Source organism: Lampropedia hyalina DSM 16112, assembly GCF_900129055.1.
In the GTDB taxonomy this organism is placed as follows: Bacteria; Pseudomonadota; Gammaproteobacteria; order Burkholderiales; family Burkholderiaceae_C; genus Lampropedia; species Lampropedia hyalina.
Genome location: NZ_FQUZ01000018.1, coordinates 1 through 56,337 on the forward strand (window position 1 = coordinate 1; position 56,337 = coordinate 56,337).

The window sequence follows — 56,337 nt, forward strand, 5'->3', positions numbered from 1 at the left end:
CGTGGCAGTCAGTATGCCAGTCAGGCCCACCGTGACTTGCTGGCCAGGCACCAGTTGGTGGCCAGCATGAGCCGCAAAGGCAATTGCTGGGACAACGCAGTGATGGAGCGCTTCTTCCTGAACCTGAAGATGGAGCGTCTCTGGCAGCGCCGCTATGCCAATCACCAGGAAGCCATGGCCGACATCAACCATTACATCGTCGCTTTCTACAACACCCACCGGCTGCACTCCAGCCTGGGATACCGATCTCCTGCTCAATACGAGAAAGCCAACACCTGAAATGCCTTATCTCGGTGTCCACTAAAACTTGACCACAACAGGATGACGGTATGCAGGTTGCCTTCGGCATGGGATCCACAGTACTCAAGCCCCCGAGTAACAACAGTATTTCTGTCCATGGTGCTGATTACATGGGGCGCGATAAAACGGTCATGGTTCGCGCCGAGTACGACATTACGCCCGAAACCATGATCTATGGCGCATGGGGAAAACGCACCGATGACCACTTGGCCACCTTGGGGTATCCGACTGTCCAGCCTAATGGTGACTTCACGTTGAGAGCGACAACGGCCAGATATGCTTATGACACACAGGCTGGACACGCTGGATTGAACACTCGGCTCAAAACCGGTACGGTGGGCCATCAGCTTGCGTTCAGCGTCAATTATTTTGACGAAGACTATGCGTCAGCGGGTGCCGTTGGGGCACCGGGCACATCAAATATGTATCAGCCCGTTCCTTTGCCTATGCCTGTTGCTCCGGGGGCAGCGCAGAAAAGTACGGATACGCGCTTGACCAGCTTCGCGCTGGCAGACACGATTTCTTTTTATGATGATCGTCTGCAACTGACGCTAGGTCTTCGAAAACAGCAAGTCAAGACGTTCAACGTAGCCAGCAATGCCTTGTATAACAAGAGCGCAGTGACGCCCATGGCTGGTTTGGTCTTCAAACTGCGCGGCAATGTGTCTATCTACGGCAACTATATTGAGGGTCTTACCCAAGGGCCGACTGCGCCGGAAAATACAGGGCTGGACAATGCCGGCGAAGTCTTTGCTCCCTACAAGACCAAGCAACAAGAAGTGGGGGTGAAGGTGGATTGGGGTAACCTGACGACTACGCTCAGTGCTTACCAGATTGCCCGTCCTAATCCGATCACTGAGAACAACATTTACAGTCTTGATGGAGAGCAACGCAATCGCGGTATTGAATTGAATGTATTCGGCGAGCTAAACCGTTCCCTGCGTCTGCTGGCAGGTGCCACCATCATTGATACCAAAGTGACAAAAGCGGTCGGTGATACGCTTGGGAAAAAACCAAGTGGTGTTCCTGCAACTCAGTTGAAGTTTGGGACCGAATGGGATACACCATTCGTACCTGGTTTGACCCTGACGGCGCGTGCCAGCTACAGCTCATCACAATACCTTGATGGCACCAATACCAAGAAAGTGCCAAACTGGAACCGCCTGGATTTAGGGGCGCGTTATGCGACACAAATTGCTGGCAAGGATGTGGTGTTTCGTGCCAATGTCAATAATGCCTTGGACAAGGACTACTGGGCAGCAGTGAACTCAGGTTATTTGGTGTTGGGAGCACCACGCACCTGGACACTGTCCGCAACAGTGGATTTCTGACATGCGTGCTGCCACGCTGAAAGGCTGGTTGTGGGTACACAAGTGGAGCAGCCTTGTCTCGATGCTGTTCATGCTGATGCTGTGCCTCACTGGCTTACCGCTGATCTTCTCGGATGAAATCAGGGCTTGGCAGAGTCCGCCGCCCACCGTCGAAGCGGTGGCACCCGGTACTATCGCACCGGCACTGGAGACATTGGCTCATCAAGCACTGTCTGTCAGGCCAACGGGGCATATTCTGGTGAGCATGACGTTCCGTGAACATCAACCGCAAACCGTTCGAATCGTTACATCAAGCACAGGCGTGCTGCCTTCTCCTGGCATGTACATCCAGGCATTCGATCAACGCAACGGAAAGTTGTTGCCGCGCGCCGAAGCCCCCACGGGGTTCAAGTGGGTCATGCCTTTCATGCGGGTCATGCGGCAATTGCACGTTGACATGTATGCAGGGCTGCCGGGCATGTTGTTCCTAGGTTGCATGGGTTTGCTGGTATTTGTCGCAGTGGTTTCGGGTGTCGTGGTTTACGCGCCCTTCATGCACAAGCTCGACTTTGGGACGGTGCGTACCGATCGTGCGCCACGTTTGCGTTGGCTGGACTTGCACAACTTGCTGGGCATAGTGACTGTGGTATGGGTATCTGTGGTTGCGCTGACCGGCGTAATCAACACGTTGGCACCGCTTATTACCAGCCACTGGAAAGCGACGGACATGGAGCAGGTCATCAGGCCTTATCGCCAAATGCCACCCGTAGAAAACCGCATCGCGGTGGAAAAAGCCTTGACTGCTGCCCGTGCCGTGGCACCGGACATGCACTTGTTCAATTTCATTTTCCCCGGCACGGCACTCAGCAGCCCACACCACTACGCTGCGATGTACGAGGGCAATACGCCACTGACCAAGCGTGTCATGTCATTTTCTTTGGTCGATGCCAGCACAGGCGAAGTGGTTGTTTTTGTGCGCATGCCTTGGTACATGAAAACGCTTTTTGTGTCACAGCCGCTGCACTTCGGCGACTACGGTGGCCTGCCGCTAAAGATCATCTGGACGCTGCTGACGCTCATGACCATCGCAGTGCTGGGCAGTGGCATTTACCTGTGGCTGAAAAAGCCCTCGGGAGGAAAAGCCAAAATACGCCCACTCAAAAAAGCAAAGGAGTCCATCACATGAACCACTCGCTGTGGATAGTCTTCCGCTGGCCACTGCTGATTGCTGTGGTAAGCATGGTCGGTCTGATCTCGGCACTGGTGGGTGATGGCGTGTGGGATGCGCTGTCATGGGCCTCACTGGGCTTGCCTGCGGTGGGCTTCAGCCTGTGGTGTTTACTGCCTTGGGTTCACCAGTTGGTACGCAGCCGTCAAAGCGGAGTCAGCGAACCATATCAATGAGGACACAGCTTGGAACCGAAGGCGAAACCCATCTTCCAGTGGTTTTTTCTGCAAACAATTTATATCAGATCACAACGATGCGTAATGCGTCGGTGGCGCAGCATGCGATGCTATAAGTGAAAATCACCCGCAGCTTCTGGCTGGTAGAGCACTTTCTCGATGCGTATGCGGTGGGTTTGGTCTGAGATGCGCCAGTCGATGGCATCACCTTCCTGGTAACCCAGAATGGCGGTGCCGATGTCGGAGAAAACCGATAGTTTGCCAGCACTGTCGTCTGCGTCTTTGGGGTAGACCAAGGATACTTCCACTTTTTCATTGTTCAGGTGCAGCAAGGCCCTGGAATTCATCGTGATGACACTTCGCGCGACCTGTCGTGCATCGACCACGATGGCTCGCTCAATTTCGTGCTCCAACTCGAATACAGTTGGCCCCTGCTCCATCGCCACCAGATTCCTGAGCCTTGCCTTGTCGCTTTCGGTGACGTGAATTCCGGTGGGGTGGCCCACGGCATTGTCACGCAGTAGCCGAAAATAACGCGCCGAGGTCATGGAAAACGATTGCAGCGTGGGCGTTTCGCCTTGGAGCAGGAAGCCACAGCGCAGGAAGGCATTCACCGAGCGCGTGTTGTCGGGGTGAATCTTGGCGATGAGCTTTTCGGCCCGCATATCGAAGAAGGCAAGTTTCATGCCTTCGCGGATGGCACTGGCACCCAGCTTGCGACCCCAGTTGTCGCGGTTTCCGATGGCCAGAACGATTTCGCAGTCTGTGCCAGTCTTGACGAGACGCACGAACCCCACCGGCACGTCATGTCGGTCGTAGGCCATGAAGAACCGGCCACTCTGGTTGAACAAATGGGTCAGGATGGGCAACTGAACCCGGCCAATGACCTGTTCGATGAAGCGGGAGACGTGTCGCGAATCGCTCAGGTAGCGGATGACGCACTCGTCTTCCAGCCAGTCCATCAGATGGAGCGCGTTGGTCCGGGTGATTTCTGGACATAGCGCAATGAAAGGCTTACTCATATCTTCACCACATTTGGTTGCAAGAATGAAAGCCCTTCATGGCCGTGGCCATGACGGTTCTTTCAACGAAAGTCGCCATTATAGGCCGGTATGACAGGGTTCGTGAAAAATGATACGCGACAGCATAAGTTCATGCGCAGATTTTCTTTGCATGCAGAGAAATAAAATCCCTCGGAAACCACAGAGAAAGAATTTTCAACTTATTGATAAGTAAAGATAATTTTTATTATAAATTCCGCCGATGAATATGCAAATAAAAACAGATAATCACTTTTTGGCTATTCAACTTCCAGTGGTTTTCATATAAGCCGACTGCATGGTGACATCCCGAATAATGCCCTGACATTTTCGATCACCCCTTCAAATCAGGAGATTTTGGATGTCCGAGCAAGAAAAATCCCAATGGCAGTTCGACACCCTGGCGGTGCATGGCGGCTACCAGCCCGACCCCACCACCAAGGCCGTGGCCGTGCCGATTTACCAGACGACTTCGTTTGCCTTCGACAACGCCCAGCACGGGGCCGACCTGTTCGATCTGAAGGTGGAAGGCAACATCTACAGCCGCGTGACCAACCCGACCAACACGGTACTGGAAGAGCGCATTGCCGCGCTGGAAGGCGGCATCGGCGCACTTGCGCTGGCGTCCGGGCAGGCGGCCGTCACCTATTCGCTGCTGACGATTGCCGAGGCAGGCGACAACATCGTTTCTGCTTCCACGCTCTACGGTGGCACCTACAATCTGTTTGCCCATACGCTGCCGCAGATCGGCATCGAAGTGCGCTTTGCCGATACCCGCCAGCCAGAGAGTTTCGAGGGGTTGTTCGATGCCCGCACCAAGGCGGTATATGTGGAATCCATCGGCAATCCGCTGGGCAACGTCACCGACATTGCCGCGATTGCCGACATCGCCCACCGCCACGGTGTGCCGCTGATCGTCGATAACACCGTCGCCACCCCCTACCTGCTGCGCCCCTTCGAGCATGGCGCAGACATCGTGGTGCACTCGCTCACCAAGTACCTGGGTGGCCACGGCACCACGCTGGGCGGCGCGATTGTCGATTCCGGGAAATTCCCCTGGGCCGAGCACAAGGAACGTTTCAAACGCCTGAACGAACCTGAGGTGAGCTACCACGGCGTGGTCTTCACCGAAGCACTGGGAGCCGCCGCCTACATTGGCCGCGCCCGCACCGTGCCACTGCGCAACACCGGCGCGGCACTGTCGCCCTTCAATGCCTTTTTGATTCTGCAAGGCATCGAAACCCTGAGCCTGCGCATGGAGCGCATCAACGCCAACAGCCTGGCCGTGGCGCAGTTCCTGCAACAGCACGACAAGGTGGAGTGGGTCAGCTACGCGGCCCTGCCCGATCACCCCGACCATGCCCTGGCACAGAAGTACCTGGGCGGCCATGCGTCTGGCATTCTCACCTTCGGAGTCAAGGGGGGCCGTGCCGGAGGCGAACGCTTCCTCGACGCACTGCAACTGTTCACCCGACTGGTCAATATCGGTGATGCCAAGTCGCTGGCCACCCACCCCGCTTCCACCACCCACCGCCAGCTCTCGCCCGCAGAACTGGAAAAGGCCGGGGTCAAGGAAGAAACCGTGCGCCTGTCCATCGGCATCGAGCACATCGACGACCTCATCGCCGATCTGCAACAGGCACTGGCTGCCGCCTGACCCCCATCCACCATGAGTTTGCCCTCCAGGAGTCCACCCATGCCCCACCATCCCATTCGCACCCTCTCCCGTACTCTTGCCAGCCTGCTGCTGGGCACAGGCATGCTGCTGGCAGCCGTGCCTGCCAGTGCCTCGGAACCGCTGGTGATTGCCGCCGATGCCCTGCCCCATGCGCAAATTCTGCAACAGGCCAGCAAGATCGACCCCAGCCTGAAACTCAAGATCGTCGAGTTCCCGAATGGCGTCAATCCCAATGAACTGCTGGCCGGCGGTGATGTGCAGGCCAACTACTTCCAGCATGTGCCCTACCTGCGCCTTCAGGAACAGGCCCTGAAGCAAACCTTCGCCGTCGCAGCCACCGTTCACATTGAGCCGCTGGGCATCTATTCCCAAAAACACCAGAGCCTGAAGGATATTCCCAGCGGCGGCATCGTCAGCCTGCCCAACAACGCCAGCAACCTCAGCCGCGCCCTGTTCCTGCTTCAAGACAATGGCCTGATTCGCCTCAAGCCGGAGTTCAGCGACCCGGCCACGCATCTGGCCAAGCCTGCCGACATCATCGAGAACCCCAGGAACCTGACGATCAAGGAAGTCGATTCGGCCCTGCTGCCACGCACCCTGCCCGATGTGGCCCTGGCCATCATCAACGGCAACTACGCGCTGGAGGCAGGTCTCAAGCCCGCCAAGGATGCGCTGGCACTGGAGAAAGTGGCCAACAACCCGTATGCGAACGTGCTGGTGACCACCCCGCAACTGCTCAACGATGCCCGCATCCAGCAACTGACCAAGGTGCTGGAGTCGGCAGAGCTGGCCCGCTTCATTCAGAACCAGTACGAGGGTTCTGTCATTGCGGTGAATCCGCACTGACCTTCGCTGTCGTTTTCGCAAAGGCGATAGAAGGGCCAAAGGCGCAACAGCACCGCCATGGTGCCGGGCTTGTTTTCATGCTCTGCCCGGTGCCTTCTGCCGGGCAGATACAATGGGCAGGCTTCGGACATGCCAGATGCCCGCCTTCTTCGTTTTCCCCAAGCCCAACGACTATGCGCATTGCCTCTTCCCTCCGCCTTTTCCCTGCCTTCCGCCTCGGTGCCGTGGCGACTGTGGCCATTTTGCTGACCGCCTGCGCCACCCAGAACGAAGACCCGACGGCCACCTGGAACCCTGACAAAATCTACACCGAAGCCCAGGGGCAGATGAACAGCAGCGGCTACGACAAGGCCATTGAACTGCTGGAAAAACTCGAAGGCCGCGCCGCCGGAACCCCGCTGGCCCAGCAGGCACAGATCGACAAGGCCTATGCCCAGTACCGCAACGGTGACCGCGCCCAGGCCATTGCCACGCTCGACCGCTTCCTGATGCTGCACCCCACCAGCCCGGCCGCCGATTACGCGCTGTACTTGCAGGGCCTCATCAACTTCAACGATGACCTGGGCATGTTCAGCTGGCTGACCAAGCGCGACCTGTCCGAGCGCGACCAGCGCGCCGCCAAGGATTCCTTCGAGTCCTTCAAGGCTCTGGTGGAACGCTTCCCCAACTCCAAGTACGCGCCCGATGCCCACCAGCGCATGCTGTACATCGTCAATGCGCTGGCCGCCTACGAAGTCCATGTGGCCAGCTACTACTACTCGCGCGGAGCGTATGTGGCCGCCATCAACCGTGCCCAGCAGGCTTTGCAGGACTACAAGGATTCGCCCGCGCTGGTCGAGGCCCTGCACATTCTGGAACGCTCCTACGACGCGCTGGGCATGACCGATCTGCGCGACGATACCCGCCGCGTCATCCGCTCCACCCTGCCCCCAGCACCCAACGCCACCACGGATGCCGCCCCGAAACGCTCCTGGTGGAAGCTCTGGGGCGAATAAGGCAAGGGAAGGGCTTTCTCAACGCCCCTGCAATTCCGCCAGAAACCGCTGGTATAACTGGTAGCGGCTGCGGGCAATCGCACCGTGGGTCGCTTCATCTTGCACCACGGCCTGCACCGCACAGCCCGGTTCGTGAATGTGGGTGCAGTTGTGAAAGCGGCAGCCCTGGGCATGGGCGTGGATGTCTGGCATCCAGCGGGTGAGTTGCTGGGGTTGAATGTGGCGCAGTCCGAATTCCTGAAAACCCGGCGAATCCAGAATGGCGGCACGCCGGGGCGCGGCCACACCATCTTCGTTTGCATCCGGCAACCAGTACCAGGTGGTGGTGGTGGTGTGCCTGCCGCTGTTGAGTGCCTGCGAAATGGCCGCCGTCTGCGCCTGTGCCTCGGGAATCAGGCGGTTGATGAGGGTGCTCTTGCCCACTCCCGACGGCCCCAGCACCAGCGTGCGACGCTGCTGCAAACGCGCCTGCAAGGCCGCAAAGTCCGTGCCACCCGATGCCGATTCCAGCTGCAACCGCAGCACCGGGTACAGTGGCTGTGATTCGCCATCCTGCATGACGCGGTAGGCCGCCAGCCGCTGCCATGCCTGCGCGAATGCGTCGGGCACATCTTCCTTGTTCAGGCCAATGATGGCAGCAATGCCCTGCTCCTGCGCGGCAATCAGTGCCCGTGCCAGTTGCCCTTCGGAAAACACCGGCTCGGCCGCCAGCAGCACCAGAATCTGGTCGATGTTGGCCGCAAATGCCTTGGTGCGCACTTCGTCTTGCCGGTAGAACAGGTTGTCGCGCGGCAATACGGCTTCAATGGTTCCCTCCTCGCCCTGACCGGCGGGCGCGGCGCGCCACTGCACGCGGTCGCCCACCACCGCCTGGCTTTTCTTGCCGCGTGGATGGCAGATGCGGCGCGAACCATCGTCCGATTCCACCACGCAATGGCGACCGTGGCTGTTCACCACCAGACCGTGCAGCAGGGCATGGGTTTGCGTCATGTCGTGGCTCCTGTGGCTTGCGGCTGCATCCGTGCCAGCCGCTCGGTGGCCGGTGGATGCGAGTAATGGAAACGCGCATACCACGGGTCGGGCGTGAGCGTGGCAGCGTTGTCCTGGTAGAGCTTGAGCAGCGCGCTGGCCAGATGGCGGCCTTCGGTCTGGCGCATGGCGTAGGCATCGGCCTCGAACTCGTGTTTACGCGACCAGAATGCCCCCAGCGGCTGCATCAGCCCCCCCAGCACACCGGCCATCAGAGCGAACAGCAACAGCCCCAGAGCCTGCGGATGCGCCAGCACCTGGGCGTTGTCGCCCTGCACATGGATGCCCATGCCCGCAAAGAACCACGGCTGCTGCATCAGCCAGCCCAGCATTGCCAGCCCCAGCAGGCTCAGCAGCCCCATCGACAGCATGCGCTTGGCAATGTGCCGGTGCTTGAAGTGCCCGAGTTCGTGCGCCAGCACCGCTTCGACCTCGTCGGCATTGAGCTTTTGCAGCAGGGTGTCGAAAAACACCACCCGCTTGGCCGTGCCCCAGCCGGTGAAGTAAGCGTTGGCATGGGCACTGCGCCGACTGCCGTCCATCACGAACAGGCCCTTGGCGGCAAAGCCGCTGCGCTGCATCAGGGTCTCGACGCGCTGTTGCAGCACCGGGTCTTGCAGCGGCTGAAAGCGGTTGAACAGCGGTGCGATCACGGTGGGGAACAGCCACATCACCAGCGCATTGAAGCCCATCCACAACAGCCACGCCGCCAGCGGCCATGCACTGCCTGCCGAGTGTATCAGCCACAGCACGGCTGCCGCCAGTGGCGCGCCCAGCAGCAACCCCAGCAGCAGCGAACGCCCGGTATCCATCAGCCACAGCCCCAGCCGCATCCGGTTGAAGCCAAAGCCCTGCTCGATGCGGAAGGTCTTGTACCAGCCCCAGGGCAAGGCCAGCAGCATGGAGATGCCCGCAAAGACCAGCACCAGCGCGATCTGCTGCGCCAGCCCCGTGCCCATTGCCTGCCGCAAGGCCGCATTCAGGGCATCGAGGCCCCCGCCCAGCGTCCAGAACAGCAGCAGTGCGGCCGACCAGAGCAGTTCCCACAGTCCCAGCCGCACCGTGGCGACGGTGTAATCGGCCGCCTTCTGGTGGGCGGCCAGCGCGATATGCGAGCGAAAGGCGGCGGGCACGGCCCCCCGGTGCTGCCGGACATGGCGCATCTGGCGCAGTGCCAGCACCGCCTCGATCAGGCCATGCAGCAGCACCAGGGCCAGCCACGTCCATGCCAGCCCCGAGGCCAGCGGCATTGCATCCCACGACATTCCTACCATGCAGTCTCACTTACCCGGACATGCGCCCGAAAAAAACCAACCGGTGGCCGACGGACACAGCGGTTGGTACATCTTAGAACGAATGGCACTTACTTAAGCCTGTTTCCCGTCATTCCGGGCTTGACCCGGAATCCAGTGACAAAGCAAGCTACGAAAAACGAAGGTGTTTTCTCTTCACGTTGTCACTGGATTCCGGCCTGTGCCGGAATGACGGCGTTAAGTAAGCGGCATTCAGCTTAGAACCTGTTTCCGATCAGCCCTGCTGGCCGTCGCCGCCCAGCAGCGGCACGGCTCCATCCTGGCTGCTGGAGAGCAGGCCTGCCTGGGTGTAGATGCCCAGCTTGGCGCGGGTATCGACGATGTCGAGGTTGCGCATGGTGAGCTGGCCGATGCGGTCGGCGGGCGAGAATGGCGCGTCTTCCACTTTCTCCATGCTCAGGCGTTCGGGCGCGTAGGTCAGATTGGGCGATTCGGTGTTCAGAATCGAATAGTCATTGCCCCGGCGCAGCTCCAGCGTCACTTCACCGGTGACGGCGCGTGCCACCCAACGCTGGGCGGTTTCGCGCAGCATGATGGCCTGCGGGTCGAACCAGCGGCCTTGGTACAGCAAGCGGCCCAGCTTCAGGCCGTTGATACGGTACTGCTCGATGGTGTCCTCGTTGTGGATGCCCGTCACCAGTCGCTCGTAGGCTGCGTGCAGCAGGGCCATGCCAGGAGCTTCGTAGATGCCACGGCTCTTGGCCTCAATGATGCGGTTCTCGATCTGGTCGCTCATGCCCAGGCCGTGGCGGCCACCGATGCGGTTGGCCTCCAGCAGCAGTTCCACGGCATCGCCGAAGGTGCGGCCATTGAGGGCCACCGGCACGCCTTCCTCGAAGCGGATGCTCACTTCCTCGGCCTGGACTTGCACCTCCGGCTTCCAGAACGCCACGCCCATGATGGGCTGGACGATGCGGATGCCACTGTTCAAGAATTCCAGATCCTTGGCCTCGTGCGTCGCGCCCAGCAGGTTGGAATCGGTGCTGTAGGCCTTCTCGGTGGACATCTTGTAGTCGAAGCCGTTGGCGATCAGGAACTCGCTCATTTCCTTGCGCCCGCCCAGTTCGTCGATGAACTGCTGATCCAGCCAGGGCTTGTAGATTTTCAAGGCCGGGTTGGTGAGCAGGCCATAGCGGTAGAAACGCTCGATGTCGTTGCCCTTGAACGTGGAGCCATCGCCCCAGATGTTCACATCGTCTTCCTTCATGGCGGCCACCAGCATGGTGCCGGTGACGGCACGGCCCAGCGGCGTGGTGTTGAAGTAGGTGATGCCACCGGTGCTGATGTGGAAGGCTCCGGCCTGAATCGCGGCAATGCCTTCGTGCACCAGTTGCTTGCGGGCATCGATCAGGCGGGCTTTTTCCGCGCCATAGGCCATGGCCTTTTTCGGGATGGCATCGTAGTCGGATTCATCGGGCTGGCCCAGATTGGCGGTGTAGGCATAAGGGGTCGCGCCCTTTTGTTTCATCCACAGCAGTGCGGCACTGGTGTCGAGACCGCCGGAAAAGGCAATGCCGACTTTTTCGCCAGCGGGGATTGTTTGCAGAATGGTGTTGGACATGGTGTGGTGACAAATGGGGAGCGCGGCCCATGGCTTCGATGGGCCACCCAACCCCGGTTTTTAACAAGGGAATTCAGGATTTTAACGCCTGCTGGTAAACCGCCAGACAGCGTTGCCGCGCCAGCGCGTGTTCCACCATCGGCGGCGGGTAGGCGGGTGTGCCGAACTCGGGAACCCACTGGCGGATGTAACGCTGCTCGGGGTCGAACTTCTGCGCTTGCAAGTGCGGGTTGAAGATGCGGAAGTACGGTGCGGCATCGGCTCCGCTGCCTGCGGCCCATTGCCAGTTGCCCACGTTGGCGGCTTGGTCGTAGTCCAGCAGCTGCTCGGCAAAGTAACGCTCGCCCCAACGCCAGTCGATCAGCAGGTGCTTGCACAGAAAGCTGGCGGTGCTCATGCGCACCCGGTTGTGCATGAAGCCGGTGGCATGGAGTTCGCGCATGCCCGCATCCACCAGCGGGTAGCCGGTCGTGCCGCTTTTCCAGCGGTCGAACTCCTCGGGCACATTGCGCCAGGCCATCGCGTCGTAGTCGGGTTTGAAGGACTGATCGACCGAGTGCGGGTAGTGCCACAGCAGCATCTGGAAAAAATCGCGCCAGATCAGCTCGTTCAGGAACGCATCGCTGAGCGTCTGCGCCTGCCGGGCCAGGGCGCGGACGCTGCCCGTGCCAAAGCGCAGATGAATGCCCAGCCGGGAGGTGCCCTCGATGCCGGGAATGTCGCGCTGCTCGGCATAACGGCGCAACAGGCCGGGCGAGACGGCAGGTGGTGCGAAGCGAATGCCAGTGGCCTGAAAGCCCATATCGGCCAGCGTGGGAATGCCGCCCTCGCCTGCCTCAGCGCGTGCGGCCAGATGGGCGGTGTATTTTTCGCTCGGATAGGATTGCAGATAGAAGTCGCTGAGGCGACTGCGCCACTTCTTGCTGTAGGGCGTGAACACGGTGTAAGGCGTGCCATCGTCCTTGAGCACTTCGTTTTTCTCGAAGATGACCTGATCCTTGACGCTGTGCCAGGCCGCGCCCTGCCCGGCCAGCAGTCGCTGCACCGACAGATCGCGGGCCAGCGCGGCCGGTTCGTAGTCGTGGCTGGTGAAGACGGCGATGACCTGCGCGGGTTCTGCCAGCAGTTGCCCGAACACGGCCAGCGGCGCGCCAATGCACACGCGCAGTCCCGCACCCTGGGCGGCCAGTTGCCCGTCCAGATGGCACAGTGCCTGCTGGATGAAGTCCACGCGCCGGTCGCAGCGGCTGGGCAATGCTTGCAGGATGTCGGTATCGAAGATGAACAGGGGCTGCACCCGCGCCCCGTGCTGGCGGGCGTGGCGCAAGGCATGGTACAGGGCGGCGTGGTCGTGCAGGCGCAGATCGCGCCGCAACCAGCACAGCACAACCGGCCCGCTCATGCGGTTTCCCCGGTGGTCGCAAAGGCTTGCAGCGCGTGCGGCCACAGGCGGGCGGGCAGTTTCCAGCGGCGTTCGATTTCTTCGGCGCGACTGCGCAGCAAGGCGGACGACACTTCGCTGCTGTCGCGCCGTGCCAGCACGATGGCATTGCCCTCGCGCGTGGGCTTGAAGTGCCAGACGGCATCGGCCCCGAAGGCCTGGGCGATATGCTCCAGACTGCGCCGGAAGCTGGCGGTGCGCCCAAACAGGTTCACGGTCATGCAGCCCTGCGCGGTGAGCATCTGGCGGCAGTGGGCGTAGAAGTCGGGGCTGTCAAGCACCGGGGCGGCGGCTTCGTCATCGTACAAGTCCACCTGCAAGGCATCCACCGTGCCGTGCCAGTCGCTGTCCTGCACGGCCAGTTCGGCATCGGCCACCAGCACTTGCAGCCGTTCGTCGTTGGCGGGCAGGCGAAACCAGCGCATGCAGGCGGCCACCACCTGCGGGTTCAGTTCAATGGTTGTGGTGCGCATCCCCAGGCGTTTGTAGCAGAACTTGGTGAGCGCGGCCGCGCCCAGCCCGAGCTGCATGGCGTGCAGTTGCGGTACGTCGTCGGGCGGCACGAACAGCAGCCAGGCCATCATGCGCTGCACATATTCCAGCTCCAGATCGATGGGCTTGGCAATGCGCATGGAGCCTTGAATCCAGGGGGTTTCCAGATGCAGGTGGCGCACGCCGCCATCTTCGGAAATACAGACTTCGGGCAGTTCCAGAGGCGGACTCTTGGACGGGCGGGCGGGTTTCACAGGGATTCCTCCGGGGCAATATCAATCAGACAGGGGCAGCAGTCCAGCCATGCGCATGGCCTGCCGCCAGGCTTCGAGCTTGCGGGCGAACGACCACGAGGCATTGGCCGGGCTGGAAGACGGCAGGCGCAGAGTCTGCGCGGCCAGATCACGGGTGAGGCGGGCATGGCGGTGGCTTTCGCCGCCGTTGTGGGCAATCAGGCGCAACTGCGGGCACTGCGCCGCCAGCACGGGAAAATCGTTGAGGCGGGCATTTTCAATCGCGCTGTCCAGACTGCCCTGCCGCTGGCAACTGGCATAGACATCCCACAGCCCCACGCCCCGCTCCAGCAGCCAGGCACAGCGTCCGGCGTAGTCGGTGGGTTGCGGGTGCTCGGGCCAGATGGCCGCCAGCAAGGGCCAGAACTGGTTGCGCGGGTGCGCGTAGTATTGCCCGGCCTGCAAGGAGGCCACGCCGGGGAAGCTGCCCAGAATCAGCACGCGAATCTGCGTGTTCACCAGCGGCGGCAGGCCCTGCAACGCGGCCGGGTCTGGGGCGAATGGCAGTGGTGGATGCTTAGAATCCGCCTTGCGCTGCATCCCATTGGCAGGCGCGGGCTTACCGCAAGGGTTTTGCAAACCTTCCCTGGAAGTCATGCCTGCCTTTCTGTCGATACCGCCATCAGCCCGGCCAGGCGGGGCAAGGCTGCCAGCGCGTTGCGCCGGGTTTGCGCCATCCATTCCGGCACATCCACCTGGCGCAGGGCCGCCACTTCGGCCGCAATGCGCGGCAGTTCTGCCGGGCTGTTGCGCCCAGAAGCTGCGCCTTGTGTGCGTTGCCTGGCATCGACATACAACCAGTGTGGAGGAATGTCGGGGGCATCGGTTTCCATGACGATGGCATCGGCAGGCAGTTGCGCGGCCAGTCGGCGCAGTTGCAGCGCGCGCTCGAACGTCACGGCTCCGCCAAACCCCAGCCGAAACCCCATGTCCAGCAAGACCTTGGCTTGCTGGAAGCTGCCATTGAAGGCGTGGGCAATGCCGCCCTGGTCGAAATGCAGGGCGCGAAGCGGCTTCAGCACCCGATCCACCGAACGGCGCACATGCAGAATCACCGGCAGCCGTGCGGCCTTGGCGAGTCGAAGCTGTGCATGGAAAAACCGCTCCTGCCGCTGCTCATCCAGCGGCACAAAGTAATCCAGCCCGATCTCGCCCACCGCCACCAGATGCGGGTCATCGGCCTGTTGCCGCAATGCCGCCTCCAGCGTGGCCAGATCGTCCTCCTGAGCCTGGGGCGTGTACAGCGGGTGAATGCCCAGCGCGTAGGCATCGCCCCCCTGGTGGGCGCACTGCCGTGCATCGGCAAAGGTGCTGGCGGCCACCGCCGGAATCACACAACAGCCCACTCCGGCCTGCCGCGCGGCTTCGCGCACCGCCAGACGGTCGGGCGCGAATTCGGGTGCGTCCAGATGGCAATGGGTGTCGATCCAGCCGCTCATCACTGGCCAGTGCCATGCACCAATGTGCCCGCATCCAGTCGCACCTGACGGTCGCAACGGGCCGCCAGTGCGTTGTCGTGCGTCACCAGCACAAAGGCCGTGCCCTGGTGCTGTGCCAGCTCCAGCATCATCGCAAACACTGCGTTGGCGGTGTCGCGGTCGAGGTTGCCGGTGGGTTCGTCGGCCAGCACGCAGATCGGCTGTGTCACCAGGGCGCGGGCAATCGCCACGCGCTGGCGTTCGCCGCCCGAGAGTTCCGCCGGGCGGTGGTGCAGGCGTTGCCCCAGTCCCACTTTTTGCAGAATGGCCGTGGCATCGGCCACGCACTGGCTGTGCGGGGCGCGGCGGATGCGCAGTGGCAGGGCCACGTTCTCCAGTGCCGTCAGTTCCGGCAACAGATGGTGGAACTGATAGACAAAGCCCAGCTTGTGGTTGCGCACCACGCCACGCTGGCGCGCACTCATCTTTTCCAGCGGCTGGCCCTGCAATAGCACCGAGCCGGACGTGGGCTGCTCCAGCCCGCCCAGAATGTGCAGCAGCGTACTCTTGCCGGAACCGGACGCACCCACAATTGCCAGCGTCTGCCCGGCATGGACATCCAGGCTCAGGCCCTTGAGCACCGTCACGTCCAGCGTGCCCTGCTGGAACCGCTTGACCACCGCGCGGGCACTCAGCACCGCCTCGTTCGCATTGCCATCACTCATAGCGCAAAGCCTCCGCCGGGTTGATGCGGCTGGCACGCCAACTGGGGTACAGCGTCACCACAAAGGACAGCAACAGTGCCACCGCACAGATCATCACCATATCGCCCACCTGCGGATCGCTGGGAATCTGGCTGACCAGATACACGTCCTGCGGCAGAAACTGAAAGCCCAGCAGCCGCTCGAAAAACGGCACGATCACATCGATATTGCAGGCCACCAGCAGCCCCAGCAGCAGCCCGGCCACGGTGCCGATCACCCCCACCAGCGCACCCTGCACCACAAAAATCGCCATGATGCTGGCCGCACTCGCGCCCAGCGTGCGCATGATGGCAATGTCCGACCGCTTGTCGGCCACCGTCATCACCAGCGTGGCCACCAAATTGAAGGCCGCCACCGCCACGATGATGGAGAGAATGATGAACATCATGCGCTTCTCCATCTGCACGGCCACGAACCAGGTGCGGTTCTGCATCGTCCAGTCGCGCAGCAGCAGGCGGTCGCTGAGCGTGCCCGCCAGCTCCCGCACCACCTGCGGGGCGCGGTGCAGATCATGCAGTTTCAGGCGGATGCCGCTGGGGCTTTCCAGCCGGAAGATGCGCTGGGCATCCTCGTAGTGCATCATCAGCAGGCTGGAATCGTATTCGTAGTGGCCGGAATCAAAGGTGCCCGCCACCGTCACCTGCTTGAGCCGGGGCATCACGCCCGCCGGTGTCACCTGCCCGGATGGCGCGACCAGCGTCACCTTCATGCCCTCGCGCACGCCCAGCAGATCGGCCAGTTGCTTGCCCAGAATCACGTTGAAGCTGCCCGGCTCCAGGGCGGCGAGTTCCTGCTGGCGCATCTCGCCTGCCAGTTCCGTCACCTGCGGCTCCAGCACCGGGTCGATGCCGCGCACCAGCACGCCGCGCATGTCATCCCCCCGCGCCAGCAGGGCCTGCACGGCCACAAAGGGCGCAGCTCCCACCACCTCCGGGTGCTGCATGGCCTCCTGCGTGGTGCGCTGTACATCGTGCAGCGAGCCTCCGGCAGGCGCGAAAACCTCGATGTGCGAGACCACGCTGAGCATCCGGTCGCGCACATCGCGCTGAAAGCCGTTCATCACGCTGAGCACGATAATCAGCGCGGCCACGCCCAGCGCAATGCCGATGGACGACACGCCCGCGACAAACGACAGCAGCCCCTTGCTGCGGCTGGTGCGCCCCGCCCGGGTATAACGCCAGCCCATTGACCATTCATAAGGTGTTTGCATACACAACCATCAAAACCCATCACGCGCCCGGCATGCCGCCGCACCCGAAACGCAAAGGGGCGATTGTGGCATCAAATGCCTCGCTACCCTGGCTGTGGTCAGGAGCAACCGAATACCACCCACAAAAAACCAGGTATCCGATCTTGAAAAAAACGTTTTCCTGTACCATCTGACCCCTGTTTTCAACCCTTCAGCAAGAGAGTCCCCGCATGAAATCCCTTCTGTCCCGCACCCACCTTCTGGCCGCTGCCGTGATGGCCCTGTCCGTGACCGCTCTGGGCCTGCCTTCGGATGCCCACGCCAAGCGCATGGCCAGCAAGAAGCCAGCCCGTGCGGCAGCCAAGGCCCCTGCCGCTCCCGCCAAGCCCGCTGCTCCCGTAGCGGCATCCCGTTCTGCCACCAATACACCCGCCGCCTCGCAGAACACGGCACAAACGGCCACTCCCGCAACCCCTGCGGCCGCCGCACCTGCTACAGCCAATGCCGCACCGGCAGCCGCCGCTCCCGCTGCGGGCGGCCCTGGCATCGGCAGCACGATTGCCGGTGCAGCCGTTGGCGCGGTGGTCGGCTCGCTGGCCGGCAATGCGATTGCCGGTGCCATCGGTGGCGAAGAAGAAGCCGCTGCCACCGAAGCCACGGAGCAAGCTCCTGTGGCTGAAACAGCCGTGGAAGCGGCTCCGGCTGCACAGCCAGCCGCTGCCCAATAATTCCGTCTTGGGCACACCATGAAAAAACCGCCGGATTCATACACGAATCCGGCGGTTTTTTTCAATGGGAAACCAAATGGTCGGGGTGAGAAGATTCGAACTTCCGGCCTCTACGTCCCGAACGTAGCGCTCTACCTGGCTAAGCTACACCCCGATGGCCTGTTGTTTTGAACAGGCGAATATTGTAATACTTTTCTCCAGCCAAAACGTGCTGGGTAAATGCCTGCTTGATACTAGGCAATCGCGCGCTCAATAGCCAGGCTTGGCATTCTTGCGCTGCTGGGCAAACAACCCGGCTCCACGCGCACCCTGCTGGGCGAAGCGGGTGCGGCGCGCGAGTTTGGGATCAACGGTCAAGGAACGGTAGGCTTCCACCCGGCTGTCAGTGGTCAGCACGGTATCGAGCGGGCATTGCCGCCCCCATATTCCCCAATGCCAGTCATGCCCCATGTCCTGCTGGCCTGCCTCGGCTTGCAGTTGCGCCAGCACGGCATCCCGGGCTTGCTGCAATGTGGCCCCGCATGGCAGATGCAGCACGACTTCCCTGACCTGGCCCGCCGATGGCGACACCACTGCCGTGATGCGCATGGAACGTAGTGTCGGCATGAGAAAGGCAAATGGGCAGCAGACAGGCCATCAGGATGCCGGTTGCACCTGCTCCTTGAGCTTGTTGCTGGCGTGGAAGGTGACGACGCGGCGTGCATCGATAGGGATGACCTCGCCGGTGCGCGGGTTGCGACCGGGGCGCGATGCCTTGGTGCGAATCTGGAAGTTGCCAAAGCCGGAAATCTTCACGTCCTGCCCACCAATCAGGGTATGGGAAATGCGCTCGAAGAACGCATCGACGACATCCTTGGATTCGCGCTTGGACAGGCCCAGGCGTTCATACAGCAGTTCGGCCAGTTGCGCCTTGGTCAGGGAGTTGGATTCGGTGTTTTCGTTGTTCAATGGTGCGTCGCTCATGGTTGTCTTTCGTCGTCGGTCTGACTGCTGCAAAAGGAGATTGTGCCAAACAATCGCAGGCTGAGGGGCAATCGCGTGGCAGGCGAAAACAGCCCGCACGGCGGGCAGGCTGCATTCACAGGGGAAAGGCCTTGCGCATCAGGCGCGCAGGCGTGCCCCCAGTTGCGTTTGCAGGCTTTGCAGCGCGGCCTGCAAGGCAGCGTCGATGTCGGCCTCGGCCAGTGCGGCTTCCTTGCTGCCCAGGTGCAGGCGCAGGGCCATGCTTTTCTCGCCTTCCCCCACGCCACCGCTGCTTTGGCCCGGGGCCGGGCGGTAGATGTCGAACAGGGTCACGGTGTTGATGAGGGCCTGGTGCGCGCTGCTGGCAATGGCCTGCTGTATCTGCGCCAAGGTGACGGTTTCGGCCACCACCACGGCCAGATCGCGCTCCACCTGTTGGAAGCGGGATATTTCCTGCGCCAGCGGAATCGGGCGTTGCAGCACGGCATCGAGTTCCAGCTCGAACAGCACGGGAGCCTGTGGCAGTTCCCATTGCTGTCGCCAGCGCGGGTGCAGTTCGCCCACGAAGCCGATGGTTTTTCCATCCAGCACGATGCGGGCACTGCGGCCGGGGTGCAGCGCGGGGTGTTCGGCGGCCTCGAAGGTGGCTTGCAGCGGAGCCAGCAGGGCTTCCACGTCGCCCTTGGCATCGTAGAAATCGGCCTTGCGTTCGGTGTGTGTCCACTGGCGGCCTGCGCTGTCGCCATAGGCCAGGGCGGCCACGCGCATGGGCTGGTGCACGCCTTGCACGGTGGTATCGGTGGTGGCGACGCTGTCGTCGCGCAGGAACACGCGGCCCAGTTCAAACAGGCGCACGCGGCTGGCGCGGCGGTCGAGGTTGAACTTGAGGGCCTGGAGCAGCGACCCGAGCAGAGTGGAGCGCATCACGCTCATCTGGCTGGCAATCGGGTTGAGCAGGCGAATGGGGTTGGCGTTGCCTGCCAGTTCGGCTTCCCAGGCGGCTTCCACGAAGCTGAAATTGATGGTTTCCTGGTAGCCCAGATCGGCCAGCAGGTGGCGCACCGCGAACTTGCTGCGGCGATTTTCAGGCTGCGCACGGGCCGATATGGGAGCCTGTGGCGGTGTTTCCGGCAGTTGGGAAAAGCCGATGATGCGTGCCACTTCCTCGATCAGATCGGCCTCGATGGCCAGATCGAAGCGGTGCGGCGGCGGCGTGACGCGCAGCACTTCGTTGCCGTGCTCGTCCACCTCGCGCTGGAACGGCAGGCCCAGCCGCTGGAAGGCATTTTCGCAATCGCTGCTGCTGACGGGCATACCAATGATGCGGGCGGCGCGCGCCACCCGCAGCGTGACGGGCGGATTTTCGGGCAGTTGCAAGGTCTGGTCGTCGATGGCGGCCACCTGGGTCTGGGGCGTGCCGCAGATGTCCAGAATCAGTTGCGTGATGCGTTCGATGTGCTCCACCGTGAGGCTGGGATCGACCCCGCGCTCGAAGCGATGCCCGGCATCGGTGGAGAAGTTGTAGCGGCGCGACCGCCCCTGAATGGCCTGAGGCCGCCAGAACGCGGCTTCGACATAGACGTTCTGCGTGGCATCCGAGACGGCGGTGGCGTTGCCGCCCATGATGCCTGCCAGCGATTCGAGTTGCTGCTCGTCGGCAATCACACCCACCTGATCATCGACCTCGATGGTGTTGCCGTTGAGCAGTTCCAGCGATTCGCCCGCCTTGCCCCAGCGCACTTGCAGGCTGCCGTGAATCCTGTCCAGATCGAAAATATGACTGGGGCGGCCATACTCGAACATGACGTAGTTGGAAATGTCCACCAGCACCGACACGCCGCGCTGGCCACAGCGGGCGAGCCGATCCAGCATCCAGCGTGGGGTGCTGGCCTGGGCGTTGATGTGGCGGATGATGCGGCCCGAAAAGCGTCCGCACAGATCGGCGGCCTGAACCTGCACCGGCAGGGTTTCGTCCAGCGTGGTGGGTACGGTCGCAATCGCCGGGGTATGCAGTGGCGTGCCGGTCAGTGCCGCCAGTTCACGCGCCACGCCGTACACGCTCAGGCCGTGTGCCAGATTGGGCGTGAGCTTGAGGGTGAACAGGGTGTCGTCCAGGTTCAGGCTCGCGCGGATGTCCTGCCCCACCGGGGTGTCGGCGGGCAGTTCCAGCAGACCGCCGTGGTCGTCGGCCAGTTTCAGTTCGCTGGCCGAGCACAGCATGCCGTGGCTGGCCACGCCGCGCAGCTTGCCCAGCTTGATCTTGAAGGGTTTGCCATCGGCACCGGGTGGCAGCACTGCGCCGACCACGGCACAGGGAACCTTGATGCCCACGCGGGCATTGGGCGCGCCGCAGACGATTTGCAGCAGCTCGCCCTCGCCTGCCGCGCCCACGTCCACCTTGCAGACGCGCAGGCGGTCGGCATCGGGATGTGGCACGGCCTCGCGGATTTCGCCCACCACCACGCCGGTGAATGGGGGGGCCACGGTGTCAAGCTCCTCGACCTCGAAGCCACCCATCGTCAGGGTGTCGGCCAGTTCCTGGGTGCTCAGGGCCGGGTTGCAGAATTCGCGCAACCATGATTCTGGAAATTGCATGAGAAAAACTCCCTTGGGGCCGTCTTGTGGCGGCGTGGCGGTTACTGGAACTGGCGCAGGAAGCGAATGTCGCCATCGAAGAACTGGCGCAGGTCATTGACCCCATAGCGCAGCATCGTCAGGCGATCAGGCCCCATGCCGAATGCGAAACCGATGGTCTGCTCCGGGTCCAGCCCCATATTGCGCACCACATTCGGATGCACCTGGCCGGAACCGGCCACCTCCAGCCAGCGACCGGCCAGTGGCCCGCTGGCAAATTGGATGTCGATTTCCGCGCTCGGTTCGGTGAACGGGAAGAAGCTGGGGCGAAAGCGCAGCACCAGATCGTCGCGCTCGAAGAAGGTGCGGCAGAAATTGGTGAAGACGAACTTCAAGTCCTTGAAGCTGATGTTCTCGCCCAGCCACAGCCCTTCGCACTGGTGGAACATGGGCGAGTGCGTGGCATCGCTGTCCACGCGGTAGGTGCGGCCTGGGGCAATCACGCGCACTTCCGGCATGGGCTGGCCTGCCGCGACCTGCTGCTGGTATTTCTTGACGTGCTGGTGGGCATAGCGCACCTGCATCGGGCTGGTGTGGGGGCGCAGATTGTAGTGCAGGCCATTCTCGTCCTTCAGATCGACGTAGAAGGTGTCCTGCATGGAACGCGCCGGGTGGTTGGGCGGGTTGTTCAGCGACGTGAAACTGTGCCAGTCGGATTCGATTTCCGGGCCGTCGGCCACATCAAACCCCATGGAGGCAAAAATCTGCTCGATGCGCTCCAGCGTGCGCGAAACCGGGTGCAGTCCGCCGGGCTGGCGACGGCGGCCCGGCAGGGTGACATCCAGTGCCTCGGCCTTGAGCTGGGCCTGCAATTCGGCCTCGGCCAGTTGCTGGCGACGCTCCTGCAAGGCGCGTTCGATGGCCTGCTTGGCCTGGTTGATGGCCGCACCGCGTGTTTTCTTCTCGTCCACGCTGAGCTTGCCCAGCTCCTTCATCAAACCGGTGATTTCCCCGGCCTTGCCCAGAAACAGGGCCTTGGCATCTTCCAGCGTGGCAGGGGTGGGGCTTGCGGCAAACTGCTGCCGTGCGCGTTCGACAATGGAATCCAGCTCGGTGGTCATAGAACAACAGAAAGGGAGCGATCAAAAAAACAAAGGGCTGTGCCCTGGAATCTGTTGCCGCAGCGGCAGATTCTTCAAGCCCAGCCCTGGGAGGCAGTGCCACCATTGTCCCTGACAATGTGTGTCACTGCGGTGACGGCGATCAAGCTGCCAGCTTGGCTCTGGCCTGTTCCACCAGGCTGCCAAAAGCAGCTTTGTCGTGTATGGCCAGATCGGCCAGCACCTTGCGGTCGATTTCGATGGAAGCCTTCTTCAGGCCATTGGCGAACTGGCTGTAGGTCAGGCCCAGTTCACGCGAAGCGGCATTGATACGCGCAATCCACAACTGGCGGAATACGCGCTTCTTGGTGCGGCGGTCACGGTAGGCGTACTGACCGGCCTTCATGACGGCCTGTTTGGCCACACGGAAGACGTTACCACGGCGACCACGGAAACCCTTGGCCAGCTTCAGAATTTTCTTGTGACGGGCATGTGCCGTTACACCACGTTTGACGCGAGGCATGTGTACTCTCCTTTACAGACCGGCAAATGGCAGCATTTGCGCCATGTGGCCGAGGTTGGTGTCATGCACATTCACTGCGCCGCGCAATTGGCGTTTGTTCTTGGTGCTCTTCTTGGTCAGAATGTGGCGTTTGAACGCCTGACCGCGCTTGACTGTCCCACCGGGACGCACGCGAAAACGCTTTTTCGCGCTGCTTTTGCTCTTCATCTTAGGCATGGATGAATCCTGCTTTTTGGTTGTGCATTCCAGGCGTTTGCAAACCTCTTGCAACCTTTTGTCTGGCCTGAATCCACTTCTTGGTACTTCGCCCTGCGCTGCGTGCCGGCCCAAACCAGCCGCATCCGCAAAAAGCGAAGCCGCTGATTATAAACCCGAACACTCCCCCTCGCAAGCCGCTGTGGCACGAGCGCACTACAATCAGCCGCCAGACAGTCCCACGAGAGAAAAAAAGGAAACCCAAATGGACGACGCATTGCAACACATCGACGGATGCAGCGACCTGGCCGTGGCCACGCAGGTGGATGCGCGTGGGCTGAACTGCCCGCTGCCGATTCTGCGGGCCAAGAAAGCCCTGGCCACGCTGGAGTCCGGGCAACTGCTGCGCATCTATGCCACGGATGCCGGATCGCTGCGCGATTTTGCGGCATTCTCGGCGCAGACCGGCAACACCCTGGTGGCGCAGGGCAGTGCCGCTGGCCTGCACTGCTTCGTGCTGCGGCGCAGATGATTGCGCCGGGTGGATTTTGCAGGCATTTTCTTGTCGGAAGTGTGCAACTGGCGCAGAATCGCCGTTTGTCCGATTGGAAAAGCCCATGGCCACCCGCAAAACACCTGCCAAGACCGCCGCACCCGCTGCGCAGAAAGCCCCCCGCAGCGGCACCCCCATCCCTTCTGTACCTGCCAGTCCCCCGCCCCAGACCACCTTGCAACCCGATGCACCGTGGCCATTCCCCACGCGCCCCAAACCCTGAGGCAAAGGCTGTACGCTCCCAGCCCGCCCGGCGTGAACCATGACACCAGCAGACACATCCCCAGCGCGGGTACTCATTCCCTTTGCATTCACCAGCGATTTTGACGAAGTCCTGCGCCGCGACGGGCTGTCGCTGCCCCACCTGAATGCGCTGCTGCCACATCTGGCGCAACGCCACTGGCTGGAAGGCGACGAACTCACGCCCAGCCTGCCGCACGAACGCCTGTGGTTGCATGATCTGTACAACCCATCGTCGCCATTGCCTGCTTCCATGCCGTTGGCGGCACTGCATGCCAGCCAACAGGGGCTGGACGCTGCGGCCAGCGGCTGGGCGTTCATCCACCTGTGCCACTGGCAGGTCACGCCCGACCGCATCGTGATGGGCGACCCCGCCCACCTGCAACTGGATGAAGCATCGGCGCGCGCCATGTTCCGCGTCCTGCAACCGTGGTTTGCCCAGGATGGCATCGCCCTGCACTGGGATACGCCCACGCGCTGGCTGGCCTGCTCGCCACTGTTGGCCGATCTGGCCACCGCCTCGCTGGAGCGGGTCATCCAGCGCGACGTGCGCCCCTGGCTGCCTGCCGTGCAGGCCGCCCCCATCCTCCAGCGTTTGCAGACCGAATGCCAGATGCTGCTCTACAACCTGCCGGAAAACGATGCCCGCACGGCCCACGGCCTGCCACCCGTGAACGCCTTCTGGGTGTCTGGCAGCGGTGCATTGCCCGCCGACTGGAATGCCGCCCCGGCCCCGCGCCTGCCGCGCTGGAAAAACCTGGACGACCTGCGCCACACAGCCCTGCACGGCGACTGGTACGGCTGGAAAACCGCCTGGGAGCATCTGGATGCCACGGTGCTGGCCGACCTGCGGCAACGCCACGAATCGGGAGAACCCATCACGCTGGGCCTGGCCGGGGAACGCCATGCTGTGCTGCTGGAAACAGCTCCCGCAGCAGCCGATGGCCTCTGGAGCCGCTGGCAGGGACACTGGCAAACGCTGCGCCAGCGGCTGTCCGGCGCACGCACCCGCAACAATGCCCACGACACCCCGGCCACACGCCTGCTGCTGCGGCTGTGACCGTTCGGCAACCGTTCAAATGTTGGCCAGATACTCCTGGCAGGAAATGATGCGGCCATAGGCAAAGGCCAGTGCCGACATGAAGGCCACATGCACCTGGGCAGCCGCTACTACCTGGCCACCGAACTCCAGATCGCGCGTGGCACAGGCATCGTGAACCACCGTCACCCGATAGCCCAGATCGGATGCGGCGCGCACGGTAGCATCGATGCACATATGGCTCATGGCCCCAACGATGGTGACTTCCTCGATGCCGCGCTCGTCGAGTATCTTTTTCAGGTCGGTTTGAAGGAACGAATTGGGATGGTGCTTCAGGATTTGCGGCTCGCCTGCCTGCGGAGCCACGGCCGCCATGAATTGCGTGCCTTGCGTGCCTGGAGTGAAAATGGGCCGGGTCGGGTCGGCCGATTCGTGGCGGATATGAACGACCAGACTGCCCCTGGCGCGTGCATCGCCAATGACTTTGACCGCCTGGGCGACCGCCTGTTCAATGCCGCTCAGGGGCAGTTTGCCGGTGGGCAGGTATTCGTCTTGCAGATCGACGACGATGATGGCTTGTTGGCTCATGGCATTTCCTTTTCGGTGGGTGAAGTGGATACGTCTGCATTGTGCAAACACCACGACTGGCCCGAAAGTGGCCATATCGACATTCCATAGGCTAAAATCGACAAATGACAACCCAATCTGTCGAAATTGGCATCGTGCTTTATCCCGGTGCGCAGTTTTCCGCCGTGCTGGGCCTGACCGATCTCTTTTCCGTCGCCAACCGGATGGCCCTGAAACGCACCCACGGCCCACTGCCGCGCTTGCGCATCAGCCATTGGCAACCCACGCCGGACTGCGCCAGCGTCGTGCGCGTATTCGACAGCACACCGCAACCCCAGGAGCATCTGACCGTATTGCTGGTGCCTCCCAGCCTGGATGCGCCGATTGCGCCGCAGGCCGCTGCACCGCTTGTTCCCTGGCTACGCCAGCAACACCAGTCCGGGGTGGTGCTGTGTTCCGTGTGTGCGGGGGCCTTTCTGCTGGGGGAAACAGGCGTGCTCGACGGGCGCAAGGCCACGACTCACTGGCTCTATACCAGCCATTTCCATGCGCGATTTCCGAAAGTGCGGCTCGACACCAGTCGCCTGGTGATCGACGATGGCGACATCGTCACCGCCGGTGGTGCAATGGCCTGGACCGACCTGGGGCTGCGTCTGGTGGATCGCTACCTGGGAGCTTCGGTGATGCTGGAGACGGCGCGCCTGCTGCTAATCGATCCGCCGGGGCGTGAGCAGTGCTATTACAGCGCGTTCGCACCCGACCTCAAGCACGGCGACCGCGCCATTCTCACCGTGCAACACTGGCTGCACGCTGCCGATGGGCAGGAGATCGTGCTGTCCCGACTGGCGGAAATGGCTCTGCTGGAAGAAAGAACCTTTCTGCGCCGCTTCAAGAAGGCCACCGGCATGACCACCGGCGAATACGTGCAGCGACTGCGGGTGGGGCGTGCCAAGGAACTGCTCCAAACCACGAAACTGCCACTCGAGCGGATTGCCTGGGACATCGGCTATAACGATGCCAGTGCCTTGCGCAAGGTTTTCCTGAAAATCGTCGGATTGCCGCCCGGCGAATACCGGCAGCGGTTTTCCGTACACTCTCCCGTGCCAACCCCACGCTCCTCTTCCCTCCCTCCTGACTCCGACTGCCTGCCGTGAAATTCCTGCCCCGCTCCATCCCCCACGATACCGTCACCGCCCTGCAAGAACAGGGGCTTGCCGCATTCTGGGCGCAGCTTTATGCCGCGCGCGGCATCGGCAGTGCCGCCGAACTGGATTACGCGCTCTCGCGCCTGCTGCCGCCTGCATCCCTCAAGGGGGCAGATACCGCCGCCCAGTGGCTGGCAGAGGCCCTGGAGCAGGGCCAGCGCGTCTGCGTGGTGGCCGACTACGATTGCGACGGCGCGACCGCCTGCACGCTCGCGCTCAAGGGACTGGAGATGCTGGGAGCCGAAGCCGGGCAGATCGACTACCTCGTGCCCAACCGCATTCAGGACGGCTATGGCCTGACCCCGTCCATTGCCCAGCGCGTGCACGACAGCGGCGCACAGGTGCTGCTGACCGTGGACAATGGCATTGCCAGCGTGGACGGTGTGCGCCATGCCCGCGCACTGGGGCTGACCGTGCTCATCACCGACCACCACTTGCCTGCCGATGAATTGCCCGATGCCCATGCCATCGTCAATCCCAACCAGCCCGGCTGCCCGTTTGCCAGCAAGAACCTGGCCGGGGTGGGCGTGATGTTCTATGTGCTGCTGGCCCTGCGCAGCCTGCTGCGCGAGCGCGGAATCTTCACGGCCCAGACCCAGCCACGCCTGGACGCGCTGCTGCCGCTGGTGGCACTGGGCACGGTGGCCGATGTCGTGCCGCTGGATGCGAACAACCGCCTGCTGGTGGCCCAGGGGTTGGAGCGCATCCGCGCCGGTCGCCTGCCCGTGGGCATGCTGGCCCTGTTCGAGACCAGCCAGCGGACATGGGCCAAGGCCAGCACCCAGGATTTGGCCTTTGGGCTGGCCCCGCGCCTGAACGCGGCCGGTCGCCTGACGGATATGACGATTGGCATCGAATGCCTGCGCACCGACGATGCCAGCCGCGCCCAGGAACTGGCGGCCATGCTGGACGACATCAACCGCAAACGCCGCGAACTGGAAAGCGATATGCGCATTCAGGCCCAGGCGATTGCCGAGCGGCTGTGCGCCGACACCGGCGCGCATCACACGCAGCCCCCGGCGGCCATCAGCGTGTTCGACGAGGGCTTTCACGAAGGCGTGGTCGGCATCGTGGCCTCGCGCCTGAAAGACCAGTTCCACCGCCCCGCCTTCGTGTTCGCCCCGAGTGCCGCCGCCCCGGACATCGGCACACTCAAAGGCTCGGGCCGCTCGATTGCGGGTTTTCACCTGCGCGACGCACTCGATCTGCTGGCCAAACGCCACCCCCAGGTGCTGGAGAAATTCGGCGGCCACGCGATGGCGGCGGGTTGCAGCATCCGGCAGGAGCACTTCGCACTGTTCCAGCAGGCGATGGCCGAAATTGCCCGCGAATGGCTCCATGCCAGCGACCTGCAAGGCATGCTTCTCACCGACGGCGCACTGCCCGCCCAGGCACGCACCCTGGAACATGCCCAGGCGATTGGCCGCTGCGTGTGGGGACAGGGCTTTGCCGCCCCGCTGTTCAGCGAGGAACTGGAAGTGCTGGACCAGCGCATTCTGGCGGGCAAGCATTCCGCGCTGAAGCTGCTGCACCACGGCCAGATGGTCGATGCCATCTGGTTCGGCCACAACAGCCCCCTGCCCCGCACCGCCCACCTGGCCTACCGGCTGGAAGTGAACGAATGGCAGCAACGCAAGCAACTGCGCTTCGTCATCGAAGGCTGCGAGGCCCCGGCTGCATGCTGAATGGCAATGGCCCAAAAAGAAGGTGGTATATTTTTGCCCGGCAGGCGTTGCGCCCTGTCGTACACAATCCTCACGGTCTGACCCACCTTCCGGCCCTCCCACTTCCCGCCGTGCCCCCTGTCCCGGCATTGTTCAACGCCCTTCGCGCATTCCACGCAAGCCCTCACCTTCTGGCACACCACCTCCATGCAAAGCGACAAACAATCGGCCCGATGGCCCTACCCGTTCTGGATTGCCCACCGTGGCGCAGGCAAGCTCGCTCCCGAAAACACACTGGCGGCCTTCCGTCAGGGCGCGTCCTTTGGCTATCGCATGTTCGAGTGCGACGCACGCCTGAGTGCCGATGGCGTGCTCGTGCTGCTGCACGACGATGCGCTGGACCGCACCACCAACGGCAAGGGCCTGGCCGGAGAACAGACCTGGGCGGAACTCTCCCAGCTCGATGCCGGCTCCTGGTACTCGCGCCTGTGGGCGGGCGAACCCATTCCCACGCTGCGCAACGTGCTGCACTGGTGCACCACCAACCACTACGCGATCAACATCGAAATCAAGCCCACACCGGGCACGGAAGCGGCCACCGGCAAGGCCGTGGCCAAGCTGCTGAAGAAAGTCTGGCCCGCATACCTGAAGGCTCCGCTGCTCTCCTCGTTCCAGCCCGAGGCACTGGCTGCCGCTGCCGAAGCCGCCCCGCACCTGCCCCGCGCCCTGCTGCTCGATGAGTTGCCCGACGACTTCTTCAAGACCGCGCAAAAGCTGCATTGCCAGGCCATCGTGTGCCGTCACCCGCTCTGGAACAAGAAAACCATCAAGGCCGTCCACGAAAAAGGCATGGCCGCCCTCAGCCACACCGTCAATGACGAAGATTCTGCCGAACGGCTCATCAAGCTGGGCATCGATGGCATCATCACCGACCGGGTGGATTTTTTCACCCCGATTGTGTAACAACCATGTCAAGCCTCGCTCCTGGCCTGCCAAGACCCGTCATACAAGAAGAGCCAACGGGATGCGGAATCGCCTCTGTCGCGGCCATTCTGGGAAAAACCTATGCCGAAATGAGGACACAGGCCCACGCTTTGGGCATTAGTGCCGCCGATGAATCCCTTTGGTCAGACACACAGTACGTTCGACGCATGCTATCGAACGCGGGCGTAGCAACCGCAGCGGATGAATGCCCATTCCTCTCATGGAATGCCTTGCCTGATCTAGCCTTGTTGGCCATCAAGCACCATCAAACAGAAGGCCGAAACTTTTGGCACTGGGTGGTTTTCCAGCGTATAGCGGATCAAGCATTTGTTTTGGATTCAGCCAGCTATCTTCCTTGTAATGTCCGTCAGGACTTTGAAGCCATGCAGCCCGAATGGTTTATTGAAGTCCAACTTGCTCAGCAAGGTTTGTGATCGACCGTCTAGGCGACCTACCCACATATCTACGGAATAGTTCGCATACTGTTTTCGCTTTTTTTGTCCTTCCCTCAGGAGATGCACACCATGTCACAGTCCCAGGCCAACTGGAAGTTTGAAACCCTCGCCGTCCACGCTGGCTACCAGCCCGATCCCACCACCAAGGCAGCGGCCACCCCGATTTACCAGACGGCCTCCTACGCCTTCGACAGTGCCCAGCACGGAGCCGACCTGTTCAACCTGGCCGTTCCCGGCAATATCTACACCCGCATCACCAACCCCACCAATGCGGTGCTGGAAGAACGCATTGCCGCGCTGGAAGGCGGTATCGGCGCACTTGCGCTGGCTTCCGGGCAGGCGGCCGTGACCTATGCCATCCTCACCATTGCCGAAGCGGGCGATAACATCGTCTCGGCTTCGGCCCTGTATGGCGGCACCTACAACCTGTTTGCCCACACCCTGCCCCAGTTCGGCGTGACCACACGCTTTGCCGATGTGCGCGACCTCGCCAGCTTCGAGGGGCTGTTCGATGCCCGCACCAAGGCCGTGTATGTGGAATCCATCGGCAACCCGCTGGGCAACGTCACCGACATTGCCGCGATTGCCGACATCGCCCACCGCCACGGTGTGCCGCTGATCGTCGATAACACCGTCGCCACCCCTTACCTGCTGCGCCCCTTCGAGCATGGCGCAGACATCGTGGTGCATTCGCTCACCAAGTACCTGGGTGGTCACGGCACCACGCTGGGCGGCGCGATTGTCGATTCCGGGAAATTCCCCTGGGCCGAGCACAAGGAACGTTTCAAACGCCTGAACGAACCTGAGGTGAGCTACCACGGCGTGGTCTTCACCGAAGCACTGGGAGCCGCCGCCTACATTGGCCGCGCCCGCACCGTGCCACTGCGCAACACCGGCGCGGCACTGTCGCCCTTCAATGCCTTTTTGATTCTGCAAGGCATCGAAACCCTGAGCCTGCGCATGGAGCGCATCAACGCCAACAGCCTGGCCGTGGCACAGTTCCTGCAACAGCATCCGCTGGTGGAGTGGGTCAGCTACGCCGCCCTGCCCGATCACCCCGACCATGCCCACGCGCAGAAGTACCTGGGCGGCCACGCCTCTGGCGTGCTCACATTCGGGGTCAAGGGCGGCCGTGCCGGAGGCGAACGCTTCCTCGACGCGCTGCAACTGTTCACCCGACTGGTCAATATCGGTGACGCCAAATCGTTGGCCACCCACCCCGCTTCCACCACCCACCGCCAGCTCTCGCCCGCAGAACTGGAAAAGGCCGGGGTCAAGGAAGAAACCGTGCGCCTGTCCATCGGTATCGAGCACATCGACGACCTCATCGCCGATCTGCAACAGGCATTGCAGGCCGCTGCCCAGTAAACGCCCATGACCCCAAGCCACTGGCGGGAAGCCCTGGCCCTGCGGCTGTATTCGCTGGGCGTGTGGGCGGCCCAGCCCCTGTTGCGCCGCAAGTTGCGCCGCCGCGCCGTGCAGGAGCCGGGCTATGCCGAAGCCGTGCCGGAACGCTTCGGCTGCTATGCCGCACCCGCCACGCCCACGCCACCGCTGTGGATTCATGCCGTCTCGCTGGGAGAAAGCCGCGCGGCTGGCATTCTGCTGCGCGAGATTCGCCAGCAGCAGCCCAGCCTGCCCGTGCTGCTGACCCACGGCACGGCCACCGGACGCACCGAAGGCCAACGCCTGCTGGCCGACATCGGCATGGCAGGCGACCAGCAAGCCTGGCTGCCGTGGGATACGCCAGCCGCCGTGGCGCGGTTCCTGCAACACTTCCGGCCCCGCATGGGGGTGCTGATGGAAACCGAGGTCTGGCCGAATCTGGTGCACGCCTGCCAAGCCGCCAACGTGCCGCTGTGGCTGGTCAATGCGCGGCTGAACGAGAAATCCTTCACGGGAGCGCGCAGGCTGCCCAGCCTGTTGCCCCCCGCCTACCGCGATCTGACCGGCGTGCTGGCACAGACTGAGGCCGATGGCCAACGCCTGCAAACACTGGGGGCGAATGTGCTGGGTATCACCGGCAACCTGAAATTCGACGAACAGCCTGCACTGGCCCTGCTGCAACAGGGGCAACACTGGCGCAGCCTGAACGCAGGCGGGCATGGCAAACCCGTGGTAGCCATGGCCAGCTCCCGCGAAGGCGAGGAAGCACTGTGGCTGGATGCTATCCACCGCCTGCCAGACCCGCGCCGTGTGCAATGGATGCTGATTCCGCGCCACCCCCAGCGGTTTGACGAAGTGGCAGAGCTGGTGCAAGGCCGGGGCCTGACGCTCTCGCGCCGCAGCCAGTGGCAGGCCGACCAGCCATTGCCCACCGCCGATGTCTGGCTGGGCGACAGCATGGGCGAAATGCCGCTGTACTACCGGCTGGCCGATGTCGCGCTGATGGGCGCGAGCTTCGCCCCGCTGGGCGGCCAGAACCTCATCGAGGCCTGTGCCTGCGGCTGCCCGGTCATCGTCGGCCCGCACACCTTCAACTTCGCCCAGGCCGCCGAAGACGCCATTGCAGCCGGAGCCGCCGAACGTGCCCCGGACATGCAGCAGGCCATCCACCGCGCCCTGCGGCTGGTACAGGATGCGGCCATGCGCACCGCAAGCCGCGTGTCGGCCCAGCAATTCGCCACCGCCAAGGGCGGCGCGGCCCGCGCCACGGCACGGCGATTGCTCAGTGCCCTGCGGTAAAGCCGCGATGGGCTGCTACTTGTGGCGTTGGCCCGGCGTGGCCGCGCCAGCAGCGGTTTTCTTCTGGCCGACTTTCGGTTCCTTGCCCTGCATCAGGCGGTTGATGTTGCCGGCATGGCGCATGAGCAAGATGGCCGACATCGCGGCCACCGCCAGCAGCACCCAGCGGTCGTACGCCCACAGGGTTCCACCTGCGACGATATAGAACAAGGGGGCCAGCAGCGCGGCCAGCACCGACGACAGCGATGAATACCGCCAGACCGCCAGCACCAGCACCCAGCTCAGCAGCACCCACAGCCCCAGCCAGGGGCTGATGCCCAGCAGCACGCCCAGGGCCGTGGCCACGCCCTTGCCGCCCTTGAAGCGCAGAAACACCGACCAGACATGCCCGGCAAAGGCCGCCAGCCCCACGGCGGCCTGCGCCCCTTCCCACAGGCCCCAGCGTGCACCGAACCAGCCCACCAGAGCCACGGGCAGCCAGCCCTTGGCGGCATCGAGCAGCAAAGTGAGCACCGCCGCCAGCTTGCTGCCGGAGCGCAGCACATTGGTCGCACCCGGATTGCCACTGCCGAACGAACGGGGATCCGCCAGCCCCATGGACTTGCTCACCAGCACGGCAAACGGCACGGAGCCGAGCAGATAGGCCAGCACCATGGCCAGCAACAGATAAATGGTTTGCACAATCGGCCTCCTCAAGCCTTGCTGCACCTGCCCTGCCTTAGGGAAACGCTGAATCATTCCGCCCGGCCGCCGCATCCCCCTCTCGGGCGGTCTGCTGCGTTGGCTTTTGGGGTCAATAGCACCACTATTGACCCCAAAAACCGCCTTGCAGCCCATCCCGACAGGGGGCGCGGCGACTCGGGCGGAATGATTCAGCGTTTCCTTAGGGCGGGACAGGCGCGTTCCCTCCAGATTTTCCGAAAACGGATTATTTCATGGCTGCGGGGGCGGCACAGGCAAGAGCGTGGCGGCAGGCACACTGCCCGATGCGGCGGGCGTGCCCACCAGCGTGGCCGCTGGAGTGGGCGGCGGCGGGGGCATGGTGGCCTGGAGTGCCGCCTGGTTGCTGGCACTGGCAGCGGCAATGGCAGCCAGGGTTTCGGTGATGGCAGGCAGCTCAACGGCCTGGATGTGCTCCTGCAACTGTTGCAGGATTTGCAGCGCGTGCCGGGTATTGGCCGCCTCCAGATCGAAGTATTGCTGCAAGGCCGTCTGCACCAGTGCCAGATCGGAACGGGCCGATTCATTCTGGCGCGCCAGCAGGGCCATGCGGGCATTCATCAGTTGCAGGCGCAGGTTCTCGCGCAGAAAGAACGCCTGATCGGGGGTGAGCAGAATGGCATCCGGGTGCTGGATGTGCCGCACCCGGAACAACTGGCGCGCTTCGTCGCGCACACCGCGCCACAGCCGCCCCGGCCAGTCGCGCCAACGCTCCTGCACGGGGGCAGCGGTGTCCTGTTTCTCTGCAAGTTCGGTCACCACAGCAGTGCCCGACACACCCGAAACCCCGGCCACCGTGGCCTCCGTGGCGATTTCCACCGGCTCCAGCGGGGTCAGGCTGGCGGCGGTTTCATGGGCAGCAGCAGGGGGCTGTGATGCCGGGGCAGCCGCCTTGGACGAGGGCATGGCCGGCGTGGGCAGGTTGCCGGAAATCACCGAAGGCGCAGGGGTTGCTTCCAGCGTGGCATGGACATGCCGGGGCTGCGGCAGATCGTGCAACTCATTGCCCACGGCATTGCGCAATGGCAGGCTGTTGATCTGCTCCAGCAGCTTGTCGATGCGCACCAGCAGACCAGCGGTATCGGTCACGGCGGCACTGGAGAGGCGCACCAGATCGCTGTCGATCGCCATTTGCAGCGATAGCAGGCGCGGCTGGTCGGAGCGTTCCAGCCGCTGGCTGGCCGTGCGCAGGGCCGCCATCAGCGGCTCGGCCAGACCCGTCAATTGCGCCTGCTGCTGTGCCAGCCGCAGGCTCAGCTCCATCTCCACCAACTGGTTGTTGGCCCAGTTGCGCGAAATATCGAATGCCAGTTGCTCCAGATTGGAGCGTTGCAGCGTGTACTCATTCAGGCGGGCATCGCCCAGTTGCACGCGCGTCATGGCATCGCGCGCCAGATCGCGTGCCTGCGTGGCGGCAGCATGGGCTTCCACCACCTGGGCCTGGGTCTGGCTGGTTTGCAGGGCCAACTGCTCCTGAATGCGGCTGAGCTTGCGCGACTGGCTCCAGCCCAGCAACAACGCGCCACAGGTGGTGCCAACCAGCAACCAGAACGCCCACTGCGGCAGCGGCGAAGGATGCTCCAGGGATTGGGCCAGACGCATCAGGGACGAAGCCGATGGCTCCGATGAGGGGGGTGGGGAAGGCTTCACGACAGTCTGGCAATCAGGAAAATGGGGAGCACACAGAAGAATTAGCCGATGAGGGAGCGGCCCCCTGCCCAGGCAGCCCAGGCCAGAAAGCTGAAATAAACCAGCGTCAGGACAATCATCCCATACCCGGCCGCCACCAGCAGGCCATCGCGCTGCGACATGCCTACCGCCAGCAGCAAAATGGCAATGCCGGGGAGTGTGTTGGAGAACGGAATCAGTCCCAGCGGCAGCATCAGCAACAGCGCGGCAAAAATCAGTGCCAGGCCATTGACACGGTTCATCACCAGGCTGTTGCTCAGCACGGCCAGACGGTGCGGCTTGAGAAAACCATCTACCTTGCGCAACACCCCCACACCGCGCTGGAGTGTGGGTTTGAGCTTGAGCCAATCGAGCTGGCGGTCGGCCACGAAGGCAGGCAGCCACGGCAGGGTGTTGAGGGTGATGGCTACACCAATGAGCAAAATGGCCGCACCGAACACCGTGGATACCCCCGGAATGGATACGGGAAACAGAAACGGCAGCGTCATCAGGGCACACAGCATCAGCAGCCCCTGCTCACCCATCAGGGTCAGCAACTCGCGCACGCTGATGGTCGGGGACTGCACGCTGTAGAGCATCCGGCTGATGGTTTCACTGGCGGGCGGCAAGGATTGGGGAGATGGTTTCATGGGTGGGGTCTGCAAGCCTGCAAAGAGGCGATTCAATGGCGGAAGTGTCCGGCGGACACCGCGAAAGGCTTGACATCCTCTCCTGCCTAAAGGCAGGAGATTCCTCCTGCGAGACGGCAATGCCCTGCCGCGAGAATGTTGCGTGCTGCGTTCACGTCGCGGTCGTGTGCCGCTCCACATTCGCTGCACGTCCATTCTCTTATTCCAAGACCTGCGATACCTTTGGGCCTCTGCGGCGGCAGACTGCCGCACGCAGAACAGGTCTGGGTCGAATACGCTTCGTTCACTTCCTCAAAAACCACTCCGGCCTGATGGCACTTGTATTCCAAAGCGGTTTTCAACGATGACCAGCCCGCGTCCAGCGTGGACTTGGCCATCCTGGTTTTGACCAGCTTCGCGCTGGCCACGTCGCCCACGAAGATGGCGGCGTTGTTCTTCACAAGCTCCGTCGTGAACTTGTGGATTTCGTCTTTTCGGCGGTTGGCTATTTTTGCGTGAATCGCCCTGACGCGCTTTTTCTTGCGTGCCCGCTGCGCAATGGCAAGCTGCGGCTCCAGTTCCCGATACCAGCGGCCATGCAGCTTCTGGCCCGTGCTGGTGGTGGCGCAGTCTTTCAGGCCAAGGTCAATGCCGACCGAGGCCGTACCTTCACCCGCTTGGACTTCAACCTGTACTGCCACGTTGAAATACCAGCGGCCACGCGCATCTTCGTTGAAGCTGGCAGTCTTGAATTTGTACTGGCTCAAGCCGTAGGAATCCCACACACTGAAATAATGGCCGTTGTGATAGACCTGCCCGTTCTTCCAAGAAGCTGCGCCGGTGTTTATCGGTATCCAGCCCAGGCTACGTTTGCTGCCAGTGGATTTACGCCAGTTCAGCCGGGCGCGTTTGAATTGACGGCGGCGTGTGACGTACTCCTGCGCCACACATTGCAGCGTTTGGCTGTGCAAGCCCAGCTCCTTGGCGGCTCCTTTGGTGTACGGATGAATATCGTAGGCGGACAGCCATTTTCCGCGCTCCCGAATCGATCGGCTGGAGAGCGCATTGATGAAATTCCAGACGAAATTGACCTGCCGCGCCATCTGCAACAGCAGCGACGCGTGCTTGTCCTTCACGCGGAGTTTCAGGGTTTTGACAACGGTAGCCATGGTGCTGACTTTAACAGAGAGGGTATATTTCCAATGTGTTATCTATGAACCAAAATGGAACCCTTTGGGTTGCGCGCTCTGTATCCCCGTCGTGAACGACGGGGCTTTCCGCGCACCCTGATAATTCTGCCCCATGACTGTACACACTTCACGCCGTTTTGACTTGCTGGCCTTTGACTGGGACGGCACCCTGTTCGACTCCACCCAGATCATCGTGCGCTGCATCCAGGCGGCCGTGCAGGATGTCGGCGGGCAGGCCCCCAGCGACGCAGCAGCCCGCTGGGTCATCGGCATGGGCCTGACCGAGGCCCTGGCCCAGGCGGCCCCGGATGTGCCCCCTGCCCTCTACCCGCAACTGGTGCAGCGTTACCGCTACCACTATGTGCAGCGGCAGGATGACCTGAGCCTGTTCGATGGCGTGCTGGACATGCTGACCGCGCTGAAGGCACGCGGCTTCATCCTGACCGTGGCGACCGGCAAGAGCCGCCGGGGACTGGATCAGGTGCTCGACCACCTCGATCTGCGCGGCATTTTCGACGCTTCGCGCACGGCAGACCAGACCGCCAGCAAACCCCATCCCCTGATGCTGCACGAACTGATGGACGAATTCGCCACCCCTGCCCAACAGGTGCTGGTGATTGGCGACACCAGCCACGACCTGCAAATGGCACTCAATGCGGGCACTGCCAGCGTGGGCGTATCCTACGGCGCGCACGCTGGCAACGGATTGCACGCCTACCAGCCGCTGGCGGTACTCGATTCCGTGGCGCATCTGGATGCGTGGCTGGCACAGCACGCATAGCCGCAAAGGAAACGCTGATTCATTCCGCCCGAGAGGGGGATGCGGCGACCGGGAGGAATGATTCAGCGTTTCCCAAACCCCATCCACCCGCCTGCCCAAGGCAAAATGGCCCTTTTCCATCCTCCAGGCACCGTCTCATGAGTTCTCAAGACCCCCGCAATCCTCCTGCAACCCCTTCCGCCAGCGAACCGCCCGATCTCTGGAAAGAACGCCCTGGCCGTCCAGCCACCGACTCTGCACCGACGGCATCGGGCACCGCCGCCCCCGCATGGGAGCGCGCCGTGCTGGAAAACCTTGCCTTTGCCGCGCTCAAGGAGCAGCGCACCAGCCGCCGCTGGAAAATCTTCTTCCGCTTCCTGATTCTGGCCTATGTGCTGTTCCTGACCGGCATGATGCTGCTGGATCGCCCGTTCAGTTCCGGCACGGACACCCAGAAACACTTGGGCGTGGTCAAGATCGAAGGGGTGATTGCCGATGGCGAAGCGTCCAGCACCCAGTACCTGTTCCCCGCCCTGCGCGAAGCGTTCGAGAACGAACACGCCCAGGCCGTGGTGTTGCAGATCAACTCCCCCGGCGGCAGCCCGGTTCAGGCTGGCATGGTGCATGACGAAATCCTGCGCCTCAAGGCCAAGCACGAGAAGCCCGTCTATGCCGTCATTGGCGAGACAGGCGCATCGGCAGCCTACTACATTGCCGTGGCCGCCGACGACATCTATGTGGACAAGGCCAGCATCGTCGGCAGCATCGGCGTGCTGCTCAACGGCTTTGGCTTCACCGGCAGCATGGACAAGCTGGGCGTGGAACGGCGGCTGATTACTTCCGGCAGCAACAAGGGCTTTCTCGACCCCTTCAGCCCGCTCAATGCCGATGATGTCACCCATGCCCGCAACCTGACCCGCCAGATACACCAGCAGTTCATCGACGTGGTACGCAAGGGACGGGGCGAGCGCATCAAGGAAAACCAGGACACCTACAGCGGCCTGTTCTGGACGGGCGAGGAATCCATTCAACTCGGTCTGGCCGATGCGCTGGGCAATGTGCATTCGGTCGCCCGGGACGTGGTCAAGGTGGACAAACTGGTGGACTACAGCCGCAAGAAGAACCTGGCCGACCAGTTGGCCAACCGCCTGGGCGCAGCCATCGGCCAAGGACTGGGTCAGCAGGCTGGCTTGCAGAACGTTCAACAAGGGCTGGAGTGGCGTTGAAACTCGGTGGATGCCGTGCTGCTACACCACGGCATCACCGGGGCAACAGCCACTGCACCAGCGTTGCCAGGGTGTGAATCTGTGGCGGTGGTGCCGTCTCCAGTGGCCACGGCTTGCCTTCGCGGTTGAGCCACACTGCCTGCATACCGGCCTCGCGGGCGGCCTGTGCATCCAGTTGCGCATCATCGCCCACATGCAGAATCTGCTCGGGGGCCAGCCCGGCGGCATCGGCCGCTGCCTGAAAGATGCGCCGGTCGGGCTTGGCACAGCCCACCTGGCTGGCGGCAATCGAGGCCACGAAGCAGTCGCCCAGGCCAATCTGGCGCACATTCGCATTGCCGTTGCTCAAGGCCAGCAGTGGATAGCGGCCCGCCAACGCCCGAAGGGTTCCCAGGCTGTCTTCAAACAGTGTCACCTGCTGGCGGGCGGCAAAGAACACTTCAAACGCTGCATCGGCGTGCCCGGGTGCATCACCGGCCTGCACCATGACATCCCGGATCATCTCGCGGCGCAGAAACGACAGGTCGTGTCGGCGTTCGGGGTGGCGTTGCACCACGGCGCGACGCACCTCGCGCGGCAAATCCGGTGTCTGCCACAGTTGCGCCGTGCGGGGCAGGTGCTGCTGCAACCAGTCGCGCAGGGTATTTTCGGCATGCACGATGACTGGAGCCACGGGCCAGAGGGTATCGTCCAGATCGAGGGTGATGGCTTGGATGCGGGTTGTGTCAATCATGCGGGCAAGCATACCGGATTGGCCGCCAACACGCTCTAGAATCGGGTGTTTTGCCGCTTTTGCAAGGTTTTTCGTGAATGATCGTCTTTTCATCCTGTTGCAGCATCTGGCTCCCAAGGAGTGGCTGACCCATGCGGCCGGACGGCTCGCCAGCACCGACCGCCCCTGGGTGGCACAGCGGTTCATCCGCTGGTTCATCCAACGCTACCAGGTGGATATGTCCGAGGCCCTGCACTCCGACCCCGCGCATTACCGCGATTTCAACGCCTTCTTCACCCGCGAACTGCGTCCCGGTGTGCGCCCGCTGTCCGATGCCCACTGGCTCTGCCCGGTCGATGGCCGGGTGAGCCAGCTCGGCGGCATCCAGCAAGGCCAGCTGATTCAGGCCAAGGGGCGCAGCTACAGTCTTTCGGCCCTGCTCGCCAGCCCGGAACAGGCCGAAGGCTTTGCCCAGGGGCACTTTGCGACGCTCTACCTCAGCCCGCGCGACTATCACCGCATCCACATGCCCTGCGACGGGCGGCTGCTCTCCATGCACCACATACCGGGCGATCTGTTCTCGGTCAATCCGGTCACGGCAGAGGGCGTGGAAGGGCTGTTTGCCCGCAACGAGCGGCTGGTATGCTGGTTCGAGGGGCCATTCGGGCGTTTTGCCATGGTGCTGGTGGGGGCCACCATCGTCGGCAGCATTGCCACCGTGTGGAGCGGCGTGGTCACGCCCCCGCGCCACAGCCGCACCGTGCGCAACTGGGACTACACCTGCCCGAACACCGCACCGATCTGTCTGGCCAAGGGCGCGGAAATGGGGCGTTTTCAACTGGGCTCCACCGTCATCATGGTGATGCCAGGCCACGCGCCGCTGCAATTCAATCCGGCATGGCAAGCCGGGCAGGCTATTCGCATGGGTGAAGACATGGCGCAGATGCCAGCCGCTGCCGTGCAGCCGTGACCGATCTCACCAGTCCATTTCAGACTGCTTGCGCACCTGCACGCTGAATTCTCCCTGCGCCACGCGCACCTGCAAAGGCTGGCCGTGGTGCAGCAGGCGGGCATCGGTGATGGCGTGGCCGCTGGCATCCGAGACCACCGCATAGCCCCGCTCCAGCACCTTCTGCGGGTTCAGCATCTCCAGCCGCAAGGCAGCCCGCGCCAGACGCTCCTGCTCCCTGTCCATCGCCTGGTTCAGGCTGCGTGGCAACTGGCGATCTTGCTGCGCCCATTGGTTCTGCCACTGCGCCAGCCGCGCCAGACTGTGGTGCCGCATGGCCTGCTGCATCTGTTGCAGGCGTGCATGGTGCAAGGCCAGCCCCTGTGCCGGACGCGCCAGCCGGGACGTGGCCTTGTCCAGCCGTTGCTGCAAGCCATCCAGATGGCGATCGCTTGCCTGCGCCAGCCGCTCATGCAGGTGCTGGCAGACGGCCAGTGCCTGCTGGGCACTGGTGGCCACCAGTTCAGCGGCTGCGGTGGGCGTGGGGGCGCGTACATCGGCACAGAAATCCGCAATCGAAAAATCCGTTTCATGCCCCACCCCGCTGATGAGCGGCACAGGGCTTTGCACGATGGTGCGTGCCAGTTGCTCGTCATTGAACGCCCACAGGTCTTCCAGTGAGCCGCCGCCGCGCACCAGCAGGATGGTGTCGATCTGCAAGACCAAACCATCCGGGCGACGCAGGCTTTCTGCACCGATGCGGGCATACAACTGCTGCAAGGCCGCTACCAGCGAAGCCGGAGCCTGCACCCCCTGTACCAGTGCAGGCACCACCAACACCGGCACATGCGGCGAGCGACGCGCCAGCGTGGTCAGCACATCCTGCAAGGCCGCAGCCTGGGGCGAAGTCACCACTGCCACCCCGCGTGGCATGGCGCGGGGTGGGCGTTTGCGGTCGGCATCGAACAGGCCTTCCTGCTGCAAGGCCGTCTTGAGGCGCGCAAAACGGGCGAACAAGGCTCCTTCACCCACTGGCCGCATGGCCTCCACCACCATCTGCAAATCGCCACGCGATTCATACACCCCCAGACGACCCTGCACTACCACCCGATCCCCGTCACGCGGCACAAAATCCAGCAGCATGGCCGCCCGCTGGAACATGGCGCAACGCAACTGGCCACTCTCATCCTTGAGGGAAAAATAGCAGTGCCCGCTACCGGCGCGGCTGAAGCCGGAAATCTCCCCCTCCACCGCCAGCGGGTTGAAGCGAGCCTGCAAGGCATCGGATACCGCATGGCACAAGGCCCCCACCTGCCAGATGCACGGCGGCACCGCTTCCACAGAAAATGATGACAAACCCCAAACTCCTGAAAATACCGGACAGCCCCGATTGTGGCAGAGGCGCAATCCCTGTCCGCCCCGCTGTCGGGATTCGGCCACACCCTCCAGCCAAAGCCACCGGCTGCACCACGGGCATGTCTGCCTGGTTGATAATGTGCAGCATGACTTCCGAGCAAACCATCATCGAGATCATCGCGCAGCACGCTCACCTGTCCGAGCGTGACATTCGCCCCGACACGGCATTGAGCTGGAGTTTGATGAGCGACATCAACAACGATGTCTGCTTCGCCCTGCTGGCCAATATCAGCACGCCGGATGCCTTGGCCTGCAAGACCGTGGCCCAGTACCTGCACCTGGTATCGCGCCACACCTGACCGCAGCCTGATCGCCCCACTCCATGCGCAACGCCGTCTGGTTCCTGCTGCTGTTCGTTGCCGCCGCCGCTGCCGCGCTGTTCCTGGGCGACAACCGCGCCACCGTCACGCTGTTCTGGCACCCGTATCGGGTGGACATGTCGCTGAACTTCGTGCTGCTGATCCTGCTGCTCTTGTTCGCACTGGTGCTGCTGGCCCTGCGCACCTTCGCCAGCCTGCGCAAAATCCAGCTGCATGCGGGCATCTGGCGGCAACAACAGCGAGAACGCACCATGCACCAGAGCCTGCTCAACGCCATGCAGCACTTCACCCACGGCCACCCTGACAAGGCTGTGGCGCAGGCAGAACAGGCCATTGCCAAGGCCCGGCAGATTCAGGAAAGCACGGAAGCCACAGACAGCCGCGACAGCAGTGCCGAAACCCTGACAGAATCCGTCATCGAAATGGCAGAATGGATTCTGGCCCAGTGCAAGGCAGATGGAGCGAAGACGTAGAGCGTTATGGTTCGACCCGCAAGCCCGCTTCCAACCTAACCAACTCCTCGCGTTCATACACCTCGGGCGTATGCCCCTGGGAACGCAGCCACTTCTGCAACGCCTGCCCGGTTCCCGACGTCCAGCAACGCACCTTGGCTGGCTTGATGAGCCGGTACTCCACCAGCTCGGGGGACAGCTTTACCGTCCCCCTGGCGCGTGCATGGTAGGCAATGATGACCTGGTTTCTGCGCGCAAAGCCATAGGCACCTATCAACTCCAGATGCTCGGTTTCCAGGTTCGTCTCCTCGCGGATTTCGCGGGCAATGCCTTCCTCAGGGTTCTCCCGCGCTTCCATGAAGCCGGTAATCAGGCCAAAGAACCCGTCGGTCCACAAGGCATTGCGTGCCAGCAGGATGCGGCCCTCCAGTTCGACCACAGCCGCCAGCACCGGCGTTGGGTTGTTCCAGTGCGTCCAGTGGCAGGCCGGGCAGCGCAGCCGCTGCACCAGCCCGCTGTCTTCCTGGGATTCAATCCAGCGCAACTCGGTCGCGCACTGGGGGCAATATCGGATGGAATTTTCTTCTTGCATGGACAACGGCTCAGGCAGGGAATACGCCAGTGGACAGATAGCGATCACCCCGGTCGCACACCACGAACACCACCGTGGCATTCTGTACCTTCTGGGCAATCTGTTGCGCCACCCAGCAGGCACCTGCGGCAGAAATGCCACCAAAAATCCCCTCCTCGCGGGCCAGTCGGCGGCACATGTCCTCGGCATCCGACTGGCTCACCAGCACCAGTTCATCCACGGCAGCGGGGTCGTAAATGGCAGGCAGGTATTCCTGTGGCCACTTGCGGATGCCCGGAATGCGTGAACCCTCGGAAGGCTGGGCACCGATGATCTGGATTTTGGGGTTCTTTTCCTTGAGAAAGCGCGAAACCCCGGTGATCGTGCCAGTCGTGCCCATGGCACTGACGAAGTGGGTGATTTCCCCTCCGGTCTGCTCCCAGATTTCAGGCCCTGTGGTCTCGTAATGAATGCGTGGATTGTCCTGATTGGCAAACTGGTTCAGGATAATGCCCTTGCCCTGGGCCACCAGCGTATCGGCCAGATCGCGTGCCGCTTCCATGCCGCCGCTCTTGGGCGTCAGAATCAGTTCCGCACCGAAGGCCTTCATGGTCTGCGCCCGCTCGATCGACAGGTCTTCGGGCATGATGAGCACCATGTGGTAGCCCTTGATCGCCGCTGCCATGGCCAGGGCAATGCCGGTATTGCCGGATGTCGGCTCGATCAGCGTATCGCCGGGCTTGATGTCACCACGCTCCTGCGCGCGCGCAATCATCGACAGCGCAGGCCTGTCCTTGACCGAACCGGCAGGGTTGTTGCCCTCCAGCTTGGCCAGAATCGTATTGCCCCGCTGGCGGTTCTCCTCGGCCCGGATACGCTGCAACGCCACAAGCGGCGTATTCCCAATGGTGTCTTGAATGGTTTTGTATTTCATAGACGTAAATATGCCATATAATCGCTCCTCTTGACGCCTGCCGGAGTGGTGAAATTGGTAGACGCAGGGGACTCAAAATCCCCCGCCGCAAGGCGTGCCGGTTCGATTCCGGCCTCCGGCACCATCATATCGATGATAAAACAGGCGCAAATTCTGCACCATCCAAAGAAGCGGCAACAGCCGCTTTTTTTGCGCCCCGCGTTGGCCTGCATCACGCAGCCCATTCTTCCCGCGTTATCCCCAGTACATGACATTGCCATGACAGGCAGAATGGGCTGATATTGCCCGTTTCGGTGCAACCGTCGAATGCAAGGGAGATCGGCCCATGAATGAGCACCGCCCCTGGCTGGCCGCCTATCCGCCTGGCGTTCCCGCCGACATCAACGCCGACCAGTACGCCTCGCTGTTAGAGCTGATGCAGGAAGCCTTCCAGCTCCATGCCGCCAAAACCGCCTACAGCTATATGGGCAAGGATTTCAGCTTCCATGAAATAGATGCCCATAGCCGCCACTTTGCTGCCTATCTGCAAAGCCTGCACCTGCCCCAAGGTGCACGGGTGGCCGTGATGATGCCCAATGTCGTGCAGTACCCAATTGCCGTGGCAGGCATTCTGCGGGCAGGTCTGGTGCTGGTGAACGTCAATCCGCTCTACACCGCACGCGAACTGGCCCACCAGCTTCAGGATAGCGGGGCCTGCACCATCGTCATCATGGAAAACTTTGCCCACACGCTGCAAGCCTGCCTGGCATCGCATGAAACGGCGATAGCCCACACCATCGTCGCCAGCATGGGGGACCGGCTGGGCTGGTTGCGCGGTGCACTGGTCAATGGCGTGGTGCGGCACGTCAGGCAACTGGTTCCGGCCTTCCATCTGCCACAGGCCACGCCCTTCAATACCGCTTTGGAACAAGGTGAAGACCTGCCACTGGCGACAGTGCCCATACACCCCGAAGACCTGGCCGTGCTACAATACACAGGCGGCACGACGGGCGTGAGCAAGGGAGCCATGCTCAGCCACCGCAACATCATTGCCAATGTGCTGCAATCCGAAGCATGGAATGCACCGGCCATGCAGGGCATCCCACCCGATGAACAGCCGACCAGTGTCTGCGCCCTGCCGCTCTATCACATCTTTGCCTTCACCATCAACATGATGCTGGGAATGCGCACCGGCTCCAGGAACATCCTGCTGCCCAACCCGCGCGACCTGCCTGCCGTGCTCAAGGAGCTGTCCAGGCAGCGTTTTCACACCTTTCCGGCCGTCAATACCCTGTTCAACAGCCTGGCCCACCACCCCGATTTCCACACCGTGGACTGGAGCCATCTGCGGCTTTCCGTCGGCGGGGGAGCCGCCGTGCAGCGGCAGGTCGCGCAGCTATGGCTGGAGCGAACCGGCTGCCCGATCTGCGAAGGCTACGGCCTGTCGGAAACCAGCCCATCCGTGACCTGCAACCCCGTCACCAGCAAGGAATTCACCGGCACAATCGGCCTGCCCCTGCCCAGCACCTGGGTGCAATGCGTGGACAGCGAAGGCGTGGCCGTGCCGCAGGGCGACGTGGGAGAAATTGCCATCCGGGGGCCGCAGGTCATGCTGGGCTACTGGCAACGCCCCCATGACACCGCCCAGGTGACCACAGCACAGGGTTACCTGCTCACCGGCGACATGGGCGTGATGGATGTCCACGGCTATGTGCGCCTGGTCGATCGCAAGAAAGACATGATTCTGGTCAGCGGCTTCAACGTATTCCCCAACGAAATCGAAGAAGTCATGATGACCATGGATGGCATTCTGGAATGTGCTGCCGTCGGTATTGCCGATGAACAGTCCGGCGAGGCCGTCAAGTTGGTGGTGGTGCCCCGAGACCATGCAATCACTGAGGACGACATCCACGCATTCAGCCGCGCCAACCTGACGGGCTACAAACGCCCGAAAGTGATCGAATTCCGCTCGGAACTGCCCAAAACACCGGTCGGCAAGATTCTGCGCCGACGGCTGTGAAGCAGCGCAGCCATAGAAAGACTCACCGGGGTGCGTCCCCTGCTTCCTGCTGCACCCGGTTGCGCTGCTGCTGGAGATACAGCCAGTCCACAATATCACCGCTGGCACGGTAGCCCGATACCGTCGCCTGCAAAATCTGGCGCATGCGGGGATAGTCCTTCGCCTGTACCGCCAACAGCAGTTGTTCCAGCACCGCCTTGAACTCATCCCATGGCACGAACTCCTCGTTCGCCCGCATGATCTTGCTGTGTTCGGTGGCCGTCACATTCTCGCCAATCAGCAGTTCCTCGTATAGTTTTTCACCTGGGCGCAAACCGGTAAATTCAATTTCGATATCGCCCTTCGGATTCTCGGCAGAGCACACCGTCAAACCCGACAGCCGGATGATCTTCTGCGCCAGCTCGGCAATCTTCACCGGCTCGCCCATGTCCAGCACAAACACATCCCCACCCTGCCCCAGCGAACCCGCCTGAATCACCAGTTGCGCCGCCTCGGGAATCGTCATGAAAAACCGCGTGATGTTTGGATGCGTCACGGTCACCGGCCCACCCTGTGCAATCTGCTGGCGAAACAGTGGAATCACCGAGCCGGAAGACCCCAGCACATTGCCAAAGCGCACCATCGTGAAACGGGTGCGGTTGGGCACGGGCGTCTTGGGCAATGGAAACACAATCACCGATGAAGGCAGCACCGCCTCGGCATCAAACAGCACCGGCATGGTTTCCTGACTCAAAGCCTGCAACACCATCTCCGCCAAACGTTTAGTTCCACCCATCACATTGGTCGGGCGCACCGCCTTGTCCGTCGAAATCAGCACAAAATTGGACACGCCACCTTGAATCGCAGCCTGTGCCGTATACAGCGTACCCATCACATTGTTGAGCACGCCCTCCACCATATTGTGCTCCACCATCGGCACATGCTTGTAAGCGGCTGCGTGGTACACGGTATCCACGTTCCAGGCCCGCATCACTGCCAGCAAGCGTCTGGGGTTGCGGATAGAACTCAGAATCGGCACCAGCGTCACCGCCAGGCCCTGACGGTGAATGCGCTGCTCCAGCTCCATCTGAATGCTGTAGAGGTTGTACTCGCTGTGCTCGAACAGAATCAAGGTGGTGGCCCCACTGCCCACAATCTGGCGGCACAGCTCCGAGCCAATCGAACCGCCCGCTCCGGTCACCAGCACCACCTGATCCTTGATGCAGCGTGCAAACAAATCCTCACGGGGCGGCACCGCGTCGCGCCCCAGCAAATCGGCAATGTCCACCGCCTGAATATCACTCACCTTCAGATGGCCATTGGCCAGATCGAGAATGGCAGGAATACTGCGCACCTGCACCGGAAACTGCTGCAACTGCTCCAGCACCTCCTTGCGCCGTGTGCGCGATGCAGAAGGAATCGCCAGCAACACCTCCTGCGCGGCAGTTTCCTTCAACATGCACGCCACCTGATCGGCTGCGTAAATGGGCAAACCCGCCACCACCTGACCTTCGAGGGTTGGGTCGTCATCCACGAACGCCACCGGCTGCATGGCGCGGCCTGTGCGCAACGCCGCCACCAACTGGTTACCCGCCGCCCCGGCTCCCCACACCGCCACCCGTGTACTGTATTGTTCCCGGGCAACCGCTGGCCCGTGTGCACCTGCTGCAACGGCAGGCTGCTCCCGCTCTGAATGCCAGTGTCGCAAGCCTCGCTCCAGATCGCCCACAAAAAACGCCCGCATCAGCACCCGCAAGCCACCCACCAGCAGCAATGAAAAACACCAGTAATTCAAAATAGCCGACCGGGGAATGGCACGCGGTGCTGCCGTACCCAGAAGCCACAGCAGAAACACCAGCCCTAGTGTCGCCAGCGTCACGGCCTTCAACACCTGCGCCTGTGCATGAATGCCAAAAAACCGCAGCACGGCACGATACAAGCCGAGCCGCACAAAAACCGGAATCGCCACCACTGGGGCCAGCAAAAAACCCAGCCGGTAATCCCAGAGCCGGAACCCCATGCCGGCATCCAGCCCCAGCCGCACCAGCAAAGCCAACCACAAGGCAATCCAGAGCAGCCACACATCCACCAGTACCTGAAGCAAACGCTTCTGCCCCCTGGACAAAGCCAGCATCCGCTGGCGCACCCGCGCCAGTACCGCCAGCACGGAATTCTTGGCCACCCCCATTCGCGTACCGCCCACCTTCATTCCACCACCGAAGCCTGAGCCAACACCGTATCCAGTGCGGCCACTGTTGCATCCATCTCGGCTTCGGTCAAAGTTGGATGCACCAACAGCATCACACTGGTCTGCCCCAGTTCCTGTGCCACCGGTAAACGCTGCGCAGGCCGCCACCCCGTGCCATCGAAGGCCTTCTCCAGATACACCTCGGAGCAAGACCCCTGATATGCCGCAACGCCGCGCTCCATCAACGCATCCACAATCCGGTCACGGCTCCAGCCCACCGCCAATTTTTCAGGGCGCACATAGAAATAAGCCTTGTACTGTGCATGAGCCGTCTGCCCATCATGCGTGTCCAGCAAAGGCACGCGTGCAACCGCATGGCGCGCTGCCGTGCGTGCAATGGCCGCTGCATTCCTGGTACGCAATTGCGTCCACTGCGCCATGCGCTTGAGCTGAATGCGGCCAATCACCGCCTGCACCTCCATCATGCGCCAATTCGTACCGAAGCCCTCGATGACCCAGCGAAAGCCTGGCGGGTGCTGGCGTTCGTACACCGCCTCATAGCTCTTGCCATGATCCTTGTAAGCCCACATGCAAGCCCACAAATCGCGGTCATTGGTCGTCACCATGCCCCCTTCGCCCCCCGTGGTCATGATCTTGTCCTGGCAAAAACTCCAGGCCCCCACATCCCCCAATGTCCCGACGCTGCGCCCCTTGTAGCGCGCTCCATGCGCCTGGGCACAGTCCTCGATCACCTTGAGGCCATGCTGCCGTGCCAGCTCCAGAATCGGATCCATATCGGCAGGCCATCCCGCCAGATGCACCACGATGATTGCCTTCGTGCGTGGTGTCAATACCCTGGCAATCGTCTGTGCCGACAGATTGCCACTGTCTGACTCCACGTCTGCAAATACCGGAACGGCTCCCGCATTCACCACACAGGACACACTCGCCATGAATGTGCGTGGTGTCACCACCACCTCGTCACCAGGCCCAATGCCCAGGGCATGCAAAGCCACATCCAGTGCCAGGGTTCCATTGCCCACTGCCACGGCATGGGCTGCCCCCGTCCAGTCAGCAAACTCCTTCTCGAACATCCGGCACTCGGAGCCTGTCCAGTAGTTCACCCGATTCGAGAGAATCACATCCCGCACCGCATCGGCCTCTTCCTGTGTGAACGAAGGCCAGGGAGAAAAAGAAGTATTCAACATATCAACTCAACAATGCAATCCAGATGTTTCTAATCAACACAAGATAAAACTATACGTTACGATGAAGACAGAGTGGTAATTTTACTGATACAAGACAGTCAAGCCATTGAGATGGCTCAAAAAAACATCCTCCCGTGGGGGAGGATGTGTTCATGGCATATTGTGTGGTTCTGGGATCACACCACTTCAGGAATGTAAAGCTCGGCTTCCCCTGTAACCACGGCACGATCGTTCACCGTCCCCACGGTCTCGAACAGCACGCGGCGACGCTCCATGTCCACCGACACCACCTTCACGGTAGCCACCACCGTATCGCCAATGTACACAGGCCGCTTGAACTTCACGCTCTGGGAGATATAGATACAGCCCGGCCCAGGCAACTCCATGCCAAACAACGCCGAGAAAAACCCTGCGGACAGAATACCGTGCGCAATACGCTTGCCAAACTGCGTCGATGCCGCATACTCATCGCTCAAATGCACAGGATTGCGATCACCCGTCACCGCAGCAAACGCCTGAATATCCGCATCGGTAATCAACTGCGAACGGCTCACCGACATCCCTGGCTTGATCTCCTCGATCGGCACTCCACGGGGAACTTCCAACACAACAGCATCACTCATTTCAACGTCTCCTTTGGAACAATTAATCCGCGCAGATGGGAAATAGTGTGTGCAAGCCCAAACCTGAGACTCTCACACCTCACGCCCTCCGCTGCATTCAAGTATATGCCGGATACACCCCCTTATACGGTAGCCCGCTGCTGTTTGCCCCAATCCAGGGCATCACCTTGAGGGATATTCCTCCTCCATCTCACGCCACGGTGGTGCCCATCACCCTGGCCGGGTTGCCCACCACCGTAGTACCTGGCTCCACACTCCGAGTCACCACCGCACCCATGCCCACCACCGCGCCCCGTCCAATCACCAGCGGCTTGCCCGGCTGCCCCTGCTTGATAACTGCTCCGGTGCCAATGTAAGCATGATCCTCAATCACCACATTGCCATTGCACTTCACTCCCGGCGCAAAGGTCACGAAATCACCCACCACGCAGTCATGCGCCACATAGCTGTACAAATTTGCATGAAAATGCCTGCCGATGCGGATATTGGAAGTCAGCGTCACAAACGGACTGATCGCGGCCCCTTCTCCTATCGTCACCCCATCCATGACCACTGCATTGCCTGCCTGCACCGTCCATGGCGTGATGCCATCCGCCTGCAAACGTCCGGCCAGCCTCTCCCGCACCGCACTGTTGGCAATCGCAATCACTGCATGGTGTTCAATCGCGGGAATTTTCAGAAAATCCGCATAACTCAGCACCCGCTGCCCATTCACCTGTTCTGAATCAGGATGGTCGTCTATAAAAAAAAGACGCTCACTGGCAATACCTTGTGCTTCCAGTTGCCATCTGGCCAACGGCATAACTTCACGCCCATAGCCACTGGCCCCATAAACCGCAAAAACCGTTTGGTGCATGATGAATCTTGCCTTTAATTCGATGGAATGTCTGTTGAACTTGGGTGCAGTAAATTCGTATTTGGACTTCCTGTGAACTTCGGCATCGTGGCTTCGCCCTGGGCACTGATGCCATCACGTACCAGCACCTTCTTCACAGTGAGAAAAATGATCTTCACATCGAGCCAGAAGGAACGGTGATCCACATACCAAACATCGAATGCAAACTTCTGCTCCCACGAAATCGCATTGCGCCCATTCACCTGCGCCCAACCCGTCACCCCAGGCCGCACCTCATGCCGCCGTGCCTGCTCAGGCGAATACAGCGGCAAATATTCCACCAGCAACGGACGAGGCCCCACCAGGCTCATCTCCCCCTTCAGCACATTCCATAACTCTGGCAACTCATCCAGACTGCTGGAACGCAGAAACTGACCAAAAGGCGTGAGCCGCTCGGCATCGGGCAACGGCTGCCCATCCGGCCCTATCGCATCCCTCATCGTGCGAAACTTGACCATCCGAAACGGCGTGCCATGCAAACCGGGCCGCACCTGCTGAAACAGCACAGGCGAGCCCATCGTGCGACGCACCTTCCATGCCACCAGCAGCAGCACGGGAGAAAGCAACAGCAGCCCCGCCGCCGCCGCCACAAAATCAAAACAACGTTTCAGCATTGCATGGTTCTCTCTGTACACGGCCACGCCACATAGTTCATTTAACAGGCCCTTTCATATTTTGAAAGGCTTACTACTCAATTCCCATTTCCTTCAACATCACCGCGTTCACCTTGTGTACATCGTATTTTTCTTCGGCAATCGCGCGTGAGCGTGCGCCCATGCGTTCGATCAGTTCTGGCTTCTCGATGAACTTCAGCATGGCGGCAGCCAGCGGCTCCACCGACTTGACCGGAACCAGAAAGCCATTGTCGCCATCCACCACTGTCTCGCGGCAGCCTGGCGCATCCGTGGTGATCACGGGGCGGCCCATCGCCATGGCCTCCAGAATGGTTCGGGGAGTTCCTTCCGGGTAGAAAGAAGGCAGTACAAAAACCGAGCATGCACCTAGTGCGTTTCTTACATCATCAAGGCGTCCAAAGTATTTAATTGTTCCTGATTCAATCCATTCATCCAGTTCCTCTTTGGTTATTGCACCAGGATTCTCATCAATCCAGCCAACGAGGCTGAATGTCACCTCTGGTCGAGACCTTTTTATTAGGTTTGCAGCCTCTACGTACAAGCGGACTCCTTTTGATCCAAGCAACCTGGCAATGAGCAAAAAATTGATTTTTTCAGGAAATGGTACTGGGGTGTATTGGTCAATCCTGACCCCTGATCCGTTAACAACAATCGAAGGATTTTTTTTCAGAAATTATCCGGTACTTCTTGAGTAATATTTCATCATCTGGATTTTGTAGAAAAATTTTGCTCGACAAAGAAATAGAAATTTTGTAAAGAATCCTTACTAATGAATTCAAAAAATCTGAAGCACCTTCCGAGAAAGCATGCCCCAATCCTGATATCAATGAAAATCTGGCAGGAACCCCTGCAAGTCTGGCTGCGATCATGCCATAAATCACAGGTTTTACTGTGTACGCGAAGACTATGTCTGGCTGCTCTTTTTTAATCAATCTGTATAAATGATAAAAACTGACAATATCCCTGATTGGATTCATTCCCGTTCTCTCCATCGGAAAATCAAATCCTTTAATGTTATTTTCGATCATGAAATTCACTATCAAATTATCTTCTTTTATTTTTGGTGCAGATAAACAAATTTCATGGCCTTTTTTTGCGACTGCCATGATCAAATCTCCGCGAAAGCGCAACAAAGATTCTGCATATCCGGAAATCATTAAAAACTTCATTTTCACAACTCAAAATTAATATTGCTTTTTTGATAACCAACGGGATTCTGCAACTGCCAACGCCAAGTATCCCGCATCATGTCATGAAGACCGTGCTGGGTCTTCCAGCCCAATTCCATATCGGCTTTGGTCGGGTCTGCCCAGCATTCGGCAATATCGCCTGGCCTGCGTTCTACCACTTCATAAGGAACAACACGGCCACTGACCTGCTCGAAAGCCCGTACCATCTCCAGTACGCTATAACCCTTGCCTGTGCCGAGATTCCAGATGCCCAGTCCGGCATGCTTCTGGATGTAGTTCAATGCCTTCAAGTGCCCATCGGCCAGATCCACCACATGAATATAATCCCTTACGCCGGTGCCATCCGGCGTAAGGTAATCCCCGCCAAACACCGAAAGCTTCTTCAATCGTCCCACCGCCACCTGGCTGATAAAAGGCAGCAGATTATTCGGAATACCATTCGGATCCTCACCAATCAAACCGCTTTCATGTGCTCCCACCGGGTTGAAATAGCGCAGCAATGCCACACACCAGCGCGCATCGCCAGCCGCCAGATCCGTCAGCATTTGCTCGACCATCCATTTGGAACGTCCGTAGGGATTGGTAGCCCCACCGACCGGCGCAGCCTCACTGATTGGCATCTGCTCAGGCACACCATATACCGTGGCTGAAGAACTGAACACGAGCCGAAATACCCCCGCTTGCGCCATTACCTTGCACAACTGCAACGTACCCGCCACATTGTTGTCGTAATACATCAATGGCTCACGCACACTCTCACCCACAGCCTTCAGCCCCGCAAAATGCAGCACCGCATTGATTGAATGATCAGCAAAAATGCGCGCCAGCAGGGTCGTATCGCGCACATCGCCCTCGATGAAATGCGGCGCACGCCCCGCCAACTGGGCCACACGCCGCAAGGACTCGGGCGAACTGTTGCTCAAATTGTCCAACACCAAAACTTCATGGCCTGCTTGCAGCAGGGCCAGTACGGTATGGGAGCCTATGTAGCCTGCGCCACCGGTTACCAACAAAGTCGAAACAGTAACCATCACAATTTCCCATCACGCCACAGCGTGTTATAACTCTCGAGCATTCTTGAAAGACTGAAATTCTCCTCTACGCGCTGCCTTGCCGCAGTACGGCGCAGTTGCCAGCCTTCCGCGTCATCCATTGCCCGCCTTGCTTGCAAGAGTGCATGGGCCAGTGCTGTGGCATCCTTGGGAGGAACAACCCAGCCGGTATCGCCCACAATCACTGCGGCATCGCCTACATCCGTTGTCACCACCGGGGTGCCACAAGCCATGGCTTCTGCCAATACGTTGGGGAAGGCCTCACTGCAACTTGAAAGCACATGTACGTCCAGCGCATTCATGACATCGGGAACATCTGTACGTTGCCCCAGCAGACGAACTTCATCGACCAAGTTCAAATCAATCATCCATTTTTTTAATTGGTCGTTGCTCGAATCCATCCCTCGCCCTACCAGTACGGCAAAAAACTCAATGCCTTGCTTTTTTATCTCTGCAAGCGCATGCAATAAATTGCCATGATCTTTTAACGGGTCAAAACGGCCGACCATTCCCAACAGCCACTGGTTTTCCGAAATCCCCCATTGTTCTCGCAAATGCCTGCGCGTTTGGAAATTCCAGGAAAAACGACTCAAATCATAACCGTTGGGAATGGCATACATCTTCTCCTCCGCATACCCCAAAGCCTGATGCACCTCCACTGATTTTTGCGCACAACACACAATCGCCGTTGGCACCAAACGGCTGATGCGCGCACAAACTTTGGCGACAAAAATGGTTGAACGCTTGGTGCTTTCAGGGGCCAGCGTTGTATGGTGAATACCCCAGAATATCTTTTTTACTCCAGCCAAACAGGCCACTACTCCGCCAATCAAATTGGCATGGTACATCCATGTTTGCACAACTGCCGGACGCTCTTTGTGCAACAATCGCCAAAGTTTCCATAGTCCAAGCAGCGTTACCTTGCCTTGCGGCATATTCAAGCAGGTGACTTGCACGCCAGCATTGCGCAATAACGGGCCATACTTTCCATTATTCATCATGGAGACAATATGATGAACATTTTCACGGTCGCTCGTAACCAAGCGATAGAGAACCGCTTCGGCTCCGCCATCGTTGAGGCCTGTGATGATATGAATAACTTTTTTCATCTTAATGAATTTTTTACAATCGAAGATCCTTTGCTTAAAGCAAAAATAATAATTAAGCAAACCAAGACTGAGAAGTTTGATGCGATGACGTGCGATGGGTGGGCATAAAATACTGCAAGGAAAGCAAGCCTAATTGAAAAGTAGGCCAGGAGCATAATTCCAAACACTCCACCTATTCCCTCACACATGGATTGGATGAATCTTATCAGTATACCGAACATTACGCCAACTATTGGAATTCCTGCAATGCTGAATTGCATAATTCCAAGCGTGATTAAATCGACTGGGATACTTCCAGTAACACCATAATTTCCTTTTTTTGCACCAGAAATAACCAATGTGTTTATCTCTGAAATATCATCGAACCAATTTTGCGTCCAAGATGAAGGAAGTAGATGTAGCGGTGAATATATAAAGTCAATAAAACCCCTGTATAGAAATTCATCTCTCTGAAATTGCGCAAAAAATCCAACAAATGGAAATGATATTTCTCTCGCAATAAAAAACGCGAAGCTATTTGCTCCTTTTAATTCTAGATAGTTACTGACTAGGTAGATGATATAAATTGCAAAAATAGAACCAAATAATGCAATCGATATGATTACGGGCGAGGAAATTTTTTTATTGAGGAGGTAGAAAATAAAAAATGTCGCCAGAAAAAAAACAAATCCAATGCGACCAAGCCAAGAATATAAGACATAAAGGGAAAACAGAAATGCCAGAAAGAACCCTAAGATAGTTAACCTTCTTTTCCATCCGCGATGCTGCGCATCATGCCATGCCGAAAAGAAAAGATAGGATGAGATGAGACTCAATCCTCCAAACGGCTGCAAGAAACTCCAGCTATTATTTATTTCAAAAATTCCTGATCTAATTGTTGCCGAATATTCAAGATAATCAATCCAGCCGCCATATGCTTGAACATAGAGGTATCTTAAAAAAATCCCTATTATCAAGATAATCCACGCATAAAAAGATAATTTTTTAGAACTTAAGGAAAAATTAATAAAAAAATACTTTTTTATATGATTCGAATATTTTCCAGCAACTTGCCATCCAAGAATTATTCCTGCCATCATAATAAATACCGCTACGCTATGAAGAATTAAATAATTTCTGCTATAAATTATCCAATTTTCACCTTCAATCCCTTCTGATCCAGAGAAAATTGAGTCGATAACTAGTGACCATCCCATTCCATATATGATGGCGATCGCAGAGAAAGTCCATGAAATCATTGGAGGGTAAGTGCACCCAGTGGCATATCGTCGCGCAAAAAATGCTGCAACAAAAAAAACAATTACCCCAGAGATTATTGAAATATCAACCATTTTCTATGAAATTTTTAGAGAGGTGTGCTTTAA

The 56,337-nt window shown here is 60.6% G+C and carries 58 protein-coding genes and 2 tRNA genes; 24 read left to right on the forward strand and 36 right to left on the reverse strand.

Annotated features, from left to right (window positions below; all coding sequences use genetic code 11):
• From BUE21_RS08445 to BUE21_RS08460, 4 genes are all read left to right on the forward strand, one after another.
• Positions 1–279, forward strand: a 279-nt coding sequence (locus BUE21_RS08445) for an integrase core domain-containing protein (RefSeq protein ID WP_143164466.1), incomplete at its 5' end; no start/stop codon positions are given.
• A 50-nt stretch (positions 280–329) separates the two neighbouring features.
• Complete coding sequence (locus tag BUE21_RS08450) at positions 330–1,631, forward strand: TonB-dependent receptor (protein ID WP_084523068.1); 1,302 nt, start codon at positions 330–332, stop codon at positions 1,629–1,631.
• 1 nt (position 1,632) lies between these two features.
• Positions 1,633–2,796 (forward strand): PepSY-associated TM helix domain-containing protein, encoded by a 1,164-nt coding sequence (locus BUE21_RS08455; protein ID WP_073356255.1) that lies wholly within the window; start codon positions 1,633–1,635, stop codon positions 2,794–2,796.
• Positions 2,793–3,014: a hypothetical protein gene (locus tag BUE21_RS08460; protein WP_073356256.1), complete on the forward strand. Its 222-nt coding sequence runs from the start codon at positions 2,793–2,795 to the stop codon at positions 3,012–3,014. The genes BUE21_RS08455 and BUE21_RS08460 overlap by 4 nt, the downstream gene beginning before the upstream one ends.
• Before the next feature lie 110 nt (positions 3,015–3,124).
• On the opposite strand, the gene BUE21_RS08465 is transcribed toward BUE21_RS08460, so the two are convergent.
• Positions 3,125–4,036, reverse strand: coding sequence for a bifunctional GNAT family N-acetyltransferase/nucleoside diphosphate kinase regulator (locus BUE21_RS08465; RefSeq protein ID WP_073356257.1), 912 nt, complete (start codon positions 4,034–4,036; stop codon positions 3,125–3,127).
• A gap of 379 nt (positions 4,037–4,415) precedes the next feature.
• On the opposite strand from BUE21_RS08465, the gene BUE21_RS08470 reads away from it, so the two are divergent.
• The 3 genes from BUE21_RS08470 (at position 4,416) to BUE21_RS08480 (ending at position 7,573) form a co-directional block, all read left to right on the forward strand.
• The gene (locus tag BUE21_RS08470; RefSeq protein ID WP_073356258.1) at positions 4,416–5,711 is read left to right on the forward strand and encodes an O-acetylhomoserine aminocarboxypropyltransferase/cysteine synthase family protein; all 1,296 of its coding nucleotides are present in this window, start codon (positions 4,416–4,418) and stop codon (positions 5,709–5,711) included.
• Positions 5,712–5,750: 39 nt separating this feature from the next.
• Positions 5,751–6,578 carry a MetQ/NlpA family ABC transporter substrate-binding protein gene (locus BUE21_RS08475; RefSeq protein ID WP_073356259.1) on the forward strand — a complete coding sequence of 276 codons (828 nt, stop codon included), beginning with the start codon at positions 5,751–5,753 and terminating at the stop codon, positions 6,576–6,578.
• 173 nt (positions 6,579–6,751) lie between these two features.
• Complete coding sequence (locus BUE21_RS08480) at positions 6,752–7,573, forward strand: outer membrane protein assembly factor BamD (RefSeq protein ID WP_073356260.1); 822 nt, start codon at positions 6,752–6,754, stop codon at positions 7,571–7,573.
• 18 nt (positions 7,574–7,591) lie between these two features.
• Here BUE21_RS08480 and rsgA read toward each other — a convergent pair whose 3' ends face one another.
• From rsgA to BUE21_RS08525, 9 genes are all read right to left on the reverse strand, one after another.
• Positions 7,592–8,563, reverse strand: coding sequence for a ribosome small subunit-dependent GTPase A (gene rsgA, locus BUE21_RS08485; RefSeq protein WP_073356261.1), 972 nt, complete (start codon positions 8,561–8,563; stop codon positions 7,592–7,594).
• The gene (locus tag BUE21_RS08490) at positions 8,560–9,867 is read right to left on the reverse strand and encodes a M48 family metallopeptidase (RefSeq protein ID WP_073356262.1); all 1,308 of its coding nucleotides are present in this window, start codon (positions 9,865–9,867) and stop codon (positions 8,560–8,562) included. Before BUE21_RS08490 ends, rsgA begins: the two co-directional genes overlap by 4 nt.
• Positions 9,868–10,129: 262 nt before the next feature.
• A complete protein-coding gene (gene argG / locus BUE21_RS08495; protein WP_073356263.1) occupies positions 10,130–11,476 on the reverse strand; it encodes an argininosuccinate synthase in 1,347 nt (448 codons plus the stop codon).
• Between the two features lie 73 nt (positions 11,477–11,549).
• The gene (locus BUE21_RS08500; RefSeq protein ID WP_073356264.1) at positions 11,550–12,878 is read right to left on the reverse strand and encodes a cryptochrome/photolyase family protein; all 1,329 of its coding nucleotides are present in this window, start codon (positions 12,876–12,878) and stop codon (positions 11,550–11,552) included.
• A complete protein-coding gene (locus BUE21_RS08505; RefSeq protein ID WP_084523072.1) occupies positions 12,875–13,663 on the reverse strand; it encodes a class I SAM-dependent methyltransferase in 789 nt (262 codons plus the stop codon). Before BUE21_RS08505 ends, BUE21_RS08500 begins: the two co-directional genes overlap by 4 nt.
• 21 nt (positions 13,664–13,684) lie before the next feature.
• Positions 13,685–14,242, reverse strand: coding sequence for a DNA-deoxyinosine glycosylase (locus BUE21_RS08510; RefSeq protein ID WP_073356266.1), 558 nt, complete (start codon positions 14,240–14,242; stop codon positions 13,685–13,687).
• 53 nt (positions 14,243–14,295) lie between these two features.
• Positions 14,296–15,141, reverse strand: coding sequence for a TatD family hydrolase (locus tag BUE21_RS08515; RefSeq protein ID WP_073356267.1), 846 nt, complete (start codon positions 15,139–15,141; stop codon positions 14,296–14,298).
• Entirely contained in the window at positions 15,141–15,845 is a 705-nt protein-coding gene (gene lolD / locus BUE21_RS08520; RefSeq protein WP_073356268.1) for a lipoprotein-releasing ABC transporter ATP-binding protein LolD, read from the reverse strand. The genes BUE21_RS08515 and lolD overlap by 1 nt, the downstream gene beginning before the upstream one ends.
• On the reverse strand, positions 15,838–17,094 hold the full coding sequence (locus BUE21_RS08525) for a lipoprotein-releasing ABC transporter permease subunit (RefSeq protein ID WP_073356269.1): 1,257 nt from the start codon (positions 17,092–17,094) through the stop codon (positions 15,838–15,840). Before BUE21_RS08525 ends, lolD begins: the two co-directional genes overlap by 8 nt.
• Before the next feature lie 209 nt (positions 17,095–17,303).
• Between BUE21_RS08525 and BUE21_RS08530 the strand changes: the two genes are divergently transcribed.
• On the forward strand, positions 17,304–17,801 hold the full coding sequence (locus tag BUE21_RS08530) for a hypothetical protein (protein WP_073356270.1): 498 nt from the start codon (positions 17,304–17,306) through the stop codon (positions 17,799–17,801).
• A gap of 77 nt (positions 17,802–17,878) precedes the next feature.
• On the opposite strand, the gene BUE21_RS08535 is transcribed toward BUE21_RS08530, so the two are convergent.
• The 7 genes from BUE21_RS08535 to rpmI all read right to left on the reverse strand — a co-directional run bounded on the left by BUE21_RS08535 (position 17,879) and on the right by rpmI (position 23,177).
• Positions 17,879–17,955, reverse strand: a tRNA-Pro gene (locus BUE21_RS08535).
• 95 nt (positions 17,956–18,050) lie between these two features.
• On the reverse strand, positions 18,051–18,407 hold the full coding sequence (locus BUE21_RS08540) for an RnfH family protein (RefSeq protein WP_073356271.1): 357 nt from the start codon (positions 18,405–18,407) through the stop codon (positions 18,051–18,053).
• A 30-nt stretch (positions 18,408–18,437) separates the two neighbouring features.
• Positions 18,438–18,764, reverse strand: a complete 327-nt coding sequence (locus BUE21_RS08545; RefSeq protein ID WP_073356272.1) for an integration host factor subunit alpha — start codon at positions 18,762–18,764, stop codon at positions 18,438–18,440.
• A gap of 138 nt (positions 18,765–18,902) precedes the next feature.
• Positions 18,903–21,359: a phenylalanine--tRNA ligase subunit beta gene (gene pheT / locus BUE21_RS08550; protein WP_073356273.1), complete on the reverse strand. Its 2,457-nt coding sequence runs from the start codon at positions 21,357–21,359 to the stop codon at positions 18,903–18,905.
• A 41-nt stretch (positions 21,360–21,400) separates the two neighbouring features.
• Positions 21,401–22,459, reverse strand: coding sequence for a phenylalanine--tRNA ligase subunit alpha (gene pheS / locus BUE21_RS08555; protein WP_073356274.1), 1,059 nt, complete (start codon positions 22,457–22,459; stop codon positions 21,401–21,403).
• A 142-nt stretch (positions 22,460–22,601) separates the two neighbouring features.
• On the reverse strand, positions 22,602–22,961 hold the full coding sequence (gene rplT / locus BUE21_RS08560; protein WP_073356275.1) for a 50S ribosomal protein L20: 360 nt from the start codon (positions 22,959–22,961) through the stop codon (positions 22,602–22,604).
• A 12-nt stretch (positions 22,962–22,973) separates the two neighbouring features.
• Positions 22,974–23,177 (reverse strand): 50S ribosomal protein L35, encoded by a 204-nt coding sequence (gene rpmI, locus BUE21_RS08565; RefSeq protein ID WP_073356276.1) that lies wholly within the window; start codon positions 23,175–23,177, stop codon positions 22,974–22,976.
• A gap of 283 nt (positions 23,178–23,460) precedes the next feature.
• On the opposite strand from rpmI, the gene BUE21_RS08570 reads away from it, so the two are divergent.
• The 3 genes from BUE21_RS08570 (at position 23,461) to BUE21_RS08575 (ending at position 25,009) form a co-directional block, all read left to right on the forward strand.
• Positions 23,461–23,688, forward strand: a complete 228-nt coding sequence (locus tag BUE21_RS08570; protein ID WP_073356306.1) for a sulfurtransferase TusA family protein — start codon at positions 23,461–23,463, stop codon at positions 23,686–23,688.
• A gap of 85 nt (positions 23,689–23,773) precedes the next feature.
• Positions 23,774–23,932, forward strand: a complete 159-nt coding sequence (locus BUE21_RS14700) for a hypothetical protein (protein WP_159435833.1) — start codon at positions 23,774–23,776, stop codon at positions 23,930–23,932.
• 39 nt (positions 23,933–23,971) lie between these two features.
• Positions 23,972–25,009, forward strand: a complete 1,038-nt coding sequence (locus tag BUE21_RS08575; protein WP_073356277.1) for a hypothetical protein — start codon at positions 23,972–23,974, stop codon at positions 25,007–25,009.
• A gap of 15 nt (positions 25,010–25,024) precedes the next feature.
• Here the strand turns inward: BUE21_RS08575 and BUE21_RS08580 are convergent, their stop codons facing one another.
• Positions 25,025–25,576, reverse strand: a complete 552-nt coding sequence (locus BUE21_RS08580) for a cysteine hydrolase family protein (RefSeq protein WP_073356307.1) — start codon at positions 25,574–25,576, stop codon at positions 25,025–25,027.
• A gap of 104 nt (positions 25,577–25,680) precedes the next feature.
• On the opposite strand from BUE21_RS08580, the gene BUE21_RS08585 reads away from it, so the two are divergent.
• From BUE21_RS08585 to BUE21_RS08610, 6 genes are all read left to right on the forward strand, one after another.
• Positions 25,681–26,709 (forward strand): GlxA family transcriptional regulator, encoded by a 1,029-nt coding sequence (locus BUE21_RS08585; protein ID WP_073356278.1) that lies wholly within the window; start codon positions 25,681–25,683, stop codon positions 26,707–26,709.
• Positions 26,706–28,445 carry a single-stranded-DNA-specific exonuclease RecJ gene (recJ, locus tag BUE21_RS08590; protein ID WP_073356279.1) on the forward strand — a complete coding sequence of 580 codons (1,740 nt, stop codon included), beginning with the start codon at positions 26,706–26,708 and terminating at the stop codon, positions 28,443–28,445. Before BUE21_RS08585 ends, recJ begins: the two co-directional genes overlap by 4 nt.
• Before the next feature lie 186 nt (positions 28,446–28,631).
• A complete protein-coding gene (gene ugpQ / locus BUE21_RS08595; protein WP_073356280.1) occupies positions 28,632–29,387 on the forward strand; it encodes a glycerophosphodiester phosphodiesterase in 756 nt (251 codons plus the stop codon).
• A 5-nt stretch (positions 29,388–29,392) separates the two neighbouring features.
• Positions 29,393–29,842, forward strand: a complete 450-nt coding sequence (locus BUE21_RS08600; RefSeq protein WP_200796718.1) for a hypothetical protein — start codon at positions 29,393–29,395, stop codon at positions 29,840–29,842.
• Between the two features lie 90 nt (positions 29,843–29,932).
• Positions 29,933–31,231, forward strand: coding sequence for an O-acetylhomoserine aminocarboxypropyltransferase/cysteine synthase family protein (locus tag BUE21_RS08605; protein WP_073356309.1), 1,299 nt, complete (start codon positions 29,933–29,935; stop codon positions 31,229–31,231).
• 6 nt (positions 31,232–31,237) lie between these two features.
• A complete protein-coding gene (locus tag BUE21_RS08610) occupies positions 31,238–32,548 on the forward strand; it encodes a 3-deoxy-D-manno-octulosonic acid transferase (protein ID WP_073356281.1) in 1,311 nt (436 codons plus the stop codon).
• Between the two features lie 15 nt (positions 32,549–32,563).
• Here BUE21_RS08610 and plsY read toward each other — a convergent pair whose 3' ends face one another.
• From plsY to BUE21_RS08630, 4 genes are all read right to left on the reverse strand, one after another.
• Positions 32,564–33,229, reverse strand: coding sequence for a glycerol-3-phosphate 1-O-acyltransferase PlsY (plsY, locus tag BUE21_RS08615; protein ID WP_143164467.1), 666 nt, complete (start codon positions 33,227–33,229; stop codon positions 32,564–32,566).
• A 252-nt stretch (positions 33,230–33,481) separates the two neighbouring features.
• Complete coding sequence (locus tag BUE21_RS08620; protein WP_143164468.1) at positions 33,482–34,918, reverse strand: uroporphyrinogen-III C-methyltransferase; 1,437 nt, start codon at positions 34,916–34,918, stop codon at positions 33,482–33,484.
• Between the two features lie 41 nt (positions 34,919–34,959).
• Positions 34,960–35,586 carry an exopolysaccharide biosynthesis protein gene (locus BUE21_RS08625; protein ID WP_073356311.1) on the reverse strand — a complete coding sequence of 209 codons (627 nt, stop codon included), beginning with the start codon at positions 35,584–35,586 and terminating at the stop codon, positions 34,960–34,962.
• Positions 35,587–35,672: 86 nt separating this feature from the next.
• On the reverse strand, positions 35,673–36,734 hold the full coding sequence (locus tag BUE21_RS08630) for an RNA-guided endonuclease InsQ/TnpB family protein (protein ID WP_073356283.1): 1,062 nt from the start codon (positions 36,732–36,734) through the stop codon (positions 35,673–35,675).
• 133 nt (positions 36,735–36,867) lie between these two features.
• Here BUE21_RS08630 and BUE21_RS08635 point away from each other — a divergent pair, with 133 nt between their 5' ends.
• A complete protein-coding gene (locus BUE21_RS08635; protein WP_073356284.1) occupies positions 36,868–37,536 on the forward strand; it encodes an HAD family hydrolase in 669 nt (222 codons plus the stop codon).
• A gap of 137 nt (positions 37,537–37,673) precedes the next feature.
• Positions 37,674–38,741 (forward strand): S49 family peptidase, encoded by a 1,068-nt coding sequence (locus BUE21_RS08640; RefSeq protein WP_073356285.1) that lies wholly within the window; start codon positions 37,674–37,676, stop codon positions 38,739–38,741.
• A gap of 34 nt (positions 38,742–38,775) precedes the next feature.
• On the opposite strand, the gene BUE21_RS08645 is transcribed toward BUE21_RS08640, so the two are convergent.
• On the reverse strand, positions 38,776–39,474 hold the full coding sequence (locus BUE21_RS08645; RefSeq protein WP_234971091.1) for an HAD family hydrolase: 699 nt from the start codon (positions 39,472–39,474) through the stop codon (positions 38,776–38,778).
• Positions 39,475–39,547: 73 nt separating this feature from the next.
• Between BUE21_RS08645 and asd the strand changes: the two genes are divergently transcribed.
• Positions 39,548–40,423 carry an archaetidylserine decarboxylase gene (asd, locus tag BUE21_RS08650; RefSeq protein ID WP_073356287.1) on the forward strand — a complete coding sequence of 292 codons (876 nt, stop codon included), beginning with the start codon at positions 39,548–39,550 and terminating at the stop codon, positions 40,421–40,423.
• Positions 40,424–40,429: 6 nt separating this feature from the next.
• Here asd and xseA read toward each other — a convergent pair whose 3' ends face one another.
• Positions 40,430–41,758: an exodeoxyribonuclease VII large subunit gene (gene xseA, locus BUE21_RS08655; protein ID WP_073356288.1), complete on the reverse strand. Its 1,329-nt coding sequence runs from the start codon at positions 41,756–41,758 to the stop codon at positions 40,430–40,432.
• A gap of 146 nt (positions 41,759–41,904) precedes the next feature.
• Between xseA and BUE21_RS08660 the strand changes: the two genes are divergently transcribed.
• Together BUE21_RS08660 and BUE21_RS08665 are read left to right on the forward strand one after the other, a co-directional pair.
• Positions 41,905–42,117 (forward strand): hypothetical protein, encoded by a 213-nt coding sequence (locus BUE21_RS08660; protein ID WP_143164469.1) that lies wholly within the window; start codon positions 41,905–41,907, stop codon positions 42,115–42,117.
• Between the two features lie 23 nt (positions 42,118–42,140).
• Complete coding sequence (locus BUE21_RS08665; protein ID WP_073356290.1) at positions 42,141–42,611, forward strand: heme biosynthesis HemY N-terminal domain-containing protein; 471 nt, start codon at positions 42,141–42,143, stop codon at positions 42,609–42,611.
• Between the two features lie 4 nt (positions 42,612–42,615).
• On the opposite strand, the gene BUE21_RS08670 is transcribed toward BUE21_RS08665, so the two are convergent.
• Complete coding sequence (locus BUE21_RS08670) at positions 42,616–43,182, reverse strand: NUDIX hydrolase (RefSeq protein WP_073356291.1); 567 nt, start codon at positions 43,180–43,182, stop codon at positions 42,616–42,618.
• Positions 43,183–43,192: 10 nt separating this feature from the next.
• Positions 43,193–44,095 (reverse strand): cysteine synthase CysM, encoded by a 903-nt coding sequence (cysM, locus tag BUE21_RS08675; protein WP_073356292.1) that lies wholly within the window; start codon positions 44,093–44,095, stop codon positions 43,193–43,195.
• Between the two features lie 39 nt (positions 44,096–44,134).
• On the opposite strand from cysM, the gene BUE21_RS08680 reads away from it, so the two are divergent.
• Positions 44,135–44,219, forward strand: a tRNA-Leu gene (locus BUE21_RS08680).
• Positions 44,220–44,420: 201 nt separating this feature from the next.
• Complete coding sequence (locus BUE21_RS08685; RefSeq protein ID WP_073356293.1) at positions 44,421–46,094, forward strand: AMP-binding protein; 1,674 nt, start codon at positions 44,421–44,423, stop codon at positions 46,092–46,094.
• A 22-nt stretch (positions 46,095–46,116) separates the two neighbouring features.
• On the opposite strand, the gene BUE21_RS08690 is transcribed toward BUE21_RS08685, so the two are convergent.
• The 10 genes from BUE21_RS08690 to BUE21_RS14500 form a co-directional block, all read right to left on the reverse strand.
• Positions 46,117–48,255 carry a polysaccharide biosynthesis protein gene (locus tag BUE21_RS08690; RefSeq protein WP_327068764.1) on the reverse strand — a complete coding sequence of 713 codons (2,139 nt, stop codon included), beginning with the start codon at positions 48,253–48,255 and terminating at the stop codon, positions 46,117–46,119.
• Positions 48,256–48,278: 23 nt separating this feature from the next.
• On the reverse strand, positions 48,279–49,469 hold the full coding sequence (locus BUE21_RS08695) for a DegT/DnrJ/EryC1/StrS family aminotransferase (RefSeq protein ID WP_073356294.1): 1,191 nt from the start codon (positions 49,467–49,469) through the stop codon (positions 48,279–48,281).
• A gap of 176 nt (positions 49,470–49,645) precedes the next feature.
• Positions 49,646–50,092: a MaoC family dehydratase gene (locus tag BUE21_RS08700; protein ID WP_073356295.1), complete on the reverse strand. Its 447-nt coding sequence runs from the start codon at positions 50,090–50,092 to the stop codon at positions 49,646–49,648.
• 190 nt (positions 50,093–50,282) lie between these two features.
• Complete coding sequence (locus BUE21_RS08705) at positions 50,283–50,948, reverse strand: acetyltransferase (RefSeq protein WP_073356296.1); 666 nt, start codon at positions 50,946–50,948, stop codon at positions 50,283–50,285.
• Between the two features lie 14 nt (positions 50,949–50,962).
• Complete coding sequence (locus BUE21_RS08710) at positions 50,963–51,601, reverse strand: sugar transferase (RefSeq protein ID WP_073356297.1); 639 nt, start codon at positions 51,599–51,601, stop codon at positions 50,963–50,965.
• A 73-nt stretch (positions 51,602–51,674) separates the two neighbouring features.
• Positions 51,675–52,202: a glycosyltransferase gene (locus BUE21_RS14980; protein WP_327068769.1), complete on the reverse strand. Its 528-nt coding sequence runs from the start codon at positions 52,200–52,202 to the stop codon at positions 51,675–51,677.
• Between the two features lie 61 nt (positions 52,203–52,263).
• The gene (locus BUE21_RS14985) at positions 52,264–52,791 is read right to left on the reverse strand and encodes a glycosyltransferase (RefSeq protein WP_234971094.1); all 528 of its coding nucleotides are present in this window, start codon (positions 52,789–52,791) and stop codon (positions 52,264–52,266) included.
• 2 nt (positions 52,792–52,793) lie between these two features.
• Positions 52,794–53,843: a UDP-glucose 4-epimerase GalE gene (galE, locus tag BUE21_RS08720; protein ID WP_073356298.1), complete on the reverse strand. Its 1,050-nt coding sequence runs from the start codon at positions 53,841–53,843 to the stop codon at positions 52,794–52,796.
• Entirely contained in the window at positions 53,843–54,973 is a 1,131-nt protein-coding gene (locus BUE21_RS08725; RefSeq protein ID WP_073356299.1) for a glycosyltransferase family 4 protein, read from the reverse strand. The genes galE and BUE21_RS08725 overlap by 1 nt, the downstream gene beginning before the upstream one ends.
• On the reverse strand, positions 54,970–56,304 hold the full coding sequence (locus tag BUE21_RS14500; protein WP_143164470.1) for an O-antigen polymerase: 1,335 nt from the start codon (positions 56,302–56,304) through the stop codon (positions 54,970–54,972). Before BUE21_RS14500 ends, BUE21_RS08725 begins: the two co-directional genes overlap by 4 nt.
• Between the last annotated feature and the right edge of the window lie 33 nt (positions 56,305–56,337).

Coding starts and splice junctions, on each gene's coding strand:
- BUE21_RS08450 (WP_084523068.1), top strand. CDS start 330: ATGCAGGTTGCCTTCGGCATGGGATCCACAGTACTCAAGCCCCCGAGT.
- BUE21_RS08455 (WP_073356255.1), top strand. CDS start 1,633: ATGCGTGCTGCCACGCTGAAAGGCTGGTTGTGGGTACACAAGTGGAGC.
- BUE21_RS08460 (WP_073356256.1), top strand. CDS start 2,793: ATGAACCACTCGCTGTGGATAGTCTTCCGCTGGCCACTGCTGATTGCT.
- BUE21_RS08465 (WP_073356257.1), bottom strand. CDS start 4,036: ATGAGTAAGCCTTTCATTGCGCTATGTCCAGAAATCACCCGGACCAAC.
- BUE21_RS08470 (WP_073356258.1), top strand. CDS start 4,416: ATGTCCGAGCAAGAAAAATCCCAATGGCAGTTCGACACCCTGGCGGTG.
- BUE21_RS08475 (WP_073356259.1), top strand. CDS start 5,751: ATGCCCCACCATCCCATTCGCACCCTCTCCCGTACTCTTGCCAGCCTG.
- BUE21_RS08480 (WP_073356260.1), top strand. CDS start 6,752: ATGCGCATTGCCTCTTCCCTCCGCCTTTTCCCTGCCTTCCGCCTCGGT.
- rsgA (WP_073356261.1), bottom strand. CDS start 8,563: ATGACGCAAACCCATGCCCTGCTGCACGGTCTGGTGGTGAACAGCCAC.
- BUE21_RS08490 (WP_073356262.1), bottom strand. CDS start 9,867: ATGTCGTGGGATGCAATGCCGCTGGCCTCGGGGCTGGCATGGACGTGG.
- argG (WP_073356263.1), bottom strand. CDS start 11,476: ATGTCCAACACCATTCTGCAAACAATCCCCGCTGGCGAAAAAGTCGGC.
- BUE21_RS08500 (WP_073356264.1), bottom strand. CDS start 12,878: ATGAGCGGGCCGGTTGTGCTGTGCTGGTTGCGGCGCGATCTGCGCCTG.
- BUE21_RS08510 (WP_073356266.1), bottom strand. CDS start 14,242: ATGCAGCGCAAGGCGGATTCTAAGCATCCACCACTGCCATTCGCCCCA.
- BUE21_RS08515 (WP_073356267.1), bottom strand. CDS start 15,141: ATGAGCGGCTGGATCGACACCCATTGCCATCTGGACGCACCCGAATTC.
- lolD (WP_073356268.1), bottom strand. CDS start 15,845: ATGAGTGATGGCAATGCGAACGAGGCGGTGCTGAGTGCCCGCGCGGTG.
- BUE21_RS08525 (WP_073356269.1), bottom strand. CDS start 17,094: ATGCAAACACCTTATGAATGGTCAATGGGCTGGCGTTATACCCGGGCG.
- BUE21_RS08530 (WP_073356270.1), top strand. CDS start 17,304: ATGAAATCCCTTCTGTCCCGCACCCACCTTCTGGCCGCTGCCGTGATG.
- BUE21_RS08540 (WP_073356271.1), bottom strand. CDS start 18,407: ATGCCGACACTACGTTCCATGCGCATCACGGCAGTGGTGTCGCCATCG.
- BUE21_RS08545 (WP_073356272.1), bottom strand. CDS start 18,764: ATGAGCGACGCACCATTGAACAACGAAAACACCGAATCCAACTCCCTG.
- pheT (WP_073356273.1), bottom strand. CDS start 21,359: ATGCAATTTCCAGAATCATGGTTGCGCGAATTCTGCAACCCGGCCCTG.
- pheS (WP_073356274.1), bottom strand. CDS start 22,459: ATGACCACCGAGCTGGATTCCATTGTCGAACGCGCACGGCAGCAGTTT.
- rplT (WP_073356275.1), bottom strand. CDS start 22,961: ATGCCTCGCGTCAAACGTGGTGTAACGGCACATGCCCGTCACAAGAAA.
- rpmI (WP_073356276.1), bottom strand. CDS start 23,177: ATGCCTAAGATGAAGAGCAAAAGCAGCGCGAAAAAGCGTTTTCGCGTG.
- BUE21_RS14700 (WP_159435833.1), top strand. CDS start 23,774: ATGGCCACCCGCAAAACACCTGCCAAGACCGCCGCACCCGCTGCGCAG.
- BUE21_RS08575 (WP_073356277.1), top strand. CDS start 23,972: ATGACACCAGCAGACACATCCCCAGCGCGGGTACTCATTCCCTTTGCA.
- BUE21_RS08580 (WP_073356307.1), bottom strand. CDS start 25,576: ATGAGCCAACAAGCCATCATCGTCGTCGATCTGCAAGACGAATACCTG.
- BUE21_RS08585 (WP_073356278.1), top strand. CDS start 25,681: ATGACAACCCAATCTGTCGAAATTGGCATCGTGCTTTATCCCGGTGCG.
- ugpQ (WP_073356280.1), top strand. CDS start 28,632: ATGCAAAGCGACAAACAATCGGCCCGATGGCCCTACCCGTTCTGGATT.
- BUE21_RS08600 (WP_200796718.1), top strand. CDS start 29,393: ATGTCAAGCCTCGCTCCTGGCCTGCCAAGACCCGTCATACAAGAAGAG.
- BUE21_RS08605 (WP_073356309.1), top strand. CDS start 29,933: ATGTCACAGTCCCAGGCCAACTGGAAGTTTGAAACCCTCGCCGTCCAC.
- BUE21_RS08610 (WP_073356281.1), top strand. CDS start 31,238: ATGACCCCAAGCCACTGGCGGGAAGCCCTGGCCCTGCGGCTGTATTCG.
- BUE21_RS08625 (WP_073356311.1), bottom strand. CDS start 35,586: ATGAAACCATCTCCCCAATCCTTGCCGCCCGCCAGTGAAACCATCAGC.
- BUE21_RS08630 (WP_073356283.1), bottom strand. CDS start 36,734: ATGGCTACCGTTGTCAAAACCCTGAAACTCCGCGTGAAGGACAAGCAC.
- BUE21_RS08635 (WP_073356284.1), top strand. CDS start 36,868: ATGACTGTACACACTTCACGCCGTTTTGACTTGCTGGCCTTTGACTGG.
- BUE21_RS08640 (WP_073356285.1), top strand. CDS start 37,674: ATGAGTTCTCAAGACCCCCGCAATCCTCCTGCAACCCCTTCCGCCAGC.
- BUE21_RS08645 (WP_234971091.1), bottom strand. CDS start 39,474: ATGATTGACACAACCCGCATCCAAGCCATCACCCTCGATCTGGACGAT.
- BUE21_RS08660 (WP_143164469.1), top strand. CDS start 41,905: ATGACTTCCGAGCAAACCATCATCGAGATCATCGCGCAGCACGCTCAC.
- BUE21_RS08665 (WP_073356290.1), top strand. CDS start 42,141: ATGCGCAACGCCGTCTGGTTCCTGCTGCTGTTCGTTGCCGCCGCCGCT.
- BUE21_RS08670 (WP_073356291.1), bottom strand. CDS start 43,182: ATGCAAGAAGAAAATTCCATCCGATATTGCCCCCAGTGCGCGACCGAG.
- cysM (WP_073356292.1), bottom strand. CDS start 44,095: ATGAAATACAAAACCATTCAAGACACCATTGGGAATACGCCGCTTGTG.
- BUE21_RS08685 (WP_073356293.1), top strand. CDS start 44,421: ATGAATGAGCACCGCCCCTGGCTGGCCGCCTATCCGCCTGGCGTTCCC.
- BUE21_RS08695 (WP_073356294.1), bottom strand. CDS start 49,469: ATGTTGAATACTTCTTTTTCTCCCTGGCCTTCGTTCACACAGGAAGAG.
- BUE21_RS08700 (WP_073356295.1), bottom strand. CDS start 50,092: ATGAGTGATGCTGTTGTGTTGGAAGTTCCCCGTGGAGTGCCGATCGAG.
- BUE21_RS08705 (WP_073356296.1), bottom strand. CDS start 50,948: ATGCACCAAACGGTTTTTGCGGTTTATGGGGCCAGTGGCTATGGGCGT.
- BUE21_RS08710 (WP_073356297.1), bottom strand. CDS start 51,601: ATGCTGAAACGTTGTTTTGATTTTGTGGCGGCGGCGGCGGGGCTGCTG.
- BUE21_RS14985 (WP_234971094.1), bottom strand. CDS start 52,791: ATGAAGTTTTTAATGATTTCCGGATATGCAGAATCTTTGTTGCGCTTT.
- galE (WP_073356298.1), bottom strand. CDS start 53,843: ATGGTTACTGTTTCGACTTTGTTGGTAACCGGTGGCGCAGGCTACATA.
- BUE21_RS08725 (WP_073356299.1), bottom strand. CDS start 54,973: ATGAAAAAAGTTATTCATATCATCACAGGCCTCAACGATGGCGGAGCC.
- BUE21_RS14500 (WP_143164470.1), bottom strand. CDS start 56,304: ATGGTTGATATTTCAATAATCTCTGGGGTAATTGTTTTTTTTGTTGCA.